Origin of the sequence: Enterobacter cloacae complex sp. IR5412, assembly GCF_049237385.1 — a bacterium.
Classification (GTDB): domain Bacteria; phylum Pseudomonadota; class Gammaproteobacteria; order Enterobacterales; family Enterobacteriaceae; genus Enterobacter; species Enterobacter intestinihominis.
The window spans coordinates 252,789-310,459 of record NZ_JBMKHQ010000006.1; the positions used below are offsets into that span (position 1 = coordinate 252,789).

The 57,671-nt window shown below is 55.2% G+C and carries 50 protein-coding genes and 1 pseudogene (2 of these 51 cut by a window edge); 22 read left to right on the forward strand and 29 right to left on the reverse strand.

Going from position 1 to position 57,671, the window contains the following annotated elements; genetic code table 11:
- The 12 genes from recD to rppH all read right to left on the reverse strand — a co-directional run.
- Nucleotides 1-787: the 5' portion of an exodeoxyribonuclease V subunit alpha gene (gene recD, locus ACOTX2_RS13645; RefSeq protein WP_063843666.1), read on the reverse strand. The gene continues 1,034 nt to the left of window position 1, outside the view; 787 of the gene's 1,821 nt are visible here — the first part of the coding sequence; it begins with the start codon at nt 785-787; its stop codon lies off the left edge, out of view.
- Entirely contained in the window at nt 784-4,326 is a 3,543-nt protein-coding gene (recB, locus tag ACOTX2_RS13650) for an exodeoxyribonuclease V subunit beta (protein WP_058676759.1), read from the reverse strand. Before recB ends, recD begins: the two co-directional genes overlap by 4 nt.
- The gene (gene ptrA / locus ACOTX2_RS13655; protein WP_063147433.1) at nt 4,323-7,205 is read right to left on the reverse strand and encodes a pitrilysin; all 2,883 of its coding nucleotides are present in this window, start codon (nt 7,203-7,205) and stop codon (nt 4,323-4,325) included. The genes recB and ptrA overlap by 4 nt, the downstream gene beginning before the upstream one ends.
- 139 nt (nt 7,206-7,344) lie before the next feature.
- Nucleotides 7,345-10,719: an exodeoxyribonuclease V subunit gamma gene (recC, locus tag ACOTX2_RS13660; protein WP_063147432.1), complete on the reverse strand. Its 3,375-nt coding sequence runs from the start codon at nt 10,717-10,719 to the stop codon at nt 7,345-7,347.
- A gap of 12 nt (nt 10,720-10,731) precedes the next feature.
- Nucleotides 10,732-11,055, reverse strand: coding sequence for a prepilin-type N-terminal cleavage/methylation domain-containing protein (locus tag ACOTX2_RS13665; RefSeq protein WP_023298509.1), 324 nt, complete (start codon nt 11,053-11,055; stop codon nt 10,732-10,734).
- Nucleotides 11,040-11,438 (reverse strand): DUF2509 family protein, encoded by a 399-nt coding sequence (locus ACOTX2_RS13670; protein ID WP_063147431.1) that lies wholly within the window; start codon nt 11,436-11,438, stop codon nt 11,040-11,042. The genes ACOTX2_RS13665 and ACOTX2_RS13670 overlap by 16 nt, the downstream gene beginning before the upstream one ends.
- Entirely contained in the window at nt 11,435-11,995 is a 561-nt protein-coding gene (locus ACOTX2_RS13675) for a prepilin peptidase-dependent protein (protein ID WP_063147430.1), read from the reverse strand. Before ACOTX2_RS13675 ends, ACOTX2_RS13670 begins: the two co-directional genes overlap by 4 nt.
- Nucleotides 11,986-12,450 (reverse strand): prepilin peptidase-dependent protein, encoded by a 465-nt coding sequence (locus ACOTX2_RS13680; protein WP_063147429.1) that lies wholly within the window; start codon nt 12,448-12,450, stop codon nt 11,986-11,988. Before ACOTX2_RS13680 ends, ACOTX2_RS13675 begins: the two co-directional genes overlap by 10 nt.
- Nucleotides 12,451-12,634: 184 nt before the next feature.
- On the reverse strand, nt 12,635-13,429 hold the full coding sequence (gene thyA / locus ACOTX2_RS13685) for a thymidylate synthase (protein ID WP_006811817.1): 795 nt from the start codon (nt 13,427-13,429) through the stop codon (nt 12,635-12,637).
- Between the two features lie 6 nt (nt 13,430-13,435).
- Nucleotides 13,436-14,311, reverse strand: a complete 876-nt coding sequence (lgt, locus tag ACOTX2_RS13690; RefSeq protein WP_022649236.1) for a prolipoprotein diacylglyceryl transferase — start codon at nt 14,309-14,311, stop codon at nt 13,436-13,438.
- Between the two features lie 228 nt (nt 14,312-14,539).
- On the reverse strand, nt 14,540-16,786 hold the full coding sequence (ptsP, locus tag ACOTX2_RS13695) for a phosphoenolpyruvate--protein phosphotransferase (protein ID WP_063147428.1): 2,247 nt from the start codon (nt 16,784-16,786) through the stop codon (nt 14,540-14,542).
- A 12-nt stretch (nt 16,787-16,798) separates the two neighbouring features.
- The gene (gene rppH / locus ACOTX2_RS13700) at nt 16,799-17,329 is read right to left on the reverse strand and encodes an RNA pyrophosphohydrolase (RefSeq protein WP_032622373.1); all 531 of its coding nucleotides are present in this window, start codon (nt 17,327-17,329) and stop codon (nt 16,799-16,801) included.
- Nucleotides 17,330-17,783: 454 nt separating this feature from the next.
- Here rppH and ACOTX2_RS13705 point away from each other — a divergent pair.
- From ACOTX2_RS13705 to ACOTX2_RS13720, 4 genes and pseudogenes are all read left to right on the forward strand, one after another.
- Nucleotides 17,784-17,858: pseudogene (locus ACOTX2_RS13705) on the forward strand (hypothetical protein); the annotation flags it as partial.
- Nucleotides 17,859-18,013: 155 nt separating this feature from the next.
- Entirely contained in the window at nt 18,014-18,706 is a 693-nt protein-coding gene (gene mutH / locus ACOTX2_RS13710; RefSeq protein ID WP_022649239.1) for a DNA mismatch repair endonuclease MutH, read from the forward strand.
- Between the two features lie 128 nt (nt 18,707-18,834).
- Complete coding sequence (locus ACOTX2_RS13715) at nt 18,835-19,053, forward strand: YgdI/YgdR family lipoprotein (protein WP_003862794.1); 219 nt, start codon at nt 18,835-18,837, stop codon at nt 19,051-19,053.
- 132 nt (nt 19,054-19,185) lie between these two features.
- Nucleotides 19,186-20,226, forward strand: a complete 1,041-nt coding sequence (locus tag ACOTX2_RS13720) for an NADP(H)-dependent aldo-keto reductase (RefSeq protein WP_015571754.1) — start codon at nt 19,186-19,188, stop codon at nt 20,224-20,226.
- 105 nt (nt 20,227-20,331) lie between these two features.
- Here the strand turns inward: ACOTX2_RS13720 and lplT are convergent, their stop codons facing one another.
- Nucleotides 20,332-21,525 carry a lysophospholipid transporter LplT gene (gene lplT, locus ACOTX2_RS13725; RefSeq protein WP_022649240.1) on the reverse strand — a complete coding sequence of 398 codons (1,194 nt, stop codon included), beginning with the start codon at nt 21,523-21,525 and terminating at the stop codon, nt 20,332-20,334.
- The gene (gene aas / locus ACOTX2_RS13730; RefSeq protein WP_063147427.1) at nt 21,518-23,677 is read right to left on the reverse strand and encodes a bifunctional acyl-ACP--phospholipid O-acyltransferase/long-chain-fatty-acid--ACP ligase; all 2,160 of its coding nucleotides are present in this window, start codon (nt 23,675-23,677) and stop codon (nt 21,518-21,520) included. Before aas ends, lplT begins: the two co-directional genes overlap by 8 nt.
- Before the next feature lie 617 nt (nt 23,678-24,294).
- Here aas and galR point away from each other — a divergent pair.
- Nucleotides 24,295-25,317, forward strand: coding sequence for an HTH-type transcriptional regulator GalR (gene galR, locus ACOTX2_RS13735; protein ID WP_003862806.1), 1,023 nt, complete (start codon nt 24,295-24,297; stop codon nt 25,315-25,317).
- Here galR and ACOTX2_RS13740 read toward each other — a convergent pair.
- From ACOTX2_RS13740 to ACOTX2_RS13755, 4 genes are all read right to left on the reverse strand, one after another.
- Nucleotides 25,272-25,748 carry a GNAT family N-acetyltransferase gene (locus ACOTX2_RS13740; protein ID WP_023306858.1) on the reverse strand — a complete coding sequence of 159 codons (477 nt, stop codon included), beginning with the start codon at nt 25,746-25,748 and terminating at the stop codon, nt 25,272-25,274. The two genes, galR and ACOTX2_RS13740, sit on opposite strands and share 46 nt — an antisense overlap.
- Nucleotides 25,745-26,518 (reverse strand): GntR family transcriptional regulator, encoded by a 774-nt coding sequence (locus tag ACOTX2_RS13745; protein ID WP_022649243.1) that lies wholly within the window; start codon nt 26,516-26,518, stop codon nt 25,745-25,747. The genes ACOTX2_RS13740 and ACOTX2_RS13745 overlap by 4 nt, the downstream gene beginning before the upstream one ends.
- Before the next feature lie 78 nt (nt 26,519-26,596).
- The gene (locus ACOTX2_RS13750) at nt 26,597-28,024 is read right to left on the reverse strand and encodes a glycoside hydrolase family 1 protein (protein ID WP_023298517.1); all 1,428 of its coding nucleotides are present in this window, start codon (nt 28,022-28,024) and stop codon (nt 26,597-26,599) included.
- A 7-nt stretch (nt 28,025-28,031) separates the two neighbouring features.
- Nucleotides 28,032-29,357 (reverse strand): PTS sugar transporter subunit IIC, encoded by a 1,326-nt coding sequence (locus ACOTX2_RS13755; protein WP_006811828.1) that lies wholly within the window; start codon nt 29,355-29,357, stop codon nt 28,032-28,034.
- A gap of 299 nt (nt 29,358-29,656) precedes the next feature.
- Between ACOTX2_RS13755 and ACOTX2_RS13760 the strand changes: the two genes are divergently transcribed.
- A complete protein-coding gene (locus ACOTX2_RS13760) occupies nt 29,657-30,694 on the forward strand; it encodes a LacI family DNA-binding transcriptional regulator (RefSeq protein WP_022649245.1) in 1,038 nt (345 codons plus the stop codon).
- On the opposite strand, the gene lysA is transcribed toward ACOTX2_RS13760, so the two are convergent.
- The gene (gene lysA, locus ACOTX2_RS13765; RefSeq protein ID WP_063147426.1) at nt 30,664-31,926 is read right to left on the reverse strand and encodes a diaminopimelate decarboxylase; all 1,263 of its coding nucleotides are present in this window, start codon (nt 31,924-31,926) and stop codon (nt 30,664-30,666) included. The two genes, ACOTX2_RS13760 and lysA, sit on opposite strands and share 31 nt — an antisense overlap.
- 120 nt (nt 31,927-32,046) lie before the next feature.
- Here lysA and ACOTX2_RS13770 point away from each other — a divergent pair, with 120 nt between their 5' ends.
- Nucleotides 32,047-32,973: a LysR family transcriptional regulator gene (locus ACOTX2_RS13770; protein WP_022649247.1), complete on the forward strand. Its 927-nt coding sequence runs from the start codon at nt 32,047-32,049 to the stop codon at nt 32,971-32,973.
- On the opposite strand, the gene ACOTX2_RS13775 is transcribed toward ACOTX2_RS13770, so the two are convergent.
- Complete coding sequence (locus ACOTX2_RS13775; protein WP_063147425.1) at nt 32,968-33,660, reverse strand: aspartate/glutamate racemase; 693 nt, start codon at nt 33,658-33,660, stop codon at nt 32,968-32,970. The genes ACOTX2_RS13770 and ACOTX2_RS13775 overlap by 6 nt on opposite strands.
- A gap of 135 nt (nt 33,661-33,795) precedes the next feature.
- On the opposite strand from ACOTX2_RS13775, the gene ACOTX2_RS13780 reads away from it, so the two are divergent.
- Nucleotides 33,796-34,119: a cupin domain-containing protein gene (locus ACOTX2_RS13780; RefSeq protein WP_022649249.1), complete on the forward strand. Its 324-nt coding sequence runs from the start codon at nt 33,796-33,798 to the stop codon at nt 34,117-34,119.
- Nucleotides 34,120-34,152: 33 nt separating this feature from the next.
- Here ACOTX2_RS13780 and wzz(fepE) read toward each other — a convergent pair whose 3' ends face one another.
- Nucleotides 34,153-35,289, reverse strand: coding sequence for an LPS O-antigen length regulator Wzz(fepE) (gene wzz(fepE), locus ACOTX2_RS13785; protein WP_023298520.1), 1,137 nt, complete (start codon nt 35,287-35,289; stop codon nt 34,153-34,155).
- A gap of 543 nt (nt 35,290-35,832) precedes the next feature.
- On the opposite strand from wzz(fepE), the gene ACOTX2_RS13790 reads away from it, so the two are divergent.
- From ACOTX2_RS13790 to ACOTX2_RS13805, 4 genes are read left to right on the forward strand one after another with little or no spacing between them, the layout of a single operon-like run.
- On the forward strand, nt 35,833-36,723 hold the full coding sequence (locus ACOTX2_RS13790; protein ID WP_003862825.1) for a carbohydrate ABC transporter permease: 891 nt from the start codon (nt 35,833-35,835) through the stop codon (nt 36,721-36,723).
- The gene (locus tag ACOTX2_RS13795; protein WP_022649251.1) at nt 36,716-37,618 is read left to right on the forward strand and encodes a carbohydrate ABC transporter permease; all 903 of its coding nucleotides are present in this window, start codon (nt 36,716-36,718) and stop codon (nt 37,616-37,618) included. Before ACOTX2_RS13790 ends, ACOTX2_RS13795 begins: the two co-directional genes overlap by 8 nt.
- A gap of 12 nt (nt 37,619-37,630) precedes the next feature.
- A complete protein-coding gene (locus tag ACOTX2_RS13800; RefSeq protein WP_038416631.1) occupies nt 37,631-38,758 on the forward strand; it encodes an ABC transporter ATP-binding protein in 1,128 nt (375 codons plus the stop codon).
- 13 nt (nt 38,759-38,771) lie between these two features.
- A complete protein-coding gene (locus ACOTX2_RS13805; RefSeq protein ID WP_023298522.1) occupies nt 38,772-40,058 on the forward strand; it encodes an ABC transporter substrate-binding protein in 1,287 nt (428 codons plus the stop codon).
- Between the two features lie 70 nt (nt 40,059-40,128).
- On the opposite strand, the gene ACOTX2_RS13810 is transcribed toward ACOTX2_RS13805, so the two are convergent.
- From ACOTX2_RS13810 to kduI, 3 genes are all read right to left on the reverse strand, one after another.
- Nucleotides 40,129-41,544 carry a sugar porter family MFS transporter gene (locus ACOTX2_RS13810; protein ID WP_022649253.1) on the reverse strand — a complete coding sequence of 472 codons (1,416 nt, stop codon included), beginning with the start codon at nt 41,542-41,544 and terminating at the stop codon, nt 40,129-40,131.
- A gap of 312 nt (nt 41,545-41,856) precedes the next feature.
- Nucleotides 41,857-42,618: a 2-dehydro-3-deoxy-D-gluconate 5-dehydrogenase KduD gene (gene kduD, locus ACOTX2_RS13815; RefSeq protein WP_003862835.1), complete on the reverse strand. Its 762-nt coding sequence runs from the start codon at nt 42,616-42,618 to the stop codon at nt 41,857-41,859.
- A 63-nt stretch (nt 42,619-42,681) separates the two neighbouring features.
- Nucleotides 42,682-43,518: a 5-dehydro-4-deoxy-D-glucuronate isomerase gene (gene kduI / locus ACOTX2_RS13820; RefSeq protein ID WP_017382863.1), complete on the reverse strand. Its 837-nt coding sequence runs from the start codon at nt 43,516-43,518 to the stop codon at nt 42,682-42,684.
- 300 nt (nt 43,519-43,818) lie between these two features.
- Here kduI and ACOTX2_RS13825 point away from each other — a divergent pair, with 300 nt between their 5' ends.
- Nucleotides 43,819-44,994: an oligogalacturonate lyase family protein gene (locus tag ACOTX2_RS13825; protein ID WP_022649254.1), complete on the forward strand. Its 1,176-nt coding sequence runs from the start codon at nt 43,819-43,821 to the stop codon at nt 44,992-44,994.
- Between the two features lie 532 nt (nt 44,995-45,526).
- Here the strand turns inward: ACOTX2_RS13825 and ACOTX2_RS13830 are convergent.
- The 3 genes from ACOTX2_RS13830 to ACOTX2_RS13840 form a co-directional block, all read right to left on the reverse strand.
- The gene (locus ACOTX2_RS13830) at nt 45,527-46,210 is read right to left on the reverse strand and encodes an oligogalacturonate-specific porin KdgM family protein (protein ID WP_022649255.1); all 684 of its coding nucleotides are present in this window, start codon (nt 46,208-46,210) and stop codon (nt 45,527-45,529) included.
- Nucleotides 46,211-46,527: 317 nt separating this feature from the next.
- On the reverse strand, nt 46,528-47,706 hold the full coding sequence (locus ACOTX2_RS13835) for an acetyl-CoA C-acetyltransferase (RefSeq protein WP_032626064.1): 1,179 nt from the start codon (nt 47,704-47,706) through the stop codon (nt 46,528-46,530).
- Nucleotides 47,707-47,798: 92 nt separating this feature from the next.
- Nucleotides 47,799-48,665 carry a LysR family transcriptional regulator gene (locus ACOTX2_RS13840; RefSeq protein WP_032626067.1) on the reverse strand — a complete coding sequence of 289 codons (867 nt, stop codon included), beginning with the start codon at nt 48,663-48,665 and terminating at the stop codon, nt 47,799-47,801.
- Nucleotides 48,666-48,766: 101 nt separating this feature from the next.
- Between ACOTX2_RS13840 and ACOTX2_RS13845 the strand changes: the two genes are divergently transcribed.
- On the forward strand, nt 48,767-49,231 hold the full coding sequence (locus ACOTX2_RS13845) for a multidrug/biocide efflux PACE transporter (protein WP_022651793.1): 465 nt from the start codon (nt 48,767-48,769) through the stop codon (nt 49,229-49,231).
- A gap of 116 nt (nt 49,232-49,347) precedes the next feature.
- On the forward strand, nt 49,348-50,577 hold the full coding sequence (locus ACOTX2_RS13850) for an amino acid permease (protein WP_022649259.1): 1,230 nt from the start codon (nt 49,348-49,350) through the stop codon (nt 50,575-50,577).
- A 33-nt stretch (nt 50,578-50,610) separates the two neighbouring features.
- Here ACOTX2_RS13850 and ACOTX2_RS13855 read toward each other — a convergent pair whose 3' ends face one another.
- Together ACOTX2_RS13855 and yjdI are read right to left on the reverse strand one after the other, a co-directional pair.
- Nucleotides 50,611-50,883: a GNAT family N-acetyltransferase gene (locus ACOTX2_RS13855; RefSeq protein WP_006811846.1), complete on the reverse strand. Its 273-nt coding sequence runs from the start codon at nt 50,881-50,883 to the stop codon at nt 50,611-50,613.
- Nucleotides 50,884-50,893: 10 nt separating this feature from the next.
- Nucleotides 50,894-51,124, reverse strand: coding sequence for a 4Fe-4S mono-cluster protein YjdI (gene yjdI, locus ACOTX2_RS13860; RefSeq protein ID WP_022649260.1), 231 nt, complete (start codon nt 51,122-51,124; stop codon nt 50,894-50,896).
- A 452-nt stretch (nt 51,125-51,576) separates the two neighbouring features.
- Between yjdI and ACOTX2_RS13865 the strand changes: the two genes are divergently transcribed.
- The 7 genes from ACOTX2_RS13865 to ACOTX2_RS13895 form a co-directional block, all read left to right on the forward strand.
- A complete protein-coding gene (locus tag ACOTX2_RS13865) occupies nt 51,577-51,765 on the forward strand; it encodes a general stress protein (RefSeq protein WP_022649261.1) in 189 nt (62 codons plus the stop codon).
- A gap of 90 nt (nt 51,766-51,855) precedes the next feature.
- Nucleotides 51,856-52,353, forward strand: coding sequence for a ferritin-like domain-containing protein (locus ACOTX2_RS13870; protein ID WP_003862851.1), 498 nt, complete (start codon nt 51,856-51,858; stop codon nt 52,351-52,353).
- A gap of 62 nt (nt 52,354-52,415) precedes the next feature.
- On the forward strand, nt 52,416-52,922 hold the full coding sequence (locus tag ACOTX2_RS13875; protein WP_045308818.1) for a ferritin-like domain-containing protein: 507 nt from the start codon (nt 52,416-52,418) through the stop codon (nt 52,920-52,922).
- A 17-nt stretch (nt 52,923-52,939) separates the two neighbouring features.
- The gene (locus ACOTX2_RS13880) at nt 52,940-53,812 is read left to right on the forward strand and encodes a manganese catalase family protein (protein ID WP_022649263.1); all 873 of its coding nucleotides are present in this window, start codon (nt 52,940-52,942) and stop codon (nt 53,810-53,812) included.
- Between the two features lie 70 nt (nt 53,813-53,882).
- Entirely contained in the window at nt 53,883-55,286 is a 1,404-nt protein-coding gene (locus tag ACOTX2_RS13885) for a cytochrome ubiquinol oxidase subunit I (RefSeq protein WP_063147423.1), read from the forward strand.
- Complete coding sequence (gene cydB, locus ACOTX2_RS13890) at nt 55,286-56,296, forward strand: cytochrome d ubiquinol oxidase subunit II (protein ID WP_022649265.1); 1,011 nt, start codon at nt 55,286-55,288, stop codon at nt 56,294-56,296. The genes ACOTX2_RS13885 and cydB overlap by 1 nt, the downstream gene beginning before the upstream one ends.
- A gap of 8 nt (nt 56,297-56,304) precedes the next feature.
- A protein-coding gene (locus ACOTX2_RS13895) for an alpha-amylase family protein (protein ID WP_045622067.1) crosses the window boundary here: on the forward strand, nt 56,305-57,671 show its 5' portion. The gene runs 259 nt beyond the window's last position; the window shows 1,367 of its 1,626 coding nt (coding positions 1-1,367); it begins with the start codon at nt 56,305-56,307; its stop codon lies off the right edge, out of view.

Here is a 57,671-nt window from a genome sequence, read left to right on the forward strand (position 1 = left end):
CCAGATGCAGCGGATTACCTGCATGGTAGCGCAGCCGCTGGCTACCCGGCTGCGCGCCGAGCAGACGGTGCAGGGTACTCGCTTCACCCGGGAATAGCGCAAGCTGCTCCTGAGTGAGCGGCAGCTGTTGCATCGCACCGCCCAGTGATTCGGTCAGTCGCGCCGCTGCTTTCCCGGTGGGCGCCGCCAGACGAATACGACATCGCTGCTCGCCTGATAGCTGGATCAGGGCTGCCAGCAGCTTTGCGACGGTCGTGGTTTTCCCGGTCCCCGGGCCACCTGAAATCACCGAAATCCGCCGCGTCAGGGCGACGGCCGCCGCCACTTTCTGCCAGTCTGTAGGCTCACCGGAGTCAAACAGCCTGTCCAGTGTCTGGCGAAGCTGCGCTTCGTCGCAGGGAAGCGGCGCGTTGGTCTCACTAAAGAAACGCGCTACCGTCAGTTCGTTTCGCCACAGACGGTTCAGATATAATCGCTCCCCCGTCAGGATCAGCGGCGCCTGGTTTTCTCCCGGCCCGACGGCCGACGATTCGCGCAAAATTTTCTGCCAGTCCCCCCTCTCCCCCAGCAGCGCAAAGCAGGACTGGAGGACAGGCGGCATTTTCTCGTCAACAACCAGACGCGAGAGCGGCAGACACACATGCCCCTCTCCGGCGTCTTTACTCAATAGGGCAGCGGCAAGCATCACGGCGGGCTGGTCAGCGGCAATCATCATGGCAAACTGCACGTCCAGCTGACGCAGCACGCGTTGCTCTACCGCTTCCAGCAATAAGTCCTGCATCGTCATGCCATCTCCTCCGTGTTTGCTGCAAACAGGTTATCCATTTTATTAATCAATTCCGCATCCGGACGGGTGCTGAAGATCCCGGAGCGCGGATCGGCAGCGTCGACCCCGCGCAAGAAGAGGTAGATGACGCCACCAAAATGATCGTCGTAGCGGTAATCCGCAATACGGTGGCGCAAATAGCGGTGCAGCGCTAGCGTGTAGAGCTGATATTGCAGATCGTAGCGATGCATTTGCATGGCTGCCGCCATCGCCTGCTGGGTATAGGCTTCGCTGTTCTCGCCCAGCCAGTTCGATTTGTAATCCAGCAGGTAGTACCGTCCTTCGTGACGGAAGACCAGGTCGATAAAACCTTTCAGCATGCCCTGCACCTGACGGAAGTTCAGCGGCGGGCAACCGGCTGAGAGCGGATCGTACTGACGGATAAGCGCATCGAGCGCGTCGGCCTTAAGCGGGCCTGCGACAGGCAGATAAAACTCCATCTCAACCTGTTTATTTCTGGCCGTTAGCTGACGAAGAGCGAAGCCCTGCTCAGTCAGCGGCGCCTGCAAAATGGCGTTGATCCAGTCAGTGAGAACGGGCTGCCAGTGCGCGTCATAGCCCCCGCTCTGTAACATCTTCAGCACCCACTCCTCACTGACAGGCTGAGTAAAATCAAGCTCTTCAAAGAGGCTGTGCAAAAAGGTGCCCGGCGACGCGCCGCGTGGGAACTGATGCGGAGTTAACGTCGGTTCAACCGGAATATCACCCACCCCTGCGGCATCCACGTCCAGCTTCGGCATGAGATCCAGCGCAATACTTTGCCCGTGCTGTTGCAGGCCAGAATAGCTGGTGACGCGCCAGTCGTCGGCAAGCACCCGCGTGATCTGGCGCGCATTAAGGTCGGTCGCGGGCTCTTGCGCCATTTGCCAGCGGCTATTGTCTGGCAGAGACGGGATATGCAGTGCGATATCGTCACCGCAGAGCGACTCAATGCAGAGGCGCAACCCCGCCGCATCTTTCGGCTCGCCACGCTGAATAAGCCGCCCTAACGCGCTTAAATGGAAATCGCTTTCCCCTGTTTTCTCCCCGCGACGGCGGAAAACCGGGGCGACGCCCAGGCTGCAATGCCAGACAGAACGGGTCAGCGCCACGTAAAGCAGGCGCAAATCCTCCGCCAGACGCTCCGCTTCTGCCAGTTCAACGCTGGTCTCCGCCTTGCTGAGATCGAGCACCGCATCGAAAGTCTCGCGGTCATGGTAAAAGGCCTGATCCTGAACCCGGTAGTTCGCGATGAAAGGCAGCCAGACCAGCGGATATTCGAGACCTTTGGATTTGTGAATGGTGACGATTTGCACCAGATGCTTATCGCTCTCAAGACGCATCTGCTGGCTTGAAGAGTTACTGTTTGGATCCGCGATTTGCTGCGCCAGCCAACGCACAAGGGCATGTTCACTTTCAAGCTGGGTACCCGCTTCCTGTAACAGTTCGCTGATGTGTAAAATATCGGTCAGACGCCTTTCACCGCCGGATGTCGCCAGCATATTTTCGGCAATCTGACGCCGTGTCATCAGCTCGCGCAGCATCGCCATGACGCCGCGCTTTTGCCAGCGTTCACGGTAATGGACAAACTCTTCTACCACCGCATCCCATGCGTTTTCGTCATGGTTGAGTTCATCAATATCCCGTGCGTTCAACCCCAGCATAGAACTGGCCAGCGCGCTTCGAAGCGTATTTTCGCGCTCCGGCGCCAACACCGCCTGAAGCAACCAGAGCATTTCCTGGGCTTCCAGCGTGTCGAACACGCTGTCGCGGTTAGAGAGATACACTGACGGAATATCCAGCAACGTTAGCGCATCGCGGATTAACGCCGCTTCCTGACGACTGCGCACCAGCACGGTAATATCAGAGGCCTTTACAGGATATGCCTGTTCCCCCTTCCACAGCAGTGCCTCGCCGCGCGCGCCTGCGCTTAGCCAGTCACGGATTTGCGCGGCGCAGTGCTGGGCCATCGCCGCCTGATAATCGGCAACGCCATAGCCTTCCCCCTCAAGCAGCCAGAAGGTCATGGCGGGTTGCACCGCACCGCTGACTTCAAAGCGCAGGGATGCGTTTTTTGGGGCGGATTTCACCGGCAGGAAAGGGATTTCATTGAACATGAATGCCGTCGCCATACGGCTGAACAGCGCATTGACGCTCTCAACCATCCCCGGAGCGGAGCGCCAGTTGGTATCTAACGTGTAATGCGCGACCACCTCACTACGGGCTTTCATATAGGTGAAGATATCTGCCCCACGGAAGGCGTAAATGGCCTGTTTAGGGTCGCCTATCAGCAGCAGGGCAGTGTCGGGCTGCTGTCGCCAGATGCGGCGAAAAATGCGGTACTGCTGGGGGTCGGTGTCCTGAAATTCGTCAATCATCGCCACCGGAAAACGGGTACGGATCGCGCTGGCGAGCGCTTCACCATTCTCGCTGGACAGGGCTTCGTCCAGGCGGCTCAGCATGTCATCAAACCCCAGCTCGCCCCGGCGACGTTTTTCGCGCGCGACGGCCTGGCGGATCTCCGTCATGGCGCGGGTGATCATCAGATCATTGAGCGTTAATGGCTCCGCAAGCAGCGCTTCAATCGCCACAAACAGGGGATGCTCAGGCACAATACCGTCGGCTTTGGTTCGCTCGGTCAAAAAGCGCTGCGAAAATTTTTCCAGTGCGTCCGGAAGCTGGTAACCCCGCGTCTCCTCCTGGGCCCAGGCGCTGATCTTTTCGATCCACTTCCCCTGGTTCCCACGGTTGAACTTGCGTCTGTCGATGCCTGAGTTTTCGATGATTGCATCAATTTCACCAACCGACTCATTCCACTTCTGCTTAAGCGCGGTAATTTTGGCGACGATCTTTTCATGGCGCGAGGCCAGCGTTTCATCGGCAGGCGGAGGAGATTTAATGACCGGCGCTTCGCCTTGCAGGTAACGGTCGATGGCGCGAAGAAGCTCTTCCGGACCTTTCCACAGGGCGTGAACCGCTTCAGCAATGTCGCGCTGCAACGGATAACAGTGACGACGCCAGAAATCCGCACAGGCCTGATAGCGAAGCTCGGATTCATCTTCAATAAGCTGCTGCTCAAAGAGCATGCCGGATTCAAACGCATTCAGGCTCAGCATGCGCTGACAAAAACCGTGAATGGTGAAGACGGACGCTTCATCCATTTGCCGTTCGGCCAGCAGCAGCCATTGCGCAGCCTGTTGCTTATCCGCAATCTCGTCCAGCAGGCTCGCGTAGAGGGGGTTATCCGTCGTCTGACGCAGACAGGCGATGCGCAGCTCATGAATGTTGCTGCGAATACGGCCACGCAGCTCGGCAGTGGCCGCTTCGGTGAAAGTTACCACCAGCAGCTCTTCCACGCTTAACGGGCGCGAAAAAGCGGCGTTGCCGCCGAGCCCCAACAGCAGACGCAGATAGAGCGCGGCGATGGTATAGGTTTTTCCCGTTCCCGCTGAGGCTTCAATCAGTCGCTCACCCTGTAGAGGTAAACTTAGGGGATCAAGCGGCTCAGCGGTATGGGTCATTCTTTCTTACTCCAGGGCATAGTTTGTTGCAGCGCGCTGACGCTCTTCCAGACGGTCCACTCTTTTGATTTTACGTAGTCCGTTTTCCCGTTCTGGCTGCCAGAAACCTGAGACAGGATGGCCATACCCTGCGGTTTTACTACCGCCTGATGGAAGAAATCGGCAACTTTTTGTGGCGTCAGCTGTTTTATTTCGGCCACTATTTTATCACGCGAATCAAATTTCATATTACCGCGATCAAAATCTTTGCTCAGCTGCGAGGCCTCTTCACCCAGCGTCTGCGGCGGTTGCATCACCTGGGCGATAACCGCCTGCTGGATCTGGGCAAACTCTTCCGGCTTCATGGCGCGCAGTTTTGCTTCCGCCTGCGGGAAGAATGCCTGATAACGTTGCCACAGGTAAGCGGGTTGCTTGTCGCTGCTTTGCAGAAGGAAGCCCAACCCCCACTGACGGCCCACATTCATCGAGAAAGCGAATACCGCATAACCCAGCTGCTCTTCGGTGCGCAGCTGGTTGTAAAACCACGGCTGAATAATTTGACCGAGCACCGCACTCTGGGCAGAGCTGGTAAATTCGTCATATCCGACAGGGACAAACACCGCGGCCAGCGCGGAATCCGTGCTGCTTCCCGCTTTTTCGAAGATCGCATTCTGCTTTTTCTCTACCAGCACATCCTGGTTACGGCACCACTCATCGCCTTTTGAACCCAGTTGCGCACGCACGTTTTGTGCCAGCTTTTTAGCCTGATCTTCGCTCATGTTCCCTACAACCAGGAACTCCGGACGGGTATTGGTTTTCAACGAATCACGGTAAGCCAGCACCTCTTTTAAGGTGACTGAGGGCAATAACGCGCGGCGATCTTCGCGCTGGAAATAAGGAATTTGGGACAACATCTGTGCTGGCATAATCGCCTGATCGTAGGCTTTACCCTTCTCGGCAGAATCCATCATCTGGGCATACCAGGACTTAGCCTGCTCGAGCTGTTCTTCCGTAGGCGTATAGCTGAAATAACCGTCCAGCAGCGCCTGGAACAGCTGCGGCAAACGCTGGGTATAGCCGTTGGCATTCACCATCAGGCCGTTATTGGCATTGGTGGAGAAACTGATACCGCCAACGGCAGCCTGGTTGCTGAGCTGATCGAGGGCAATACCGGCCAGATAATCGTTAAGCGCAAACAGCACCTGGTTTCTGGCGCTGTCCATTGCTTTAGGATTACGCAGCACTACGCTGACATCCGCTTTTGGCTCGTCGCCGAAATAGCGGCTTGGGGTGTAGACCACGCGCAGCGTCGGCTCATCAACAATCAGCTCCGGATGCGGATAGGCCTTTGCAGGTTTGATCAGCGAGAAATCGTCCGGGATGTAGGGGTTAAGCTCCGGTAACTTCAGCGCAATTTCCCCCGCCTTTTTCTGCCAGCCCGCGAAGGTCTGTTCGCTGATTTTTTCAACCTGATACGGGGCATCAACGAAGTAGGCCATTTTGTTATGCGGTTCGTTCGGGCTGATATACCAGACGCGGGCATTCTGCGGAGTCATCATCGCCAGACGCGCTTTGAGCGCCCCGGCGTCATACTGATCGGCAATATTTACCGCATCCAGCGTATGTTCCACCGGCACGCGGATCATGGTATCTGCCAGCCACTCGACGTAGTCCATATCACGCGTAATAGAGGGATAGCGGAAATCGAGATCCAGCACGTGCGCCAGCTCGTCGAAGTAGCGTTTATCGACGCCTTTGTCGCGCAGCAGAGAGAGATAACTGAAAATGGCCGCAACGACGTCGTCACGGTGAGCCAGCCCTTTATCGGTCAGCGTCGCGGAGATGGCCAGCACGCCGCTATTCCCGTTTACGACGGGATCGGAGTCAGCGCGAATACCTTCCACCAGCCCCTGCTTTTGCAGCCAGTCGGAGAGCGTACCCGGGCTGCGGTTACCGATAAGATAAGTCACCAGCTCGTCGGTTTTGCTGCGGAACTGCGCCGTGTTGTTATCAATACGGAATTCAACGCGTAACACCTTGCGCGGCAAGGCCGGCACATAGTGAATAACAATGCCTTTTTGCGCGTCCGTGACAACCGGCACGTTAATCTGCGGCAGATCGATATTTTTATTTGGCACCCTGCCATAGGCCTGCGCAGCCATTTTTGCCAGCGTCGGCAACGGTTTATTGCTGTAGATAACCGCTTTCATCAGATTGGCGGAATAGTATTTTTCACGAAACGCATGCAGCGCATCGAGCACCGGGCTACCCGGCTTGTCGCTCAGCGTTTCAAGGTTGCCGCCTGAGAAGCGCGAACCCGGATGCGCCGGATTGATGGTTTCAGCGCTAACCTGCGCCATGCGCATACCGTCTCGCGTGCGCGCCATCGTCAGTTCGGCGTTTACGGCGTTGCGTTCCCGGTCAGCATATTTTTTATCCAGCAGCGGTGCGGCGATGGCATCCGCCAGACGGTCCACCGCCCCGTCAAGCGCATCATTTTCCACTTCCAGGTAAAACGCGGTACGATACGGCGCAGTGCTGGCGTTGTGGCTGCCACCATGCATTTTCAGAAATTCGGACAGGCTGTCAGGCTGTGGGTATTTTTTAGACCCCATCAGCGTCATGTGCTCAAGGTAGTGCGCCAGTCCCGGATGGTCATCAGGATCTTCCAGCGATCCGACCGGCACAACCAGTGCGGAGAGCGATTTAACCGCCTGAGGATCGGAAACCAGCAGCACGGTCATCCCGTTATCAAGACGAATCGCCTGATACTGACGGGTGTCCTTATCGCTCTTACGGATTGTTTCCTGGACAGGTTGCCAACCGGAATCGGCCTGAGTGACGGGAGCCCAAAGGGCGATAAACAAAACAAACGCTTTGAACAAGGTGCTGCCTGGCATTACGACCTCTTTATCACGGCTACATCATTAACAACGTGCGTGCTGGACACGCCAGCATCTCTTTCTTTGGGTACATCAGTCCGTGATAAGAGGTGCATCATAAATGAACACCCCGTGCTGTGCAATTTTTATACAGCACTCAGGACTGCTTAAATTTGAACAACGGTAACAGGTAGCGTTGCGCCTCTTCCGTGATAATGTCGAAATATTCTGGCTCCAGCGTTCGCCATAAACGTTGATACCAGACATCGTCGCCCTCGCCACGTACCATCATGTTCCCTTCGTAGGCCTGCAAAAACTTGCTGCGCGCTTTCTGGAGCGAAGCCTCATCCGTTAACATGGCATCATTCTGCGCGTCGTAACAGGCTTTTATCCATGCCCCCCCACTTTCAGGCAGCAAAAGCAGAGGCTTGTTCATGCCCTGACGATAACCTTCAATATAAAGCGACAGATACGTCAACGCCTGCTCAGGCTCCATCGGCGGGAAGCGCCACTCGCCGTCCTTACGTACAAACAACCGGCTTTCGCCTTCGTGACCACTCGCACTGTAGACAAGATGTTCGAGCCAGAGTTGCAGGCCATGTGAAACGCTGAGCATAGATGGGCGCCAGCGTAGCAGTCCGTCAGACTGCACGTGCGTGAGCCAGCCGCTGAGGTGCATACCGTTACAATCGAGATCAATTTCAATGCTGCTCGCCGGTTGCCGACACGCGATAACCCGGTCAGCAAGCGCTTGCATCTCCTCACACTGGGCATCCCAGACGATTTCGCCGAACGCACCATACGGCAGTAATCCCGACGCCCTGTAACGTCGGAACAGTTTACTGGCGTCTTCTTCGTCAACCAGCGCATTCAAAAGCTGGGAATTAAGCTTAAAACGCTCCAGTCCATCAAGAATAAACGGTTCCGCATCAGGGATTTCGCTCTCTTCCGAGCGGAAGTTCACCTGCAAGCGTTGCTGGAAAAAAGCCCGAACCGGATGGGCCCAAAAGCGCTGCAGCTGCTCAAACGTAAGGGTGTCTATGGCGCGCGGTTCGAGCGCCTGAATGAAATCGGTTTGCGGTGTGCCCGCGTTCTTCGCAGCGGGAAGCCACTCGCGGGCGTAGCTTTGCAGTTCATCAGGAACGTAATTGACAGGATCAAACGGCATACGGCTATGGTGACAGGTAATATGCGCTTTCACCCGACGTTCGCTTTCGTCGCAGTTACAGGCCTCATCGCCCGGCAGATAGTGACTCTGCCCGATGTAGTCCACCAGCTCCTGCACCAGCACGGACGGGAAACGCTCGCTGTTGTCCTGAATTGAACGGCCGATATAGCTGATATAAAGCCTGCTTTGCGCAGACATCAGCGCCTCAAGGAAGAGATAACGGTCATCATCGCGGCGGCTGCGGTCGCCCCGCTTCGGCTGTGCGCTCATGAGATCAAAGCCCAGGGGTGGCAGCGCACGTGGATAAATACCGTCGTTCATGCCAAGCAGACAGACTACTTTGAATGGGATTGAACGCATCGGCATCAGGGTGCAGATATTCACCGGCCCAGCAAGGAAGCGCTGGCTGATGCGCTCCTGATCGAGACGTTGCGTCAGCTCATCACGCAGAAGCGAAAGGGGAACCGCCTCGTGATAGTGCGAATTAACCCCCTCATCAACGATGGCCTGCCACTGCTTCTCGATAAGCGCCATGGCGGCTTCCGTTTCGCTGTCCGGCAGGAAGAAGTCATTTAGCATTTCGCGGCAAATCGGCAGCCACTCTTCGAGTGGACGGGGCTGCATCAATGCACGGCGCCAGCGGTTGAGCTGCATCAGCAGCGAGGCTAAGTGACCAACCAGTTCCGCAATTAACCCACTGGACTCATCGTACGGCAGCACGTCATTCCATTCGCCGTGGATGCTCTCCATCGCATACCCCAGCAGCATACGCGTCAGGCCAAACTGCCAGGTATGCTGGCCAGTCGCGGGCAGCTCAAACTCCTGGACGTTATCATCGTCGATTCCCCAGCGGACGCCGGATTCGTTGACCCACTGGCGCAGGTAGCGCAAGCCCTCTTCGTTAATGCTGAAGCGTGCGGCCAGAACAGGCACATCCAGTAATGCCAGCACATCCTCAGAGATAAACCGGCTATCAGGCAGCGAAAGCAGGCTGATAAAGGCCTGTAGCGCCGGGTGTGACTGACGAGCACGGCGGTCAGAGATCGCGTAGGGAAGATAGCGGTCGCCCGTTGCGCTGCCAAATACAGCCTGAATAAAAGGGCTGTAGCTGTCGATATCCGCCACCATCACCACGATATCGCGGGGTGTCAGGGTTGGGTCGTCCTGCAACATGGCCAACAGGCGGTCATGAAGAATTTCAACTTCACGCTGTGGGCTGTGGCAAACGTGGATCGCGATACTGCGATCGTCAGGATCCAGTTTTCGCTTCTTATCGCTTCGCGCAAACTCCTCGGCAGTGATCCCGGCCACGGCACGGTTTTCTAAATCCAGAATATCAAGCTGAATATTGTGCAGCAGGCTGTCCGGCGTAATATCCGCAAACGCGTCCACGTCCCCCTCTCCCGAGGAGGTGATATCTGAAAGCAGATAAATATAGTCGCGCCCCAGCTTGCCCCACGAGGCAAGTAGCGGGTTCGGCAGGTTCTGAATCCCCTCTTCATCGAAAAGCTGCGCCGCGTTTTCAGTGTCTTTAAACAGCGGCACGGCGCGTTCCTCAAAGAGGCGTTTACGCTGGCGGGTGACCAGCCGTGAAAGCCAGCGCGGATCCTGAATATCTCCCCAATAGTGCCGACATGGGTTGGTAAAGAGGATATGGATATCAATGTGCTTACCGAGCGCTTTTAGCGCGTTCAGGTAGACAGGCGGCAGCGCGGAGATACCGCAAATGAACACGCGTGACGGCAAACGGGCTGGCCGTTCTGCGGTGTTCTCAAGTGTTGAGATAAAGCGATCGTACAAGTTAGCACGGTGCCATTTAGGCTGACCGAGCTGCCCGGTATGCTCGACCAGCGCTTTCCAGAGCGGCGCCTGCCAGATTTGCGCTTCCGGTAACCCATCGACTAATTCTCCCGCTTCCCAGCGAATCAGCCATTCTGCGCGGTAAACCAGATACTGGTCATAGAGGTCAGCAGTGCGTGAGGCCAGCTGAAAAAGTTTGCGCTTGTCGGTGTCGTCATTCAGATAGTGGCGCAGCATGGCGAACTCATCATGCGCCAGCATGTCCGGCAGCAGCGTCATCAGTTTCCAGGCCATGCTTTGTTTGTTGAAGGCACTCTGCTCAGGAATATCCGGCAGGACGCGTACAAACATCTCCCAGATAAAGCTCGCGGGCAGCGGAAAATCGATATTCGCCGCAATGCCAAACTTCTGCGAAAGGGACATTTGTAGCCACTGCGCCATACCGGTGCTCTGCACCAGCACCATTTCTGGCTCAAATGGATCGTCAAGACGCTCTTGCTCAACGATATACTCCATCAGTGCTTCCAGCACATCCAGACGATTTGAGTGGTAAACCCTTAGCATAAACGCTCCCGACTAGCGGCTAACCGGGCAATGCAGACGCGTCAACGCGCCCTGCCGCCCCAGAGGAGAAATAAGTGTGACCGTGATGCTGACACATCCGGACTGTGTTGTCTGCCCCCGACTGACCTGCCAGCCCGGCGGGAGCGTTAATGTTGAGATCTGCGACTGATTCCACGCATGATGCCATAGCTGGCGATACTGGCTAAGCGCCGCATACCGGGCAGCCAGCGCGCGATGATATCCGGATAACGCCGTCACAACCACAACCAGCAACATCATTGCCAGCAAAACCTCAACCATGCTAAATCCTTTTTGTCTGCTCAGGGTAACTGACATAGCGCACTTTCCTTAAGGGGGCAGTAGTCGCTCCAGCCGTGGGCAGAAAAGCGTATCTGTCCTTCCGCGATATCCCCGCCTCGCCATAGCAACAGATCGTCATTTCCGACAATAAGCAAAACACGCTCCCCAAACAGCCTTACACAGACCCTCAGACCTTGTGTCAGTTTGCACTGAACCTCTGGCTGTAAAGCCCAGTCCTGAACGCGTCCCCACTCCAGTGCAGATTGCAAGGCAGCCTGCTGGCGAACAGACAAACTCTCGCCATTCACCAACGTACTAAAGGTTTGCAACTGCTGGTTTAATCCGGTGAGGATCAGCGTGCCGAGCACCAGCAATAGCAGGACCAGCGCCAGCGATGACATGCCCCGCTGACGATTCACAGATTAAACCCCGTTACGGTGTGGCGAGCCGAAAAGGGTGCAGTCAGTTCACCTTTGCGGCGGGCACGCAGCTCGATACTGATGACCGGCGCAAAACCAGCACGATCGGTTTTAGTGACCATAAACTGCTCTATCAGGACCCGATCCGGGTCGGTGAGCTTATCCCATCCCTTACCTTCACAGGATGTCGCGCCCCGCAGCGTTTCGAGCGTTCCGGACTCAAGCCGGAATCCCGTGCTGTCATTTTCTGACGCGGTGCTATCCCACTGGCCGTTGCTGTTTGCATCCCATTGCACAATCGCACATCGTCCTTGCCTGCCGATGATCACCCCCTGCCCCTGGCAATGCCCTGCACAGTATCCTGCTCGCTGGAGCTGTTTACCCATCGCAAGCAGGCGTTGCCACACCTCATCTTCCAGCTCCCGTTGCCCGGATTGCAGTAAAACACCCCGCTGTAGCTCCGGTAAAAAACGTGACGTGCTGAGTAACAGAATACTGCTTATCGTCATCGCAATCAGGACCTCCAGAAGGGAGAACCCTTTTTGTTTTACTGGCATGCACCTTCTCCTGCGGCATCACACAGCCTGATACGTCCGCCATTTGAGACAACAACCCACCACGCACCGGCGCGGCTCTGCACGCGAATATGTCCGGCCCATGCGGTATCCCTTAAGCCGTAAAATCCCAGCGCAGGCGTTACGTCGCTCAGCGTGACCTCCGGCCATAACGGTTTCATCACGAACGGGTCGCCGCTGTCACAACCTGCAGCCGCTGAACTCACCAGACAGTCCCTTTCACCGTCTTTATGCAGCGCGATCTTGTGCTCGCTGTTGTGACGATTTGCGTCGTTTCGTAAGAACGCCAGGTAATCCCGCACCTGACAGGCTGTCTGCCAGAGCCGCTGCCGCTGTTGCCAGCTGTCCCAGCCATAAACACCCGTCGCGCTGAAGATCACAACCAGCGAGATGGCGAAAAGGGTTTCGATAAGCGTAAAGCCATGTTCGTTTTTCATGGCGGGAGTGTGGCGGAATGGCAGAAAAGGCGCGAGCGTTAAACCAGAACATTACGAGCCGCTTTCCGGAGATTTTCACCCGTTGCAACGCGTTACATCGTCTCTGGAAACAGGCTCGAAGAACAAAACGAGCGCGAAAAAAAACCGGCGCTAAAGAGCACCGGTTGTGTCAGGATTCGCCGTATCAGATGGCGACAGGGGCTTTGATGCCAGGATGCGGGTCGTAGCCTTCAATCTCGAAGTCATCAAAACGGTAATCGAAGATCGAGTCCGGTTTGCGTTTGATCACAAGCTTCGGCAATGCACGCGGTTCGCGCGTCAGCTGGAGATGCGTCTGTTCCATATGATTGCTGTAGAGGTGGGTATCACCGCCCGTCCAGACAAAATCGCCCACTTCAAGATCGCACTGCTGCGCCATCATGTGCACTAACAGCGCGTAGCTGGCGATGTTAAACGGCAGGCCGAGGAACACGTCGCAGGAGCGTTGATACAGCTGGCAGGAGAGTTTGCCGTCCGCCACGTAGAACTGGAAAAACGCGTGGCAAGGCGCCAGCGCCATTTTATCCAGTTCACCCACGTTCCAGGCAGAAACAATGATACGGCGCGAGTCCGGGTCATTTTTCAGCTGGTTCATGACGGTCGTGATCTGGTCGATATGGCGGCCGTCCGGGGTAGGCCACGCGCGCCATTGCTTGCCGTAAACCGGCCCCAGGTCGCCGTTCTCATCTGCCCACTCGTCCCAGATGGAGACATTGTTTTCATGCAGATAAGCAACGTTGGTATCGCCTTGCAGGAACCAGAGCAGTTCATGAATGATCGAGCGCAGATGGCAGCGCTTCGTCGTCACCAGAGGGAAGCCTTCTTGCAGATTGAAGCGCATCTGGTGGCCAAAAATGGAGAGCGTACCGGTGCCGGTGCGGTCGTTTTTCGGCGTGCCCTCGTCGAGCACTTTTTTCATCAATTCAAGATACTGTTTCATGATTCCTCAGGAAAGTTGTTGCTGTGGACGACGACGATACGCCCAAATCATCATAATGGCACCCGCGACAATCATCGGAATGGAGAGGATCTGCCCCATGCTGATGTACTGTACCCACTCGCCGGTAAACTGTGCATCCGGCTGGCGGAAGAACTCGACGATGATACGAAACGCGCCGTAACCAATCAGGAACAGACCAGAGACTGCCCCCATTGGGCGAGGTTTGCGGATATACAGATTCAGGATGATAAACAGCACCACACCTTCCAGCGCCAGCTCATAAAGCTGAGACATATGACGCGGCAGAACGCCGTAGGTATCGAAAATGGACTGCCACTCAGGATGCGAAGGCAGCAGCGCGATATCCTCTGCGCGGGAGCCCGGGAACAGCATGGTAAACGGCACGCTCGGATCGACACGCCCCCAGAGTTCACCGTTGATGAAGTTGCCCAGACGCCCTGCACCCAGCCCAAACGGGATTAATGGCGCAATAAAATCAGCCACCTGGAAGAAGTTACGTTTGGTGCGTTTGGCGAAGATCACCATCACGAGGATCACACCAATCAGTCCGCCGTGGAAGGACATGCCGCCGTCCCAGACGCGGAACAGATAGAGCGGGTCGTTCAGGAATACCGGGAAGTTGTAGAACAGGACATAGCCGATGCGCCCGCCCAGGAATACGCCAAGAAAGCCAGCATAAAGCAGGTTTTCCACTTCGTTCTTCGTCCAGCCGCTGCCCGGACGACTGGCGCGACGACCAGCAAGCCACATGGCAAAGACGAAGCCCACCAGGTACATCAGTCCGTACCAGTGAAGCGCTACAGGTCCTATTGAGAAAATAACCGGATCGAATTCCGGAAAATGCAGATAACCACTGTTCATCTGTCACCACAAGATGTTGTTATTCCGCTGAAAGTGGACAGCGGCTGAATTGCATTCCCGCCGTTGGCAGGTGCTCCAAAGTTGCGAATCATAGCATAAGGCAGGCGCGGAGGATGCGCCTGAGATGTAAAAGATGTGTATAGGGTTTTATGTGCGCTGTTCCCCCTCACCCCATTCCTCTTCCTCAAGGGAGAGGGGGACGTCCGAGCAGTCATTATTTTGTGGGGATCAGCGGCCGCCGCGGATCAAACCGCCCATGCCGCATCGCTCCATAAACGCCGCCACCTGATGGCGCACTTCGGCTGCCAGCTGTGCCTCCAGGCTTCGCGCGGCCAGCTCATGCGCCTCATCTTGTTCGATGTGACGTAACAGGTATTTCACACGCGCAACGGAACGTCCGTTCATTGACAGGTGACGGAAACCGAGGCCAATCAGGATCGCCACGCACATCGGATCGCCGGCCATTTCACCGCACAGGCGCAGGTCGATATTATGCTGCTCGGCTTCGCGGGCGATCATCGCCAGGGCACGAAGCATCGCCGGATGCAGGCTGTCGTAGATACTGGCCACGCGGGTATTGTTGCGATCGACCGCCAGAATGTATTGCGTTAAGTCGTTGGTGCCAACGGAGATAAAATCAACGCGGGTTGCCAGCTGCGGTAACATAAAGACCATCGAAGGCACTTCCAGCATCACGCCAATACGGGGTTTAGGGATCGCGTAGCCGATCATCTCTTCCACTTCGCGCCCTGCACGTTCAATCAACCGCCGCGCTTCGTCGATCTCGTCAATACTGGTGACCATCGGCAGCAAAATGCTGAGATTCCCCGTGGCCGCGTTGGCACGCAGCATCGCACGAACCTGGATAAGGAAAATTTCCGGCTGATCGAGGGTAATGCGGATCCCACGCCAGCCGAGGCAGGGATTCTCTTCACTGATGGGCATATAGGGCAGTTGCTTATCCGCGCCGACGTCGAGGGTGCGCAACGTGACGGGTTTGTCGTTAAACATCTGCAACATGCCCTGATACTGCGCAACCTGCTCCTCTTCTGACGGGAAGCCGCTTTGCAGCATGAACGGTATTTCGGTGCGGTAGAGACCAATGCCATCGATGCGGCTGCCGAGCTTCTCTTCATGCTCGGGGCTTAATCCCGCGTTGAGCATCACCTTTACCCGCTCACCGCTCTTGAGCTGTGCGGGCAGGTTGACGTCATCTTCCGCCAGCTTGCTTAATTCATTCTCTTCGCTGATAAGACGCTGGTACTCCTGAAGAAGAACCGGCTCAGGATCCACCAGCAACTCACCGCGATATCCGTCCACCACCAGCGTGCGGCGATGCAGTACGGAGGGTTGAATATCCGCCCCCATCACGGTCGGAATACCGAGCGCACGCACCATAATGGCGGCATGGGAGTTAGCTGCGCCATCGCGCACCACCACGCCCGCCAGCCTGTCCTGCGGTAATTCCGCCAACGTCGTCGCCGAGAGTTCATCGGCCACCAGCACAAACCGGTTCGGCCAGGCATTCGCCCCCTGAATAGTATCATCGAGGTGGAACAGCAGACGTTGCCCAAGCGCGCGTAAATCGCCGGCGCGCTCTTTCAGATAGCCGTCAGTCAGTACCGCAAACTGCTCGGCAAATTTTTCAATGACCTTTTTAACCGCCCACTCTGCCACCGACCCCTTATCGACCTCGGCAAATAACTCACGACGCAAACGCGCATCGGAAAGCAGGTGTGAGTAGAGATCGAAAATGGCCGCCGTCTCTTTTTGCGCGCCAGCGGCAAAGCGTTTGCTGTAGCGACGAAACTCATTCGCCGCCTCTTCCAGCGCAGCGGTGAGCCGTTCGCGCTCAAGCGCCTCATCCAGCGTTGAGGCTTCGTAGACCTGCTCCATCAGCGGGAGCGTGGCATCCATCCAGCCTTCGGCAATAGCGACCCCCGGCGAGGCCGGAAGCGCGCGAATACGCGTATGACGATACTGACCAAAAAGGGCTGTCAGTTGGGACTGAGAGAGGATCGCCGCCATCTGCGTTGCCAGCGTGACGAGGAAGGACTCCTCGCTTTCATCGTACTGGCGCAGCTCGCGCTGCTGAACAACAAGCACGCCAAGCAGCTGGCGGCGCTGAATAATCGGTACGCCAAGAAACGCGCGGAAACGCTCTTCTTTGACGGAAGGGATATATTTGAAGCTGGGGTGTTTTTGCGCATCGGCAAGGTTGATTGGCTCCGCCAGTCGCCCGACCAGGCCAACAATACCTTCATCAAACGCGAGCGTGACGGTACGTCCCCGTGGTTTTTTTAAACCGCGGGTTGCCATAAGGTAGTAGCAACGTCGGTCATGGTCGGCCAGGTAGACCGAACAGACCTCGGTTTCCATCGCAAGACAGATGTCCGTCACCAGAATATTCAGCGCCTCGTTGAGGCGAGGCGCACTGGCGACCTTTTCAACTATTTCTCGCAAGCGGGTGAGCATGATTTGCGTAGCTTAACCTCTTTTACGTCGCCAGGCAGGTGCGCTCTGTGGCTTCGGAGTCGTCTCCTGAAGCTGCATCACGACACTTGCGAACTCTTTCATCACCCTACGGTATACATCGCGCTTGAATGACACGACCTGACGAACCGGATACCAGTAGCTTACCCAGCGCCAGCCATCAAACTCTGGCGTGCTGCTGGTTTGCATATTGATATCTGAATCGTTGCCCACCAACTGCAAAAGAAACCACTTCTGTTTCTGGCCGATACAAACCGGCTTTGTGTCCCAACGCACCAAACGTTTCGGTAACTTGTAACGCAACCAGTTGCGGGTCGAAGCCAGGATGCGAACATCTTTTCGGCTTAAACCAACCTCTTCAAACAGCTCCCGGTACATCGCTTGTTCTGGGGACTCTCCAGGATTGATCCCGCCTTGCGGGAACTGCCAGGAGTGCTGACCATATCGCCGGGCCCACATCACCTGGCCCTGACGATTACAAATTACTATTCCTACGTTTGGGCGGTAGCCATCGTCATCAATCACCGGACTACCCCAAACTAAATCTGATATATGAATGATTGTTTCACACTACAGGGAGGCGGTAAACCACTCTCTTACAGGCCTGCAACCTAATAACATTTGAATAACTCACAATTTTGTGAGGAGTTATAAACAGATGAGGGCGACTGAGACCATTTTTATTCACCTTTTCTGTGGATATAGTTGTGAAGAAGTATGGAATTACCGATGAACAACCTTGTAGCCCGGCGAATCGGCAATTTTCATCACTTAAAATAAATCATTTAAATTCATGTAGTTAAACGTAAATTTAGGGTATCAAAGGCGATTAACGTGACGATCGTCACATCAAAGATCTTCCTGGTGATGAAAGATCGAACAGCGTCGGTTTTATCCACAGATTGTGCCAATAAGTTAGGCACAATTTGTGTGAAAATTCGATTTTCATCGCACGTCAAGGCTGTAAATTGAAACAGTAGTGGCGGTTATTCCCAGTTATCCCATTTTTCTGTGGATAACATGGTGTAAGATCCTGTTTATTGTCAGTGACCAGAATTGCACAACCTGTTTTTTAGCCATGGCGCGACGGGATACATTCCTAAAAAACATAATATAAATCATCCACATGGAATATGTACTCAGAAAAAAGTAAACTCTATCCACAAGGGATAAAATATCAGTTCATTTTTTAACCAAAAGGTTGTCAGCATGCATTCTCTCGCCCCACTGCTCTCTCCTCCCGTCAGTGAAGCCCAGTTGCTCCAGCAGGCACAACGTCTGGCAGGCTATGCACTGGGCGAGCTGGCCGTGATGGCGGGGTTGACGATACCCAACGATCTGAAGCGCGATAAAGGCTGGATCGGCGTGTTGCTTGAACGTTGGCTGGGCGCAAGCGCGGGCAGTAAACCCGAGCAAGATTTTGCGGCGCTGGGGGTGGAACTGAAGACGATCCCCATTGATAGCCTGGGGCGGCCGCTGGAAACTACCTTTGTCTGCGTTGCGCCGCTAACGGGTAATAGCGGAGTGACATGGGAAACCAGCCACGTCAGGCATAAGCTGAAGCGGGTGTTGTGGGTACCCGTTGAGGGTGACAGGCAGATCCCGCTGGCAGAGCGTCGCGTTGGCGCCCCGCTGCTCTGGAGCCCGGATGAAGAAGAAGAGAGACAGCTTTCCCAGGACTGGGAAGAGCTGATGGACATGATTGTGCTGGGACAGGTTGAGCAGATCACCGCCCGGCATGGCGAAGTGCTGCAACTCCGTCCCAAAGCCGCCAACAGCAAAGCGCTCACTGAAGCGGTAGGTGCACAGGGCGAACCGATCCTGACGCTGCCGCGCGGCTTCTATCTTAAAAAGAATTTCACCGGTGCACTGCTGGCACGACACTTCCTGTTGAAAACATAGTTTTTTACCAATTTTGCGCTCCGGCTAACATAATCTCCTCCTTTTTAAGATTTCCCCCCTTTCACCTGTCGTAATATCAGGTTATTACTACACTATGATTTGATACGAGCCAGGTGAGGATGAGAACGATGAAAAAATGGGCAGTAATTATCTCAGCAGTCGGTTTAGCGTTTGCGGTATCGGGTTGTAGCAGCGACTATGTCATGTCAACGAAAGATGGTCGTATGATCCTGACCGATGGCAAACCCGAAGTCGACGACGATACCGGTCTGGTGAGTTACCGCGATCGCGAAGGCAATCAAATGCAAATTAATCGCGACGAAGTCTCCCAGATCATCGAGCGTTAAACAGATAAAGGTCAGTAGCTTGCTGGCCTTTTTGAATTTTTCCTTCCCCTTTTGCCTTCCCTCTGCCATGTTTATATTCCTTTGTCGGGAGGTTCCTGACGCGGTCTGTATGTCTAAAAAAGGAAACCGGCTATGCATTATCACCGTATCCCCCATAGCGCTCTGGAGATCAGCCAACTGGGGTTAGGCACCATGACATTTGGTGAACAAAACAGCGAAGCCGATGCCCATGCACAACTCGATTACGCCGTCAGCCAGGGCATTAACCTGATTGACGTGGCGGAGATGTACCCAGTTCCTCCCCGCCCGGAAACTCAAGGTCTTACCGAAACGTATGTCGGCAACTGGCTGGCGAAACGCGGCAATCGGGAAAAGCTGGTCATCGCTTCTAAGGTTAGCGGCCCTTCCCGTAATAACGATGCCGGGATCCGCCCTAACCAGATCCTCGATCGCAAGAATATCCGTGCTGCGCTGGATGCCAGCCTCAAGCGCCTGCAAACCGATTATCTCGATCTTTATCAGGTGCACTGGCCGCAGCGTCCGACGAACTGCTTCGGTAAGCTTGGCTACACCTGGAACGAGAGTGCTCCGGCCGTCACCCTGCTGGAAACACTGGAGGCGCTTACGGAATGCCAGCGCGCGGGTAAGATCCGCTACATCGGCGTTTCCAACGAGACGGCGTTTGGCGTAATGCGCTATCTGCATCTGGCCGATAAACACGACCTGCCGCGGATCGTGACCATCCAGAACCCGTACAGCCTGCTGAACCGCAGTTATGAAGTGGGTCTCGCGGAAGTGACGCAGTACGAAGAGGTGGAGCTGCTCGCCTACTCTTGCCTGGGCTTCGGAACCCTGACGGGCAAATACCTGAACGGCGCGAAACCGGCTGGCGCGCGTAACACGCTTTTCAGCCGCTTCACCCGCTATAGCGGCGAGCAGACGCAAAAAGCCGTGGCGGCCTATGTGGATATCGCGAAGCGTCACGGACTCGATCCGGCGCAGATGGCGCTGGCCTTCGTGCGTCGTCAGCCGTTTGTGGCAAGTACCCTGCTCGGCGCAACGACAATGGATCAGTTAAAAACCAATATTGAGAGTTTCCACCTGAACCTGAGTGAAGAGGTCTTAGCGGAGATTGAAGCGGTGCATCAGGTTTATACTTACCCGGCACCTTAAGTTGACGATTTGCCCGGTGGCGGCGTTGCCTTACCGGGCCTACAAAATCCGCCAACATCACGAAACGTAGGCCGGGTCAGGCGGAGCCGCCACCCGGCAAAGATATCACCGCCGACGCTGCCAGACCCACAGCCCGGTAATCGCCAGCGCAAACAGTGCGCCAAACCCCACCCCGATTGCCACAACCGGCGCACCTGCTTTTACCGCCAGCGAGTAAATCCCCAGCATCAGCAGCATCGCCATGTTTTCGCCAAGGTTTTGCACCGCAATGGCGTTGCCAGCCCCGACGGTCTGCTTGCCGCGCTCCTGCAAAAGCGCGTTGAGCGGCACCACAAAGAAACCGCCTAATACGCCGATCAGTAACAACAGGGCATAGGCTGGCAATATGGCATGTTGCAGGGAGAAGAACAGAACGCCGACGCCGATCAGGATCCCTGCAGGCATGCAGCGCGCAACGGTTTCGAGCGTCACCAGTTTTGCCGCAGCTCCGGCCCCGACCACAATCCCGACGGCAACCATGGCATTCAGGTAGGTCGGCGTGGCGTTGTCTGTTATACCCAGCGCCACCGGCACCCACAGCACCAGCAGGAAACGCAGCGTAACGCCAGCCCCCCAGAACATGCTGGTGCCCATCAGCGAGAAGCGTGTTTCACCGTTACGCCACAGTACGCGGCAGGCGTTGAAGAAGCTGCCGGTCATTGGCCCGAAGCGCCAGGATTGTCCCGGACGCGCCACGGCCAGTTTGGGGATAAACAGGTTGGCGATCACCGCGCCACCGTACATCAGGGCACAGATGCCAAGCGCGGCGAGCACGTGCCAGTCTGCCAGCACGCCGCCCGCCACCGACCCCAGGAGAATAGCCGCAATGGTGGAGGACTCCATCAGGCCGTTGGCCTTCACCAGCTTATCGCCGGTGGTGAGCTCACCCAGAATGCCGTACTTCGCCGGGGAGTAAGCTGCCGCGCCAATGCCTACCAGCGTGTAGCCAACAAACGGGTTGATACCAAAGCAGATGCTTGCCGCGCCCAGAAGCTTAAGACTGTTTGCAAACATCATGACCCGACCTTTCGGGAAGCTGTCTGCCACCTGGCCAACAAACGGCGCAAATACAATGTAAGCACCCACAAACACCATCTGTAGGATCGGCTGGCTCCAGTCGGGATAAAACTCAGCTTTCAGCAACGCCAGCGTAGCAAACAGTAACGCGTTATCGCCGAACGCGGAAAGAAACTGGGCGGCGATAACCGCCATCATGCCTTTCGACCAGATTGAAGTGTTAGTGTGTACTGACTCACGCATTATGCTGTTCCGCCTCTTCAACCATGCCCTTCAGGGTCACAAAATCGGGTTTACCGCTGCCCAGCACCGGTAACTGTTTGAGGTAACGAATATCGCGGGGGACCGCCAGCTCGGGGATACCATGTTCGCGCGCATACCTGAGAAGCGCATCACGCTTCAGTTCACCGTCAGTAGTAAAGAGCACCAGCGCCTCACCTTTACTGGCATCACTTTTCACCACGGTCGCATGCATTTTCTCCGCCGAGACTGCGGTCGCCAGCGTCTCGACCATTTCAAGAGAGACCATTTCCCCGGCGATCTTGGCGAAGCGTTTTGCACGTCCCTGGATCTGCACGAAGCCCTGATTGTCGAAGCGCACGATATCGCCCGTGTCGTACCAGCCCGTTTCAACCTCGCCATTGACGTTCTCGGCCGTCGGCGCCTCAAGCACGCCCGGGTTTTCCACACGCAGATAGCCGTTCATGACGTTCGGCCCTTTCAGCTGAAGACGTCCGCCGTCTTCAATACCCGGTACCGCCAGCAGACGCGCGTCCAGCCCCGGCAGAATGCGGCCAACCGTTCCCGGTTTTGCCGCCATCGGAACGTTGATGGAGACCACCGGCGCGCACTCCGTCACGCCATAGCCTTCCAGAATCCGCAGGCCAAACTTGTCCTGCCAGATCTGGCGCGTACTGTCCTGGAGTTTTTCCGCCCCCGCCACCACGTAGCGCACGCGGAAGAAATCATACGGGTTGGCGAAGCGCGCGTAGTTTCCGAGGAAGGTGGACGTCCCGAACAGCACCGTGCAGTTACGGTCATAAACCAGCTCCGGCACAATGCGGTAGTGCAGCGGGCTTGGGTAGAGGAACACCTCGGCACCGGTCAGCAGCGGCGTAAAGAGACCCACGGTCAAACCAAATGAGTGGAACAGCGGCAGCGCCGACATAAAGCGATCGTTGGCGGTAAAGTCAGCGATGGTTTTAATCTGTTCGACGTTTGCCAGAATGCTTTTGTGGCTATGAACCACACCTTTCGGGTTGCCTTCAGAGCCGGAGGTAAAGAGGATAATGGCATCATCCTCCGGCTGCTGCTTAACCTGCGCCAGACGCGGCATCAGCAGGTGCGCGAAAATCCACAGCTTGTCGGCGGTCGTGACGTCTGCTTTCAGATCTTCCAGGAACACCCAGCGCACCTGCGTCAGCTGTTCCGGCAGGTGCCACAGCTTGCCTTTATCCAGGAACTGGCGGGAGGTAAAGATGGTGTTGATTTGTGCTGCGGTAATCGCGCTAGAGAGCCCTTTCACGCCCGCCGTGTAGTTCATCATCGCCGGAATGCGGCCCCGGGAGACGGCACCAAAGATCACCGCCGCGCTGATACCCGCGTTTGGCAGCATCAGGCCGATCTTTTCGCCCTGTTTGCTGTACTTTTCCAGGATACGCCCGACAAACAGCGTTTTGGTCAACAGCTTACGGTAGGTATCCGGCGTAAAGTTGATGTCTTCGATGCAGTTTTTCTTCGCACCGTAGCGATACTGCGCCGACAGCAACGATTCATACAGCGTTTCGCGCGGGCGAACGGCCATGCGCGCTTCCATCATAATCTGGTGCAGCATTTCCCCGGCGATTTTACGGCGGTCGCGCGCGCGCGGCGCCTCGGGCATCGGCAGTGACGTCGGCGGTAATATATGCAGCGTAATTTTCGGGAACAGACGCTGCTTCACCAGCCCTTTCAGACGGCTGAAAAAGGTCAGCTCAGCCCCGTCGATGCGTAGCGGCACGACGGTGGCCTGAGACTTCGCCGCGACAAAACCGGCGCCGTCGTAAATTTTCATCAGGGAGCCCGTCATTGAAATCCGCCCTTCCGGGAAGATAACCACCGGACGCCCCTGCCCAATCAGACGCACCAGATGTTTAATCATCATCGGTTTGGTAGGGTCGAGCGGGACAAAATCAATCAGCGGCCTGAGCCAGCGCATGTACCATTTTTCACTGATGGAGCTGTACACCGCAAAGACGGGCCGCACGGGCAAAAAAAGCGCCAGCAATACGCCATCAAGAAAAGAGACGTGATTCGGTGTGATAAGAACACGCTCGCCATAGAGTGCCTGCGTATCGCCAGTCACGCGAATGCGAAACAGGACACGAAACAGTGTGCGGAAGAACCCAAAAAGCATTTCAACTCCCTTTGCCAGCCAGTGTGAAAGGTATAAATGGTGGCAGATTACACGAGAAGTAGTGAGGGAGCGATAGCAAAAACAGAGGCGAAAAAAAACCTGCGCATCCGCGCAGGTTGGTGCAAGTGAAGAGTACGAAAACGTACCAGGAATTCTCACCAATCAATACCTCTGGGATCTTGATTGTGGCCTCCGGCGACAGGCTTCGCCAGCAGGAAAACGCAAGGGAATGAGCCGAAGTGCAACCAGGTGTGAATAATCTCTTTTGCTGTTACAGGTTGAACTTACAGGCAAAAAAAAACCTGCGTAAAACGCAGGTTGGTGTAAATCGTGTTAATCAACCGAAGTTGATTCCACCTATCAATACCTCTGGGATCTCGACTCTAGCAATTCACAACGCATCGTTGCCAACGGACAATCGCAACAGCCTGAGGCAAAGTGTAACTAAAGGTTCAGATTGACATTATTCAGACATGACTGGCCGTGTAACGATTACACCGCGAGGGATGTTCTGCTTCACGTTTGCAGAGGACGCTCACCCGCTCCCCTTGAATGCACGCCGCTTTTCCGCAACACTAGTTAGTGTGTAAACGCTTACCCCTATAAGAAGGTATTGAATGGCGACAATTAAGGATGTGGCTCGTCTGGCCGGTGTTTCCGTCGCGACCGTCTCCCGCGTGATCAACAACTCCCCTAAAGCGAGTGATGCATCACGCCAGGCCGTGCAGGACGCCATGGAAAACCTGAATTATCACCCTAACGCCAACGCACGCGCCCTTGCCCAACAGTCGACAGAAACCATCGGGCTGGTGGTCGGGGATGTATCCGATCCGTTTTTCGGTGCGATGGTCAAAGCCGTAGAACAAGTTTCTTATCACACCGGTAATTTCCTGCTGATTGGTAATGGCTACCACAATGAACAGAAAGAACGCCAGGCCATTGAGCAGTTGATCCGTCATCGCTGTGCGGCGCTGGTGGTCCATGCCAAAATGATCCCCGACGCCGAGCTGATCCATCTGATGAAACAGATGCCGGGGATGGTGATTATCAACCGTATTATTCCCGGATTTGAAACCCGCTGCGTGGCGCTCGACGACCGTTACGGCGCATGGCTCGCAACCCGTCACCTGATCCAGCAGGGCCATACCCGAATTGGTTATCTGTGCTCCAACCACCCAATTTCCGATGCGGAAGATCGCCTTCAGGGCTATTACGACGCGCTGCGCGAAGCCGGTTTGCCGTGCAACGATCGTCTTGTGGCGTACGGAGAACCGGATGAGAGTGGCGGCGAGCAGGCGATGACCGAGCTGCTTGGCCGCGGGCGGAATTTCACCGCCGTGGCCAGCTATAACGACTCCATGGCCGCCGGCGCGATGGGCGTGCTGAATGATAACGGAATCGACGTCCCGGCAGAAATTTCGCTGATTGGCTTTGATGATGTGCTGGTGTCGCGCTACGTGCGCCCTCGCCTGACCACCGTGCGCTACCCGATTGTGACCATGGCAACGCAGGCGGCAGAACTGGCGTTAGCGCTGGCCGAGCATCGCCCGCCACCGGAAATTACCCACCTGTTCAGCCCAACCTTAGTGCGCCGTCACTCGGTGGTATCGCCCGCGGAAGCCGTGAGCGAACAGCGATAGAGATGGACGGTTTTATCCGGGTATTCCAGCGCATCACCGATGTAGTGCCAGCCGTAACGTTCGTAGAAGTCGCGGCAGGCAGACCAGAGATGAAGCTCGTGATACCCGGCGCGTCGCGCGTAGCCGATAACATGCTGCTGAAGTTTTCCCGCCAGCCCGTTTCCCCGCGCGGCTTCATCGACATACAGCGCAGCCAGCCAGGGATGAAGATCCTGCCGGGAAATTAAATCGCAACGCCACAACCCAACGGTGCCCAGCAGCTGGTCATCCTCAACGGCAATAAAGGTGAGCGGTAACTCGCCTGGCGTCAGGCTGTGCTCGACAATGCTCTGGAAAAAGGCACGCGGCATACCTTCACCAAACGCGTTCCAGATCCAGTCGATCACCTGCTGTGTAAACTGCGGCGCAGCGTGAAGCGGCAGTATATTCACACCAGCTTCCCCTGGAAAAGAGGGACCGATTCGAAGAGATAGCCGTCAAAATCGGGCGCGTCTTCGTCTGACAGCTCGAGCAGGCTCTTTTTGACGTTTTCAAGATGCTGGAACATCGCCTGCCACGCCCCCATCACGTCGCGGCGGCGGAGCGCAGCGAGAATGGTTTGCCTGTCTCCGAGCCACTTCAGGCGCCAGGCGCGGCTGGCGATATGGCCATTGAACTGCTGCCACAGCGGACTGCTGTCCATGTGATGCCAGACACTCTCAACCGTCGCCAGCAGCATCTGGTTTTGTGTGGCCCCAGCCAGCACCAGGTGGAACATTTTGTTGTTGTCCTGGCTGCGATCGTCGACGGCAATCGCCCGTTGCTCTTGCTCGATAATGCGGCGCAGGTTGTCGATGTCCGCCCGTGTCGCCATTTTTGCGGCAAAGGCAGCGATGTTGCTTTCAAGCAGTTGACGCGCCTGGAGAATTTCAAACGGCCCAACGTCACTGTTCAGAAAACGCTCTTCCTCGTTTTCATGCTCTTCCGGAATGCGCATCACGTACACGCCAGACCCCTGGCGAATATCCACCGTCCCCTGAAGCTCAAGCATCAGCAGCGCCTCGCGCACGATAGTGCGGCTGACGCCATACGTCTCGGCGATGTTGCGCTCCGGCGGCAGACGCGATCCCACGGGATAATGCCCCTGGATAATCTGCGCCCGTAAATCCTCGCCAATCTCCTGGTACTGTTTTTTTTCCGGCAGGATGACAGCCTTATCCACGTTTTCACCTGTGTTTTTCAGTTAATGCGCGGGCCGGACGTCCCCCCGGCCAGTTTGTGCGCTATTTTACCAGAAGGCTTACTTCCATTCATCGTCTACCCTGAGCGTCAGCACACGCTCATCGCGCAGCTGGCGGAACCAGGACGCTGATTTCTTTGCCCGCCGTGCGCGTTGATTTTCAAGGTCGATCTCAATCAGCCCGTAGCGGTTTTTAAACGCGTTCATCGGGGAGACATTGTCGGTGAAGGCCCACAGCATATAACCGTGACAGTTCGCCCCCGCCTCCCGCGCCAGCAGCGTGTAGTAGAGATGTTCGCTGATAAACGCGATACGGTACGTGTCGTCAATGACGCCGTCACGATTGCGATACTGCGCTTCGTTCTCCACGCCCATCCCGCTTTCCGCCACAAACCAGTCAATGTTGCGATAGTCGTTTTTAATCCGCATCGCCATGTCGTAAATAATGCGCGGAAAGATCTCCCAGCCGCGGGAGGTGTTCATACGCCGTCCGGGCAGCTCAAACGGCTCGTAGTAGTACGCCGGATGGAACGGCGTCTCCGGGTGCCAGGCGCGGGACGGGGCTTTGACGCGATGCGGGTAATAGAGGTTAATGCCCAGCTCATCGACGGTGTTGTCGGCAATCAGCGCCAGCTCGTCAGCCGTGTAGTCCCACTGCACCTGATGCTGCGCCAGCAGGGTAAAGAGCGCCTGCGGATAGCGCCCATGCACCAGCGGGTCGAGAAAGACGCGGTTGTAGAACAGATCGTACATCTCTGCCGCTCGCACGTCATGCGGCGCGCGGGAGCGCGGATAGGTCACTTCCGGGTTAAGAATACAGCCCACCGTGCCGTCATACCCTTTCTCGCGAAACAGCTTCACCACTTTCGCCGTCGCCAGCACCTTATGGTGGTTCCACTGCATCCAGGTGCTGGTGCTCTGCTCATAGGGCCAGCGCAGCGCGTCAAGGTAGACGCGCGTCTGGACCACAATCGGTTCGTTGAAGGTAAACCAGCGGGTGACTTTGCCGTGAAAGCGCTCAAATACCTTTTCTGCATAGCGAACGAACAGCTCGACGACGTGCTTTGACGCCCAGCCGCCGTAGGTCTCCAGCAGCACGCCCGGCAATTCGTAGTGTTCCAGGCAGATCATCGGCTCAATGCCTTGACGGTGCATTTCATCGAACAGCGCGTCGTAATACGCGGCGTACTCTTCATCTACCGTCGCATTTTCATAGTCGGTTAAAAAGCGCGACCAGTTGATCGAGGTGCGATAGTGCGTCAGTCCCGCCTGCTTCATCAGCGCTACATCTTCGCGGAAGCGATTGATAAAGTCGGTTGCCACCGCCGGACCATAGCCGTTGTGCCAGACGTGACGATCGTTCATGTACCAGAGATCGATCCACGAATCCTGCCCCGGCTTTTTGCCGCTCCAGCCCTCGGTCTGCCAGGCCGATGCCGCCGCGCCCAGAATAAAATCTTGCGGTATGGCTATCTGTTTTGTGCTCATCGTATCCTCATGCGTTATCGGTGGCTTGTTGCAGTGCGGCCTGCTCTGCGCGGCGTGAAGCAATTTTCACAAACGGCAGATAGATAATCACCGCGGTCACGATGCAGATAAACTGGGTGATGACCGCCCCCATGGAGCCCGCCGTTGACAGCCAGGCGTTGATCAGCGGCGGCGTGGTCCAGGGCACCATTACCACGGCTTTCCCGGCAAATCCGGTCACGGTGGCAAAGTAGCCAATCGAGCCCGTCACCAGCGGCGTGATGATGAAGGGGATAGCCAGGATCGGGTTGAGCATGATTGGCATACCGAAGATCACCGGCTCATTGATATTAAAAATACCCGGCCCGATGGAGAGCTTGGCTATCTCCTTCATCTCTTTACGTTTGGTGGCAATCATGACGGCTATCAGCAGGCCGATGGTCAGGCCGGAGCCGCCGATGCTCATATAGACGTCCCAGAACGGCATGGTGATGATGTTTGGCACCTCTTTGCCCTGCTCGAACGCGCTCATGTTAACGGTGATTGCCCCCAGCAGCAGCGGCTCGCGGATCGGCTTGATCATCTGGTTGCCGTGAATACCAATCACCCAGAACAGCTGGGCGACAAACATCAGCAGCAGGATCCCCGGCAGGCTTTGCACCACGCGCTCCAGCGGCTGTTGCACCACCTGATAAACCGCGTCGTAGAGATACATGCCGGTAACCTGATGAAACACGAAGCCAAAGGTGGCGATGGCGGTGGTGGTGATAATGGCCGGGATCAGCGCAGAGAACGACGCGGCAACGTTCGGCGGCACCGTGTCCGGCATCCTGATTTTCAGCCCCTTGCGGTTTTCCAGCCAGCAGTAGATCTCCACCGACAGGATGGCGATAAACATACCTAGGAACAGGCTGCGGGTATCTGAGAACTGGCGCAGCAGCACATCTTTCACCACGTGCATCTCACCGTCCACCAGCATTTCCACCGTGGTCGGCGTCACGCAGATAAAGCAGATCACCGCCAGCAGGCCGGGGAACAGGGACTTAATGCCGTTAATACGCCCCAGCTCAATGCCGATTAAAAACACCGCGCCGATGTTGAGAAAATTCAGCGTGGCATAGTTGAGCGCGCTGGTGATCGGCTTTAAGGCCGCGAGAAACGACAGCGACTGAAAGCTCGCCAGACCGTTTTTCGGATCCAGCACCATATTGGAGATCAATACCGAGAACGCCCCCACTATGATGACTGGCATTAAGGTAATAAACGCAGACTTGATCGCCTGGATATAGCGATAGCTGTTGAAGGTAGTGGCAAAACTGCCCAGAGCGTCGATCAGTTTTTCCTGAAATGCCATAGGGTAATACCTCAGTAAAAGGGCTTTTATTGAATAAGGTGTACAGCCGGATACTATTGGTATGCCAAAAATAGCGTCCACAGGCGATTTGTTCTGTGATTAAGCTCCCAACGCCGTTAGAGGTATTCCAGATTATGATTTATCACCATTTTGGTATACCAATGACAGGCATTTATTCCGCGGGCGAGGATCGTTACTGAAAAGCGTGATCGTTATGGGGTTTTGTCCTTCCCACGTCGCTTATGCGCCGGATGGTCTGTGTTAAACTGCAAACCATTACGTGGAAACAGGAATTTCGAATGGCAACAATGCTGGATGTCTCACTGCGTGCGGGCGTGTCGAAGGCCACCGTTTCGCGCGTGCTGAACGGCACAGGTCAGGTTAAAGAGAGCACGCGCCAGCAGGTATTTCGCGCGATGGAGGAGCTGGGCTATCGTCCGAACTTTCTCGCGCGCTCGCTGGCTAACCAGACCAGCAACAGCATCGGTCTGGTCGTCTCGACGTTCGACGGTTTTTACTTTGGTCGTTTGCTACAGCAGGCGTCACGGCAGACCGAAACGCACGGTAAACAGCTGATTGTTACCGACGGTCACGATGCCCCTGAACAGGAAGAACTGGCGGTGCAGATGCTCGCCGACCGCAAGTGCGACGCCATCGTGCTGTACACGCGTTACATGAGCGAAAAGACGATCCTGAAGCTGATCAACAGCGTGCAGACGCCGCTGGTGATCATTAACCGCGAAGTGAGCCAGGCGGCGGATCGCTGCGTCTTCTTTGAACAGCAGGACGCAGCCTTCAAAGCGGTGGATTACCTGATAAGCCAGGGCCATCGGGAGATCGCCTGTATCACCGTCCCGATCCACACCCCAACGGGTAAAGCGCGGCTGATGGGCTACCGTAAGGCGCTGGAGAAGCACGGTATTCGTCTCGATGAGCGGCGGATTAAATACGGCGATGCAGGCATGACGCGGGGTTACGAGCTGTGCAAGGAGCTGATTGCGGAAAAGACATCGTTCAGCGCCCTGTTTGCCTGTAATGATGATATGGCCCTGGGCGCCTCCAAAGCATTACACCAGGCCGGGCTGAAGATCCCGCAGGATATTTCGCTGTTTGGTTTTGACGATGCCCCCAGCGCAAAGTGGCTGGAGCCTGCCCTGTCGTCGGTGTATTTGCCGATCGACAACATGATCGTGACGGCGATCGACCAGGCGATCCGGCTGGCAAAAAACCAGCCGGTTGAAGCGATCCCACCGTTCACCGGCACGCTGGTGTTACGCGATTCGGTGACAACAGGGCCCTGGTTTAATCAGACCAGCTCTAACGCCAGCAATTCCTGAATGGTCTGGCGACGGCGAATCAGCCGCGCCACGCCATTATCAAACAGCACTTCCGGCAGCAGCGGACGGCTATTGTAGTTCGAAGACATAGACGCCCCGTATGCACCGGTATCATGCAGCACCAGATAATCTCCCGGTTTTACCTCTGGCAGCGAACGGGTTTCGACTTTCCCGCCTTCCTGCTGAGTAAAGACGTCACCGGATTCACACAGCGGGCCGGCAACAACGGTCTCGATGCGCTGGGCGTTGACCAGATCGCGGCCATCGGCGGCAAGCGCGGTGATGTGATGATAGCTGCCGTACATGGACGGGCGCATCAGGTCGTTGAAGCCAGCATCAATCAGCACAAAGTGACGGCTTCCCATCTCCTTCACGCTCCGCACCTGCGCCACCAGCACGCCAGCTTCGGCGACCAGGAAACGACCCGGCTCAATCTCCAGCTTCACCGCATGGCCCAGATGAGCGGCGATGCTGTCACGCGCGGCGCTCCACAGGCCGTAATAGTGATCCGTGTCGATCGCCTCCTCCCCTTCGCGGTAAGGGATCGAAAGCCCTCCCCCGGCGGAGATCGCCTCCAGATCCTGACCAAAATCGATAACCTGACGCACCATCGCGCCACAGACCTGCTCAAGATGGCCATAATCCACGCCGGATCCGATATGCATGTGAATACCCACCAGCTTAAGGTTGTAACGTTGTAAAACCTCCAGCGCCGCAGGCATATCGGCATACCAAATCCCGTGCTTGCTGTTTTCGCCCCCGGTGTTGGTTTTCTGACTGTGACCGTGACCAAAGCCCGGGTTGATGCGCAGCCAGACGCGATGGCCCGGGGAAACCTGCCCAAGCTGTTCCAGCATATCCACCGAACCGGCATTCACCGGGATTTGCAGCTCGTGCACGCGCGCCAGCGTGGCGTCGTCTATCAGGTCAGCGGTGAAGACGATCGCGTCGCTATCGGCCTTTGGATCAAACCCGGCCGCCAGCGCACGTTCGATTTCACCCAGCGATACGGAGTCAACCTTCACGCCCTGCTCGAGCATCATGCGCAGAATATGAATATTGGAGCAGGCCTTCTGCGCAAAACGCACCACGTCAAACTGATGCAGCGCGGCGATTTTCTCGCGAACAATCTGCGCATCGTAGACCCACACCGGACAGCCGAATTCGGCAGGCAGGCGCAGCAGGTTATCGGCGTTTAAATCGGTTTCGGTCTGGTTGAGGGGGCGTGGCATGGTCGTCTCCGGTATTCTGTTTTTTATCATTACGCCATAGCCTGAAGAGAATAAAAAATATCGTTTTATCGTGAGTCTATGCAAAAATGATATGGACCACGCTCAGCCATCAGGTGCCCTATGCCCGCCGTTAACCTACGCCATATCGAGATTTTTCATGCGGTGATGACCACCGGCAATCTCACTGAAGCCGCGCAGATGCTGCACACCTCGCAGCCGACGGTCAGCCGCGAGCTGGCGCGTTTTGAGAAAGTGCTGGGGCTGAAGCTGTTTGAACGCACCCGCGGCAGGCTGCATCCAACGGTGCAGGGTTTACGTCTTTTTGAGGAGGTTCAGCGCTCCTGGTACGGGCTGGACAGGATCGTGAGCGCGGCGGAGAGCCTGAGGGAGTTTCGCCAGGGCGAGCTGTCCATCGTCTGCCTGCCGGTCTTTTCTCAGTCATTCCTGCCGGTACTGCTACAGCCGTTTCTGGCCCGCTATCCGGAGGTCAGCCTGACCATCGTGCCGCAGGAGTCGCCGCTGCTGGAGGAGTGGCTTTCGGCCCAGCGCCACGATCTGGGTCTGACCGAAACCCTCGTCACGCCAGCGGGAACGGAACGCACGGAGCTGCTCTCGCTGGATGAGGTCTGCGTGCTGCCTGCCAGCCACCCGCTTGCTTTCAAAGCAGTTCTGACCCCGGCAGATTTTCACGGTGAGAACTATATCAGCCTGTCGCAGACCGACAGCTACCGGCAGCTTCTGGATGGCCTGTTTGCCGAACATCAGGTGAAGCGGCGGATGGTGATGGAAACGCACAGTGCGGCATCAATTTGCGCGATGGTGCGCGCGGGCGTGGGTATTTCGGTGGTGAACCCGCTCACGGCTATGGACTACGCCAGCAGCGGCGTGGTTCTGCGCCGTTTTAGCGTTTCCGTTCCCTTTACCGTAAGCCTGATCCGCCCGCTGCACCGGCCCGCCTCAGCGCTGGTTGATGCCTTTAGTGAACACCTGATTGCGCACGCGCGTCAGGTGGCGCTTCGCTTACCTGACCTGCAAAAACCTTTATAACAGCATAAACTCCACCGCATCCGCGGCATGGATGGCGGCGGTATCGAAGACCGGTATCGGGCTTTGGTCTGCCGGCACCAGCAGGCCAATTTCGGTACAGCCGAAGATAACCCCTTCCGCCCCCTGCTGCGCCAGTTTCTCAATCACGCTGACGTACCAGGCGCGCGACGTTTCGCTGAAGGTGCCCAGACACAGCTCATCAAAAATAATCTGGTTAATGCGCCCCCGGTCAGCCTCTTCCGGAATCAGGCTTTCAATCCCGAACTGGCCGCTCAGCCGCCCGCGGTAAAAATCCTGCTCCATGGTGTAGCGCGTCCCCAGCAGCGCCACGCGCGTCATGCCGGCGGCACGTATGGCACGCCCGGTGGCATCCGCGATATGTAAGAACGGCAGCGAACAGCGGTCTTCAATGTGCGACGCCACCTTATGCATGGTGTTGGTACACAGCAGAATACCCTGCGCGCCCGCACGCTCCAGGCCAAGTGCGGCGTCCGCCAGAATCTGCCCGGCTTTGTCCCACTCCCCGCTCGACTGGCAGGCTTCTATTTCATGGAAATCCACGCTGTGCAGCAGCAGGCTGGCCGAATGCAGACCGCCCAGACGCTGTTTGACGCCTTCATTAATCAGGCGGTAGTACGGGATCGTTGATTCCCAGCTCATGCCCCCTAACAGACCGATCGTTTTCATCTTTCCTCCTGTACGTTTCACCCAGTGAAGCAAACTTGTGATCGCCTCTCCAGTTATTTGGCTAAACGTTTTCTTTTCGCTGCGGCTGAGATAAGTTAAATGAAACAATGTTTCATTACATAACAGGGCGAAAATATGTTTATTTTCCATAAAGAGACCACGCTTGAGGATTTGGGCAACGGCGTGACGCGTCGTATTCTGGCGCACGATGGCAGGATGATGGCGGTGGAAGTGAATTTCGAGCAAGGTGCGATTGGCCCGCTGCATAACCACCCGCATGAGCAGCTCACCTACGTTCTCTCGGGGGAATTTGAGTTCACCATTGGCGAGGAAAAGCATGTGGTAACGGCGGGCGACACTCTCTATAAAAAGCCGCACGTGATGCACGGCTGCGTTTGCCTCAAACCCGGCACCTTGCTGGATACCTTTACGCCGGTACGCGAGGATTTCCTGAAATAATAAAAGGCGCTCATCAGAGCGCCTTTTTTCATGTTATTCCGTAACCGGCTCAGGAAGTTGTTCCGGCAGCGGGTTGCGGGAGCGCATTGCTTCGCGCAGCAGCACGCTGCCACAGGCGAACAGCCCACCCAGAATACCCGCCAGCAGCACGATCAGTGCTTTGCCCGGGCCATCTTTTTTCACCGGCATAGAAGGAGAGAGCTGGTATTTGAACGGCTCCAGGCTCACGTCTTCGAAGGAGAGTTTTTGCAGCTGCGCCAGATAGTATTCGCGGTTCTGGAAATCGGCGTTCAGCTCAGAAACATCCTTCAGATTTTTTTCAATCTGCAATTTCTGCGCAATCCCGTCCGCGCCGAGCGCGACGGAGTAATCCGGATCGTCTTTCACCGCTTGTCCGTTACTGTAAACCGGCTTTTTGATCCCTGCCGCGTTCGCCACTTCCAGCGAGTAGTTCAGGCGTTGCAGGTTGGTATTATGGATATTGGTCAGTCGAACCCGATCCAGCTCCAGCTGCTGCTGAACCGTTTTGGTTCTCAGGATCAGCTGATCGCGGATGTTTTGCATGGTCTCCTGCTCGACGATGCGGGAAATGTACTGAATGTAACCATTCAACACTTTCTGCGCGTCCTCTGCCGTTGGGGCAGTGAAGCTTAACGTCCAGGAGAGATACGGTGCTTTATCAGCATTTTTTTCCTGGGTGTTATCAATAGCCTTCATCTTTTCGGCGATATTGACCACCGCGCGGTGCAGCTCCAGCGGGTCAACCTCGGCGCCATCGAGCTGAGCCATCACGTAAGGAGAGCTCTTCATGTACTCTTCAAGCAGGGACTGAGACTGAAACTTTTTGATAAACAGATTAAATACATCCGCACGGGTAACTTTAACGTCCACATCAAGCACCTGCAGCGTCACCATCATCTGGCGCAGCGAACTCCACTGCGTCTGTTCCGCTGGCGTAATGACCGCTTTACTGGTCCATTTTTGCGGTATCAGGAAGGCGATTGCCAGGCCGACCAGTGCAAATGCAAACACAATGGTAATGATGCGTTTTTTTGCTGCCAGCAGGACGTCCAGCAGACCCAGGAGATCTATTTCTTTAGCGCTGACCGCCGGGGGAGCATAGTGAGGAAAGTTGAGATCCGTATGTTGTTTGAAATCCATTGCTGACATAACTGTTCTTCTTTTAAGGATGCAGTGAAATTCTGCCTGACTGGTTCCGGTTTAAGAAATCATACAAGAATGTAAGAATTATCTGAATGCCGAATTGGTACATCTGTAGACCTGCTATCAGATCTGGTAGTTAGCCACGCTGCGTGACTATTGTTTTTCCCGTTTCCACTTGTGCTTCGTATCGCCTCCTCGCAGTCCCGACGAACGTCCGTGAAAAGGCAAAAATGCCACCTCCCTCACTATATTGAAACAGCGTTTCGACGCTGATCACATTTCCATCATTAAGCGAATGACGCAGAAATAAATCGCAATAATATAAAATAAAACGATGTTTTAGTATCCAAGAACGGCGGTTCAGCTCTTTTGAAACCCAACGCATTTAGCGCAAAGAGGAAGGAAAAAAAGCGTTAAAAAACAATTTTATATTTAGCCGACGCCAGATATTGCACCCTAAAACTCAGCTCTCATGCCGCGCGATGCGGGCCTGGGAAGATGTAACAAAGCAGATTCCGTTTTAAACCATTGATCGCCAGGTAGGTATGTATGAATGAAAACAAGCTGCTGGGGCTCGCATGGATATCACCCTACATCATCGGGTTGATACTCTTTACGGCATTCCCCTTCGTCTCATCATTTTTCCTCAGCTTTACGGATTACGATTTGATGAGTCCGCCGGTGTTTAACGGCATCGAAAACTATCGCTACATGTTTACCGAAGACACGCTCTTCTGGAAATCAATGGGCGTGACCTTTGCATACGTATTTTTAACCATTCCGTTAAAGCTCGCCTTCGCATTAGGGATTGCCTTTGTCCTGAACTTTAAATTACGTGGCATCGGATTTTTCCGTACTGCCTACTATATTCCGTCGATCCTCGGCAGTTCCGTCGCCATTGCCGTATTGTGGCGCGCCTTATTTGCGATCGATGGCCTGCTGAACAGCTTTATCGGCGTATTTGGTTTTGACCCGGTGAACTGGCTGGGTGAACCGTCACTGGCGCTAATGTCCGTTACCCTGCTGCGCGTCTGGCAGTTCGGTTCCGCGATGGTCATCTTCCTGGCCGCGCTGCAAAACGTACCGCAGTCCCAGTATGAAGCGGCGATGATCGATGGCGCATCGAAATGGCAGATGTTCATGAAGGTGACCGTGCCGCTGATTACGCCGGTGATCTTCTTCAACTTCATCATGCAGACCACGCAGGCGTTCCAGGAATTTACCGGGCCGTACGTGATCACCGGCGGCGGGCCGACCTATTCGACCTACCTGTTCTCGCTCTACATCTACGACACCGCGTTTAAGTATTTCGATATGGGTTATGGCGCGGCGCTGGCGTGGATCCTGTTCCTGGTGGTGGCCGTCTTCGCCGGTATCGCCTTTAAGTCGTCGAAATACTGGGTGTTCTACTCCGCCGATAAAGGAGGCAAAAATGGCTGATATTCAACAACTCTCCACGGCAAGAAGCATCGCCGAACGCGAAGTAGCCCGCACGCTGCGCAGAGAGAAAATCAATGCCACCGTTCGCTATGCGATCCTGCTGTTTGTCGGCCTGCTGATGCTTTACCCGCTGGTGTGGATGTTCTCCGCGTCGTTCAAACCGAACCACGAGATCTTCACCACCCTGAGCCTGTGGCCTGCCCATGCCACCTGGGACGGCTTCATCAACGGCTGGAAAACCGGCACCGAGTACAACTTCGGCCACTACATGCTGAACACCTTTAAGTATGTGATCCCGAAAGTGATCCTGACCATTATCTCTTCCACCATCGTGGCGTATGGCTTTGCCCGCTTCGAGATCCCGTGGAAGAAGTTCTGGTTCGCCACGCTCATTACCACCATGCTGCTACCCAGCACCGTGCTGCTGATCCCGCAGTACCTGATGTTCCGTGAAATGGGCATGCTGAACAGCTATATGCCGCTGTACCTGCCGCTGGCCTTCGCCACCCAGGGGTTCTTCGTCTTCATGCTGATCCAGTTCCTGCGCGGCGTCCCGCGTGACATGGAAGAGGCGGCGCAGATTGACGGCTGTAACTCCCTTCAGGTGCTGTGGTACGTGGTTGTGCCGATCCTTAAACCGGCCATTATCTCCGTCGCCCTGTTCCAGTTCATGTGGTCCATGAACGACTTTATCGGGCCGCTGATTTATGTCTACAGCGTGGATAAATACCCGATTGCACTGGCGCTGAAAATGTCCATCGACGTCACCGAAGGGGCGCCGTGGAACGAAATTCTGGCAATGGCGAGCATCTCCATTCTGCCATCCATCATTGTCTTCTTCCTGGCACAGCGCTACTTCGTACAGGGCGTCACCAGCAGCGGAATTAAAGGTTAAGAGGGAAATACCATGGCTGAAGTTATTTTCAACAAGCTGGAAAAGGTCTACTCCAACGGTTTTAAAGCGGTACACGCTATCGATCTTAAAATCGCCGAAGGGGAATTCATGGTGATCGTCGGCCCATCCGGCTGCGCCAAATCCACTACTCTGCGCATGCTGGCGGGACTGGAAACCATCAGCGGCGGCGAGGTGCGTATCGGCGACAAGATCGTGAACAACCTCGCGCCGAAAGAGCGCGGGATTGCGATGGTGTTCCAGAACTACGCCCTCTATCCACACATGACGGTGCGCGAGAATCTGGCCTTTGGCCTCAAGTTGAGCAAGCTGCCGAAAGATCAGATTGAGTCCCAGGTGAATGAAGCCGCCAAAATTCTTGAGCTTGAAGAGCTGCTCGACCGCCTGCCGCGCCAGCTTTCCGGCGGCCAGGCGCAGCGCGTGGCGGTAGGCCGTGCGATTGTGAAAAAACCGGATGTGTTCCTGTTCGATGAGCCGCTTTCAAACCTCGACGCCAAACTGCGCGCCTCGATGCGTATCCGTATTTCCGACCTGCATAAGCAGCTGAAGAAATCCGGAAAACCGGCCACCACCGTTTACGTGACCCACGACCAGACCGAAGCGATGACCATGGGCGACCGCATCTGCGTGATGAAGCTCGGCCATATCATGCAGGTGGATACGCCGGACAATCTCTACCACAAGCCGAAGAACATGTTCGTGGCGGGCTTTATCGGCGCGCCGGAGATGAATATACGCAAAAGCGTGCTGGTCGAAAAAGCGGGACAGCTGCACATCGCCATTGGTGATGAAACCATGCCGCTGAACGCGGAGAAGCAGGAGAAAGTCGCCGCTTACGCGGGTAAGGAGATCTTCTTCGGCGTGCGCCCGGAATTTGTGTCGCTCTCTGATGAGCCCTTCCCGAACGGCGGCTGTAGCGGGGAGATGGTGCGCGTTGAGAACATGGGCCACGAATTCTTTGTGTACCTGAAGGTCGCGGACTACGAACTGACCGCCAGAATCCCGTCCGATGAAGCTAAACCAATGATTGATAAGGGACTTCATCGTAAGGTGTATTTCACGTTTGATATGAATAAGTGTCATATTTTTGACGCAAAAACTGAACAGAACCTCTCTCTCTGATGGAGTGATAAAAATGAAAAAAGTGCTTTTAAGCGCAGCTATCTCCGCGACCCTGGGCCTTACCGCTTTGCCATCGATGGCGCAGAATGTGGATTTACGGATGTCCTGGTGGGGCGGCAACGGCCGTCACCAGGTCACCCTGAAAGCGCTGGAGGAGTTCCATAAGCAGAACCCGGACATCAACGTGAAAGCGGAATACACCGGCTGGGACGGTCACCTCTCCCGTCTGACCACCCAGATTGCGGGTGGAACCGAGCCAGACGTAATGCAGACGAACTGGAACTGGCTGCCGATCTTCTCCAAAACCGGTGACGGCTTCTACGATCTGAACAAGTTGAAGGAGGTGATCGACCTGTCGCAGTTCGATCCCAAAGAGCTGCAAACCACCACCGTGGATGGCAAGCTGAACGGCATTCCGATCTCGGTGACGGCGCGGGTGTTCTACTTCAATGACGAAACCTGGAAAAAAGCGGGTATTGCGTACCCGAAAACCTGGGACGAGCTGATGGCGGCCGGTAAAACCTTCGAGAGCAAGCTCGGTAAGCAATACTACCCGGTGATCCTCGAGCACCAGGATACGCTGGCGCTGCTTAATTCGTACATGATCCAGAAGTACAACATTCCTGCGGTGGATGAGAAAACCAAAAAGTTCAGCTACACAAAGGAACAGTGGGTGGAGTTCTTCCAGACCTACAAAAAGCTGATCGACAGCCACGTCATGCCGGACACCAAATACTATGCCTCGTTTGGTAAGAGCAACATGTATGAGATGAAGCCGTGGATCCAGGGAGAATGGGGCGGCACCTATATGTGGAACTCCACCATCAACAAATATTCCGACAACCTGAAGCCACCGGCGAAACTGGAGCTGGGCAGCTACCCAATGCTGCCGGGCGCCACCGACGCGGGCCTGTTCTTCAAACCGGCGCAAATGCTGTCGATTGGTAAGTCGACCAAAAACCCGGAAGCGGCGGCGAAGCTGATTAATTTCCTGCTCAACAGCAAAGAAGGGGTCGATACGCTGGGCCTTGAGCGTGGCGTACCGCTGAGCAAAGTAGCGGTGCAGTATCTGACTGAAGACGGCACCATTAAAGAGGACGATCCTTCCGTGGCAGGCCTGCGTCTGGCGCAGTCGTTGCCGGCGAAACTCACCGTCTCGCCATACTTTGACGACCCACAGATTGTGGCGCAGTTCGGTACTTCTTTGCAGTATATCGACTACGGGCAGAAAACCGTGGAAGAGACGGCCGCTGACTTCCAGCGTCAGGCGGAGCGTATTTTGAGACGTGCGATGCGGTAAACACTAAGCCGCTTACCGGGCCTACACGGTATCGTAGGCCCGGTAAGCGAAGCGCCACCGGGCAATTACATTACACGCCGATATTACGTAGTTTCTCCCCTCTCATCAGCTTGCGTTCAATATGCTCCAGGGTCACGCCCTTGGTTTCGGGGATCAGCCAGAAGGTCACACCGATAAACGCCACGTTCAGCACCGTATAGAGCCAGAAGGTGCCTGCCGCGCCAATCGCATCCAGCAGTGTCAGGAAGGTCGCGCCAATGATCATGTTCGACACCCAGTTGGTGGTGGTGGAACAGGTGATACCAAAGTCGCGGCATTTCAGCGGCTGTATTTCAGAGCACAGGATCCACACCACCGGCGCGGCGCTCATCGCGTAACCGGCGATACACATCATGGTCATGCCCACGGAGAGCCAGGAGAGGCCGCTTGACGCCGTGCCGTTATCGAACTGCATCAGGCAGTAGCCAAGGATTAAGGTGCCGAGCGCCATCACGCTAAAGCCAATTTTCAGGGCGGGTTTACGTCCGGCCTTATCAACGGTGAACACCGCGATAAAGGTGGCGAACATAAAGGTCAGCCCCACCACCAGCGTGGCGATCATCTGCTGTTCGGTGGTGGTAAAACCGGCCATTTTAAAAATGCGCGGGGCGTAATACATAATGATGTTCATCCCCGTAAACTGCTGCATCGCCTGTAACAGCATGCCGAGGAACACCGCGCGGCGCACGTTGCGGTTCGCCTTAAACAGGGACCAGCCGCCCTGCTTCAGCTTCAGGCTTTCGCGGATTTCGTTCAGCTCTTCACGCGCTTTTTCAGACGTGTCGCGCAACATGCGCAGCACCTCTTCCGCCTCCACGTGACGCCCTTTTTGCGCCAGCCAGCGCGGGCTGTTCGGCAGGAAAATGACTAACACAATCAGCACCAGCGCAGGCAGCGCCAGCACGCCAAGCATTGCCCGCCAGTTGCCGCTGTAGCTGAAGTACGTATCCGACAGAAACGCCAGCACGATACCGAGCGTCACCATCAGCTGATACATACTGATCATCTTCCCTCGCACGTTCTCACTTGCCATTTCAGAGAGATAAAGCGGCGCGGTGTAGGACGCGATACCCACCGCTACGCCAAGCAGCACGCGTGAAAGCAGCAGCACTTCTATGTTTGTCGCAAACGCGGAGCCGATGGAGCCTGCGACGAACAGGATCGCCCCAACCATCAGGCTGTATTTGCGCCCGAGACGGAACGACAGCCAGCCGTTAAACAACGCGCCGATGGCCGCGCCCAGCATCATGCTGCTCACCACCCACTCTTGCAGGCGGTTGCTTAACGTAAAGTGGTCGGTAATAAAGGGCAGTGCGCCAGCGATAACGCCGATATCCAGACCAAACAGTAGACCGGCTACGGCGGCCGCAACAGAAACAAACTGGTTCATGCGTCGGGTATCGCGCAGCGCAGCGGGCATAAGGGTAGAGTCATTTATAGATGTCATAGTTTCCTGCCTCAACAGCGAAATTCGTTAAGTGAAATTACGAGATACCGGAAGAAAGTGTCAGGTCGGAACTGGTGAAGATATGGATTATTTCGCTACGACATACCGTTCTGTGATGGACATTACAATTTCAAATCAGGGTGGTTTAACCTTATTTTTTATTAATTAGTTAATATTTAAGCAATAAATGTGTGATACCCGTCATTTATTCCTTTTTAGTATGGATTTTTCATCTTTAAGGATATGGATAAAGCCAATTTTGGCGCAAAAAAAACCTCCACCCGAGGGCAGAGGTTCTTTATTAAGGCTGAATTAACGTGCCAGCCAGCCGCCGTCAACGGCGACGGTATAGCCGTTAATGTAATCCGAAGCCGGAGAAGCCAGGAACACAACCGGGCCCATCAGATCGCTCGGCAGACCCCAGCGACCCGCTGGAATACGTTCCAGAATTGCCGCGCTGCGCTCTTCATCAGCACGCAGCTGCTGGGTATTGTTGGTGGCCATGTAGCCCGGCGCAATCGCGTTGACGTTGATATTGTGCTGCGCCCACTCGTTCGCCAGCAGACGGGTCACGCCCATCACGGCGCTCTTCGATGCGGTGTAAGACGGTACGCGGATGCCGCCCTGGAAAGAGAGCATGGAGGCAATATTGATGATCTTGCCGCCTTTCCCCTGCGCGATGAAGTGCTTCGCAGCCGCCTGGGACATAAAGAACACGCTCTTGATGTTCAGGTTCATCACGTCGTCCCAGTCCGTTTCGCTGAAGTTAATCGCATCTTCACGGCGAATCAGGCCCGCATTGTTGACCAGAATATCGATATGCCCGAACTCCGCCACCGCGCGATCCAGCAGTTCAGGGATCGCATCGATTTTGCGCAGGTCCGCGGTCAGGCTCAGGAAACGACGGCCCAGCGCGGTGACGCGCTCGATGGTTTCCGTTGGCTCTACGATGTTAATCCCGACGATATCACAGCCCGCTTCCGCCAGACCTAACGCCATACCCTGCCCCAGCCCGGTGTCACACCCGGAAACCACAGCCACTTTACCCTGCAGAGAAAATGCATCCAGAATCATGTTTGTTCCTTAATCGTTCAGCGCCTGTCACCAACAGGCAGATGTGTGCTTAACTGCCTGCGACTAGCGCAGATCCTTAACAGCGACGTGGTCCATGTCATCGAAGACCTGGTTTTCACCGACCATACCCCAGATAAAGGTATAAGCTTTCGTTCCCACGCCAGAGTGGATGGACCAGCTTGGCGAAATGACCGCCTGCTCGTTGTGCATCACGATATGGCGAGTTTCCTGCGGCTGTCCCATCATGTGGAACACGCAGGCATCTTCATCCATGTTGAAGTAGAAATAGACTTCCATGCGGCGCTCGTGGGTATGGCACGGCATGGTGTTCCACAGGTTGCCCGGCGCAAGCTCGGTCAGCCCCATGCTGAGCTGGCAAGTTTCCAGCACATCCGGTACGAAGTATTTATTGATGGTGCGGCGGTTGCTGGTGAGGTTGTCACCAAGGGTCACCGGGGCAACGTCCGCTGGCGTGACTTTTTTGGTTGGGTAAGTCGTATGAGCCGGGGCGCAGTTGTAGTAGAACTTCGCCGGTTTGCTGCCATCGATGCTGGCGAACACCACTTCTTTCGCGCCTTTTCCGACGTACAGCGCGTCACGGTGACCAATTTCGTAGCACTGGCCATCGACGGTTATGGTGCCCGGCCCGCCAATGTTAATCACGCCCAGTTCACGGCGTTCGAGGAAGTAGCTCACGCCCAGCTGTTTGCCCACTTCACCGCCCACGGAGACGGTTTTCGCCACCGGCATAATCCCGCCCACAATAATGCGGTCAATATGGCTGTAGACCATGGTGTACTTGTCGGCTTCGAACACTTGCTCAACTAAAAACTCACTGCGCAGCCCCTGAGTATCCAGCGTTTTTGCGTGCGCACTGTGGATGCTTTGTCTGACGTCCACGTAAACCTCCAGAATTGATCGTGCCCGAAGGCAAAGATGAATAACGAAACAATGTTCCGTTTTCGTGATGAACACATATTATCCCCTGTACATGGGGTTTTCAATTACATTTAAAACAACGTTTCATTTTTTCTGTATGTTTATGCCAGAAATGGTGTTTCGATCACGATAAATCTTTAAGCCCCTCAATCTGGCTAAAGAAACTGAGAATTTGCGCTGTCAGTCACACACAATGAAACAATGTTTTGATAATTTAACACCTAGTTTTCAACCTATATTACGCGTTCAAAGGAGTGCATTATGGCTAAAGGTATGCGGGTCAAGCTGAACTACGAGGTCAGCCGCGATCCGGATACAGGCGTGGAAGTTACCCGCCTGACCCCACCGGAAGTAACCTGTCATCGCAACTACTTTTACCAGAAGTGCTTCTTTAACGATGGCAGCCACCTGCTGTTCGCCGGGGAGTTCGACGGTCACTGGAACTATTACCTGCTGGATCTGAAAAACGCCGAAGCGGTGCAGCTGACCGAAGGCGCGGGCGATAACACCTTTGGCGGGTTCCTCTCTCCGGACGATCAATCCCTCTACTATGTGAAGAACGATCGCACCCTGCTTGAGGTGGATTTAAAGACGCTGGCAGAGCGCGAAGTGTACCGTGTCCCGGAAGAGTGGGTTGGCTACGGCACCTGGGTCGCGAACAGCGACTGCACCAAACTGGTGGGTATTGAGATTGCCAGACGTGACTGGACGCCACTCAACGACTGGAAAATTTTCCACGACTTCTTCCACAAAGGGCCGCACTGCCGCCTGCTGCGCGTTGATCTAAAAACGGGTGAAAGCACCACCATCCATGACGAGAAGATCTGGCTGGGACATCCGATTTATCGCCCGTTCGATGACAATACCGTGGCCTTCTGTCATGAAGGGCCACACGACCTGGTTGACGCCCGCATGTGGCTGGTCAACGAAGATGGCAGCAACGTGCGGAAAGTGAAAACGCACGCGGAAGGGGAAAGCTGCACGCATGAATTTTGGGTGCCGGACGGGTCCGCGCTGATCTACGTCTCTTACCTGAAAGGTCAGCAAGGGCGCACCATCTCCCGCTTCAATCCGGACACCGGCGTGAATGAAGCGGTAATGAACATGCCCGCCTGTTCGCACCTGATGAGCAATGTTGACGGCACCATGCTGGTTGGCGACGGTTCCGGCACGCCTGTCGATGTGAAAGACACCGGCGGCTACACCATTGATAACGATCCTTATCTGTATGCCTTTGACGTGGCGAAGAAAGCCTATTACCGCATTGCCCGTCATGACACTTCCTGGGCTACGGTGGCGAACAGCCGCCAGGTAACCCACCCGCATCCGTCCTTCACGCCGGACGAAAAAGCGGTGCTGTACAGTTCCGATAAAGACGGCAAACCAGCCCTCTATATCGCGAAACTCCCCGAGCAACCTGAAATGTTGCATGCCTGAATGAGTTAGTGTTTCTGTAACTGGCCTTGCCCTCCGATTCGGAGGGCTTTTTTTTGGGTGATTGCGGCGCTTTTTGCCGGGTGGCGCTAACGCTTACCCGGCCTACGAAACGACTGATTGGAGAGAAAGTGTAGCCGGGTAAGCGCATCGCCATCCGGCATACGAAACGACGGAGTGGAAGGAAAGTGTAGGCCGGGTAAGCGCAGCGCCATCCGGCATACGAAACGACGGAGTAGAAGGAAAGTGTAGGCCGGGTAAGCACAGGGCCATCCGGCATACGAAACGACGGAGTGGAAGGAAAGTGTAGGCCGGGTAAGCGCAGCACCACCCGGCATACGAAACGACGGAGTGGAAGGAAAGTGTAGGCCGGGTAAGCGCAGGGCCATCCGGCATACGAAACGACGGAGTGGAAGGAAAGTGTAGGCCGGGTAAGCGCAGGGCCAGTCGGCATACGAAACGACGGAGTGGAAGGAAAGTGTAGGCCGGGTAAGCGAAGCGCCACCCGGCGGTTTTTAGCGAAGAAGCCGGATTATCAGAAGGAGTACGCCACGCCTAAACGGAAACGGGTCTGGCGTTCGTCAGTGTCTTTAACCCCCACGTTGCCCACCTCAACATACGGTGCCCAGTTTTTATCCCATTTGTAGGCGAGCTTGGCGTTATATTCATTGGAATAATCTTTATTGTTATTTCGGGCCACGCCTTCAGAGCTTTTCGCGTAAACATAGTTCAACTCGGTACGCCAGTCACCTAATACCCAACCGACCCACGCATCACCACGGTTAACTTTATCATCGTCCTTATTTGAGCTTGACGGGTAGCGGGTATATTCATAACGGTAACGCGCGGCCACGTAGAAGCCATTATCGAAACTATATTGCACATGCAGATTCGGTTTATAAATGGTACGACTGTCTGTGCTTTCAATCGTAAACGCAGGCGTCAGGGCGATATTGTCTGTCGCTTTCCAGCGCCAGCTAATCTGATCTTCGTGACCGTTCCCCACCACATCCGCGAATGGCTGATCTGCCTTGTCCCCGCCTGATTTCCACTTCGCCTCGACTGAAAAACCGAAGCCATTATCAAAGCGGTGCGAGACGGCAACACGGTCGGCATTCGAGCCGCTGTCAATATATTCGTGACGCAGATCGACGGTAACGGCGCTAACCGCAAAAGAGGCACTAATAAGGGAAGCAAGGAGCAGAGATTTCTTAAACATGAAAAAACCCTCAATTAAAATAATGTTTCGTTTTTATGAAACTTGAGTTTATTTTTTATGTACCGTTATTTTAGTGACAAGGATCGAAATTATTTGTTTCATTTTTTTTGGCAAAGATCGACGTGAACCTCATCAACAAAAAAGGCGTATAACGCATAAATTCCAGGCGTGAGATCACACTAAGAACTTCACAAAGCGAATAATTCACCGCGCAATAATTATTGTGGGCTTAAGAAAGAACGCAGAAGTGTTAAAAAAGGATTCTGCAGACATAAAAAAACCTCCCGAGGGAGGCTTTCTGTGCGCAGAGGGGGAAATTACCGTTCGATAGCCAGGGCTACCCCCTGCCCTCCGCCAATGCAGAGCGTTGCGATCCCTTTTCGGGCGTTACGCTTTTTCATTTCGTGGACTAGCGACACCAGAATGCGGCAGCCGGAAGCGCCAATAGGATGACCGAGCGCGATCGCACCGCCGTTGACGTTGACCCGCAGCGGATCCCATTCCAGCATTTTCCCGACCGAGATCGCCTGTGCAGCAAAGGCTTCATTGACTTCAATCAGATCTACATCGTTCAGCTGCCAGCCCGCCCGCTCAAGACAGCGGCGCGTGGCATAGACCGGGGCGATCCCCATTAACGCAGGATCAACACCCACGCTGGCAAACGCTTTGATGCGCGCCAGTACCGGCAGCGCCAGCTCCTGGGCTTTGCTTTCACTCATCATCATCACCGCCGCCGCACCGTCGTTAATGGATGATGCGTTACCTGCCGTTACAGAACCGAGCGTTTCGAAGGCCGGATCGAGTTTTGCCAGCCCTTCTGCGCTGGCATCGGTGCGCGGCTGCTCGTCGGTATCAACGATGAGCGCTTCGCCGTTCTGGCGCAGGGTACTGACCGGGACAATTTCATCGCGAAAACGGCCGGAGTCGATCGCCGCACGCGCTTTTTGCTGCGAGCTAAGCGCATACGCATCCTGAAGCTCGCGGCTGATGCCGTATTCCCGCGCCAGGTTTTCCGCCGTTACGCCCATATGGTAGTCGTTGAAGGCGTCCCACAGCCCGTCATGAACCAGGCTGTCAAGCAGTTGACTGTTCCCGAGCTGCGCGCCGGTCCGGCTGTCGGTCAGGACATGCGGGGCGCGGCTCATGTTTTCCTGCCCTCCGGCAATGACCACGTCCGCTTCACCGCACTGGATGGCCTGCGTCGCAAGGTGGAGCGCTTTTAAACCTGAACCACAGACGTCGTTGATGGTAATCGCCGAAACGGTATTAGGCAGGCCGCCCTTCAGCGCCGCCTGGCGCGCAGGGTTTTGTCCCGCGCCAGCGGTCAGCACCTGGCCGAGGATCACCTCATCAATTTCATGTGCGGCAACCCCGCTGCGTTCCACCAGCGCTCTTACCACCACGCTGCCGAGATCAACCGCAGAGTGACGCGCAAGCGCTCCCTGAAAACAGCCGATAGCCGTACGTAACGCACCCACTATAACGACATCTTTCATCACGACCTCTGTGCAAAATGACATGACGATAGTAGAGGATTGTTATCAACAATTGACGCAAATGTTTAAAATTAGTGAGTTTAGTCACAGGATTATCGTGCGTCCTGCAAGTACTGGCGCAGCCAGCTTCCGGCGACGCCGGGCGGGGTTCTTTTGTTCCATACCAGATCGATGGCAATCGACCTCGGCCAACCCGGCACGTTCAGCTGCACCAGCGATTTCGATGCGGCAAATTCGTCGACCAGCGCGCAGGGTAACGCGCACCAGCCAAAGCCCTGTACCGCCATGCTCAGCAGCAGCAGGTAGTTCGGCGCAGACCAGACCGGCCCGCGCGCAAGGGGCGCTTCCCGTTCAAGATAGGTACTCAGCCGCAGCTCGCGCCAGCCATGCAGCTCGTCCGCCTGCGTCTCATGTTGCCCTGCCAGAGGATGTCCGGCAGAAACGTAAATAGCCATCCGCGTCTGCATAGGCAGACGGGTCGCGCCAATATCGGTCGGGTAGCTGTCGCGTGCTTCCGTCAGGCCAATTTGCGCCCGCTCCTTTTGCAGCAGATCGATCACGTCCTCCTCTTCCCCAATCAGGCACTCAAATTCGGTGTGCGGAAAACGCTGGTCGAACTGGCTCATCATCTCTTCCAGCACGGCCGGGTTAAGCGTATCGGAGAGAACAAAGGTAAAACGCGCCTCCGTTTGCGCCGTTAAGGATACGGCCAGCTCATCAAGGCGCGCGCTGGCGGCGAGGATTGACTGGACATAGCCCAGCACCTGTTCACCCTGGGCGGTTAACACCGGGTGACGGCCCGAGCGATCAAACAGCTCAAAGCCAAGGTCAGCTTCAAGGTTGGCGATGGAGGTGCTGATGGTGGACTGGCTTTTACGCAGCCGTCGTGCCGCAGCTGAAAACGAACCTGCGGCGACAGTTTCAACAAACGCGGTCAGTGCTTCGGGAGAATAACGCATGATGTATCTACTTTATCGATGGATACCATCTTTTATATATCACCTTAAGCGATAAGAATAGGCCGCATCAACGCCCATACTGGCGTCTATATGAGGTAAATATGCAACATCAGGATGCACTCCAACGTAAATTGCCGGAGCGGATCTTCCATGCCGTCTGTTTTGAAGGTATTGCTACGGCGATCCTCGCCCCTACGGCCGCGTGGCTAATGCAGCGCTCGGTGGTTGAAATGGGGGGTCTCACTATTATTCTGGCGACCACGGCAATGCTCTGGAACATTATCTATAACTTTGGCTTCGACCGTTTCTGGCCTGTCCAGCGGGTGAAGCGCACGGCAAAAGTGCGCGCCCTGCATGCGCTGGGTTTTGAATGCGGCTTTATTGTGATTGGCGTAACCATCGTTGCCGCCGTGCTGGGCGTGACGCTGCTCCAGGCCTTCACGCTGGAGATTGGTTTCTTCCTGTTCTTCCTGCCGTACACCATGCTCTACAACTGGGCGTATGACACCCTGCGGGAGAAAATTATCAAGCGCCGCCAGCAACGTCGCGCCCTGGCAAGCGAATGACCTTCCGGCCGGAGACCTTCTCCGGCCCAACCCCAGCGAAGCAACGGCGACCTCAACGCATAATTATGGTAAATTGCACTCCTTTTTGTTCGTTTTATAGTTGATACGTTGCTCTAATGTCGAAAATTTGGTCAAAAGAAGAGACTCTCTGGAGTTTCGCCCTCTACGGCACTGCCGTGGGCGCAGGAACCCTGTTCTTGCCCATTCAGCTCGGCTCTGCTGGCGCAATTGTCCTGCTGATCACCGCCCTTGTGGCGTATCCCTTAACCTACTGGCCGCATAAAGCGCTGGCGCAATTTATTCTGTCGTCGAAGACGAAAGGCAACGAAGGGATCACCGGTGCCGTTTCCCATTACTACGGCAAAAAGATCGGCAACCTCATCACCACGCTCTATTTCGTGGCCTTCTTTGTGGTGGTTCTGATTTACGCGGTGGCGATAACCAACTCACTTACTGAACAGCTGGCGAAACGGATGACGGTGGATACCAGCGTGCGGATGCTGGTGAGTTTTGGCGTGGTGCTGATTTTGAATCTGATCTTCCTGATGGGGCGGCACATCACCATTAAGGTGATGGGTTTCCTTGTCTTTCCGCTGATCGCCTATTTCCTGTTTGTCTCGCTGTATCTGACGGGCAGCTGGCAGCCGTCGCTTCTGACCAGCCAGATGGCCTTCGACCAGCATACACTGCACCAGGTGTGGATATCGATCCCGGTGATGGTTTTCGCTTTTAGCCATACCCCGATCATCTCGACCTTCGCCGTAGATCGTCGCGAGAAATACGGTGAAGAGGCTATGGGTAAATGCAAAAAAATCATGAAAGTGGCGTACCTGATCATCTGCCTCAGCGTGCTGTTCTTTGTGTTCAGCTGCCTGCTTTCGATTCCACCGTCCTATATCGTGGCGGCAAAAGAGGAAGGGGTGACGATCCTGTCCGCGCTGTCGATGATGCCTTCGTCCCCGGCATGGCTGGGCATTTCCGGCATTATCGTGGCAATTATAGCGATGTCGAAATCGTTCCTCGGCACCTATTTTGGCGTGATTGAAGGGGCAACGGAAATTGTGAAATCGTCGCTGAATCAGGTGGGTGTGAAGAAAAGTCGTGCCTTTAACCGCGCGGTTTCGATTCTCGGCGTGTCGCTGATTACCTTTGCGGTCTGCTGCATCAACCCGAATGCGATCTCCATGATTTACGCCATTAGCGGTCCGCTTATCGCCATGATCCTGTTCATCATGCCGACGCTGTCGACGTACCTGATCCCGTCGTTAAAACCGTACCGCTCCATCGGCAACCTGCTGACGCTGATTGTGGGTGTGCTGTGTGTGTCGGTGATGTTTGTCGGTTGAATGTGCTGCCCGGCGCAATGCCGGGCATCTGTTTTACGCCCGAATATCGTCATACTCCCGCGTATTATCAAACTCATGCTTCGCAAACGGACACAGCGGGATAATTTTACGGTTCTCCCCGCGCATCTTCTCTACCACCTTCGCCACCAGCTGCTTACCCACACCCTGCCCTTTCAGGCTCGGATCCACATCGGTGTGCTCGATGATGCTCAGATGCTCGCCGGTCGGGACAAAGACGATCTCCGCAACCTGATTGCCTTCGGCGTCGTTGACATAAAACTTGTTATGGCCTTCAAGAATATCCATGGTTCCTCACTTATTTTAGGCGGTACTTCAGCGCACCGCTCGGGCAGGTATCAATTACGCGCGCAACAGTTTCTGCATCCACTTCATCCGGTGCGATCCAGGGTTTACGCTTCAGGTCGAACAGCGCCGCGCTGCCGCGTACGCAGTTGCCCGAGTGTTTGCAGATCCCTGTGTTGAAGTAGACATCGATTTTCTCACCGGTATAGGCCCGGTACCCTGCATCCAGTAGCTCCTGATCCATGACATTGCCTCTGTAATTATTGTGGTGACAAATGCAGCATACCCTCACCCGATCCGCCTGACCACGTCAAAAACGACGATCGGATACACTGTTTCGGCTCGTTATTTCACTTCTCGCTTAAGACTATTCCGATTATAAAGACTCAGGTCGGTAAGATATATTTTTGCGCTACGTCAATTCTTGTAATCATTTCCGCCGCGTTCACATTAAGATTATTAGCTAAGCGGAATCCTAACGACACAATTTATTTCCCCCTAAGCAATGGATTTACTTCCGATTTTCAAAAATCGTAACGAAGCGGTATTTCCCCCGCATCTCTGGAAATGGTTCAAAACAACCCAGACAGGAAATTTGACTCTTCTCACATAACGACTAATGTTAATTTCTGAACGACAACTGATACGAATTACTTATCGTATCACCTGACATAAACGCAACATGAGGGTTGATATATGGCAGAGCAACATCGTGGTGGTTCCGGTAATTTCGCGCAAGACCGTGAAAAAGCATCAGAAGCTGGACGTAAAGGCGGCCAGCACAGCGGCGGTAATTTCAAAAACGATCCGCAACGCGCATCTGAAGCGGGTAAGAAAGGGGGACAGAACAGTCACGGCGGGGGCCGTAAATCTGATAACTCCTGATCTTATTTAAAGCTCTTCTAAATATACCGAGAGCATGCTGCGGGCCTGTCGGCTCGCAGTACCTTCCCTTTATTTCACTGGAGCGAATATATGAATATGAAAACTGTTGAAGATGTATTTATTCACCTGTTATCCGATACCTATAGCGCTGAGAAGCAGCTGACCCGCGCGCTAAGCAAGTTAGCCCGCGCCGCATCAAGCGAGAAGCTGAGCGCTGCGTTCACGGCTCACCTTGAGGAGACGCAGGGACAGATCGAACGTATCGATCAGATTATTGAGCAGGAATCCGGCCTCAAGCTGAAGCGCATGAAATGCGTTGCAATGGAAGGCTTAATTGAAGAAGCCAACGAAGTTATTGAGAGCACTGAGAAAAACGAAGTGCGTGATGCTGCATTAATTGCCGCCGCACAGAAAGTCGAGCACTACGAAATTGCCAGCTACGGCACCCTGGCCACCCTGGCTGAACAATTAGGCTATAAAAAAGCCGTTAAACTTCTTGCAGAAACGCTGGAAGAAGAAAAAGAAACCGATCTCAAATTAACCGATCTGGCTGTCGGCAATATTAATCAAAAAGCCCAGAAAGGATAAATAAAAATTTGATGAGCATCAGCACCAACAATTAACCAGAAAATAAATCACAGGAGTTAATTATGAATCATGTAGAACACTACCATGATTGGCTACGCGATGCCCATGCGATGGAAAAGCAAGCCGAATCCATGCTGGAATCAATGGCCAGCCGTATTGATAATTATCCCGACTTACGTGCACGAATTGAACAACACGTTAATGAAACTAAACACCAAATTACCGTGCTGGAAGACATTCTCGACCGCAATAATATTTCCCGTTCGGTCATAAAAGATTCCATGAGCAAAATGGCTGCGCTCGGCCAGTCCATTGGCGGCATGTTTCCTTCCGACGAAATTGTTAAAGGCTCCATCAGCGGCTACGTTTTTGAGCAGTTTGAAATTGCCTGCTACACCTCTCTGCTGGCCGCGGCCAAACAAGCGGGCGATACCGCCTCCATTCCAGCCATTGAATCCATTCTGGAAGAAGAGCGCCAGATGGCGGACTGGCTGATTCAACATATTCCACAGACGACGGAACAGTTCCTGCTGCGCTCCGACGCGGACGGCGTTGAAGCGAAAAAATAACGGAAGAGGGAGAAACTATGTTTCGACACGTAAAACAGCTGCAATACACAGTACGCGTAGCCGAACCGAATCCGGGTCTGGCTAATCTTCTGCTTGAGCAGTTTGGCGGGCCACAGGGCGAACTTGCCGCGGCATGTCGTTACTTTACGCAAGGATTGAGCGACGACGATCCCGGTCGTAAAGATATGCTGATGGATATCGCGACCGAGGAGTTAAGTCACCTGGAAATTATCGGCACCCTGGTGGGTATGCTTAATAAGGGTGCGAAAGGTGAACTGGCGGAAGGCGTTGAAAATGAAGCGGAGCTGTACCGGTCCATGACCGAAAACGGCAACGACAGTCATATCACTTCCCTGCTCTACGGGGGCGGTACTCCGCTCACTAACTCCGCAGGCGTACCGTGGACGGCGGCGTACGTGGATACCATTGGCGAACCCACCGCGGATCTGCGCTCTAACATTGCGGCCGAGGCGCGCGCCAAAATTATCTACGAACGGCTTATTAACGTAACGGACGATCCAGGTGTTAAAGATGCGCTGGCGTTTTTAATGACGCGTGAGGCAGCACACCAGCTTTCGTTTGAGAAGGCGCTCCAGTCGATCCGTAACAACTTCCCACCGGGTAAATTGCCGCCAATCGAAGAGTACACCAACAAGTACTACAATATGTCTGAGGGGGGAGAAGTTCGCGGAAGCTGGAACAGCGATAAGCACTTCGACTACGTGGAATCTCCTCAGCCAGCGGTCGATGGCGGTGACGGCGGCGCAAGCGTAACGCTCACAACAGAGCAGGCTACGCTGGTCAAAGCAATGTGCGCACGTACGAAATCCGATCCTAAAGCCGATCCGCTTACCGGTGCCGAGCTTGGCGCGGGTAAGAAAAAACCGTAACCGGTTTTGCCAGGCAGCCTGAGGCTGTCTGGCAATGCCTTGTGGGCTATCAGTTCCAGAGGTACGGAGCATGTTCGAGCTTGATGCGTTTCATCTGGCCAGGATACAGTTCGCCTTTACCGTCTCTTTCCATATTCTCTTTCCGGCAATCACCATCGGGCTTGCGAGCTATCTGGTGGTTCTCGAGGGCATGTGGCTTCGCACAAAAAATGATGTCTGGCGCTCGCTTTACCATTTCTGGCTGAAAATTTTCGCCGTTAACTTTGGTATGGGCGTGGTTTCCGGGCTGGTAATGGCTTACCAGTTTGGGACTAACTGGAGCGGATTTTCCCAGTTCGCAGGCAGCATAACCGGCCCTCTGCTCACTTATGAAGTCTTAACCGCCTTCTTCCTCGAAGCCGGATTCCTGGGCGTGATGTTGTTCGGCTGGAACAAGGTCGGCCCCGGCCTGCACTTCTTTGCCACCTGCATGGTAGCGCTGGGCACGCTGATGTCCACCTTCTGGATCCTCGCCTCCAACAGCTGGATGCACACCCCGCAGGGCTTCAGTATTCAGAACGGTCAGGTCATTCCCGAAGACTGGCTGGCCATTATTTTTAACCCCTCATTCCCTTACCGTCTGATCCATATGTCCATCGCCGCCTTCCTGTGCAGCGCCTTGTTTGTGGGCGCGTCCGGGGCATGGCATCTGCTGCGCGGCAACGACACGCCCGCTATTCGCAAAATGTTCTCCATGGCCATGTGGATGGCGCTGCTGGTCGCGCCCATCCAGGCAGTCGTTGGGGATATGCACGGCCTGAATACGCTTGAGCATCAGCCTGCCAAAATCGCCGCGATTGAAGGCCACTGGGAAAATCCGCCCGGCGAGGCTACCCCGCTGCTGCTGTTCGGCGTACCGGATATGGAGGAGGAGCGCACCAAATACGGGCTTGAAATTCCGGCGCTCGGCAGCCTGATCCTGACGCACAGCCTGGATAAACAGGTCCCGGCGCTGAAAGATTTTCCGAAAGAGGACCGCCCGAACTCGCTCATCGTCTTCTGGTCTTTCCGCATTATGGTCGGCATGGGGCTGCTGATGATTACGCTTGGTGTGCTGAGCGTCTGGCTGCGCTATCGCCGCCGACTCTATCACTCGCGACCATTCCACTGGTTTGCCCTGTTCATGGGGCCAGCCGGACTGCTTGCGCTGCTCGCCGGGTGGGTCACCACCGAAGTGGGCCGCCAGCCGTGGGTCGTCTACGGCTATCTGCGCACGATAGATGCGGTGTCTCTGCACAGCACGTTGCAGATGAGCATCAGCCTGCTGGCCTTTATCGTGGTCTACTGTTCAGTATTTGGCGTGGGTTATGTTTATCTCGCCCGGTTGATAAAGAAAGGGCCGCAGCCTGTCGGCACGCTAACGTCTAATACGTCGGGCACCCCTGCCCGTCCGCTGTCCGCCGCCGAGTCTGTTCCGGAAGAGGAGAAGATCTGATGGGCGTCGATATCCCGGTCATCTGGTTTGCCATTATTGTCTTCGCCACGCTGATGTACATCATCATGGACGGTTTCGATCTCGGTATCGGCATGCTGTTCAGCTTTGTGGGCGATGCCAAAGAGCGCGACGTGATGGTGAACAGCGTCGCACCGGTCTGGGACGGAAATGAAACCTGGCTGGTTCTCGGCGGTGCGGGGCTATTTGGCGCGTTTCCGCTGGCCTACGCGGTGATTATCGATGCCCTGACCATCCCGCTCACGGCCATGCTGATCGGGCTTATTTTCCGCGGCGTGGCATTTGAGTTTCGCTTTAAGGCGACCCCTTCCCACCGCAAATTCTGGGACTATTCTTTTGCTGGCGGTTCCCTGCTGGCAACCTTCAGCCAAGGGATCGTGGTCGGCGCGATGATCAACGGCTTTGACGTGGAAGGGCGACGCTTTGTGGGCTCCTCGCTGGACTGGTTAACCCCGTTTAACCTGTTCTGCGGGCTGGGTTTGATTGTCGCCTATACCCTGCTGGCTACCACATGGCTGATCATGAAAAGCGAAGGCGCGCTGCAAAACCGGATGCGTGAGCTGACCCGGCACGTGCTGCTGGCACTGATCGCCGTTATTGCGGTGGTGAGTATCTGGACCCCGCTCGGCTGGCAGTTTGTCGCCGAGCGCTGGTTTACACTGCCTAACTTCTTCTGGTTCCTGCCGGTTCCGGTTCTGGTGGCGGTATTCAGCCTGTGGATCTGGCGGCTGACGCGCAATCCCGACAGCCATGCCCGTCCGTTCCTGTTAACGCTGGGCCTGATTTTCCTCGGCTTTAGCGGACTGGGCATCAGCCTGTGGCCACACATTATCCCGCCGCACATCACCCTGTGGGAAGCCGCCGCGCCGCCTGCCAGCCAGCTGTTTATGCTGATCGGCACGCTGTTAATCATCCCGGTGATCCTGGTTTACACCGCCTGGAGCTACTACGTCTTCCGGGGCAAAGTGTCTGATACCGAAGGTTATCACTAAGGATTGCTATGGCAGGCTGGCATACACGCGCCATTATTTACCAGATTGATACCGCCCTGTTTTACGATCTTAACGGCGATGGTTGTGGCGACATCGCCGGGATCGCCGCGAAGCTGCGCTACATCCGCCGGATGGGCGCGACGGTTATCTGGATCACCCCGTTTTACCTCACCCCTTTTCTCGATGAAGGCTATGACGTAAGCGACCATTTGCAGGTCGATCCCCGCTTCGGCAAGCTCAACGATATCATCGCCTTTATTGAACAGGCGCGGGAGCTGGGGATGAAGGTCATTATTGAGCTGCTGATCCAGCACACCTCGGATGCGCATCCCTGGTTTCAGCAGGCCCGCCGCAACCCGCAGTCACCCTACCGTGACTATTATCTCTGGTCTGACACGGACGAGGACGATACGCCACCGATGTTCCCCGGCGTGGAAAAGAGCGTCTGGACATGGGACGACGAAGCGGGGCAATACTACCGGCATATGTTTTATCACCACGAACCGGATCTCAATCTGGCCTCCCCGGCGGTGCTGAAGGAGGTTGAGAACATCATCATCTTCTGGCTAAAGCTCGGGGTGTCGGGCTTTCGCCTGGATGCAGCGTCGCACCTGACAAAACAGGCCGGGCGTGGAGATGAAAAACGCGGCCTGTGGATCCTGGAGCATCTGCGCCGTCTTATCGAACAGCGCAATCCGGACGCGATCCTGCTCGGCGAAGTCGACGTGGAGGTCGACGCCTACAAAGATTATTTTGGCCAGAATGACCGGCTCAACCTGGTGCTGAATTTCTGGCTCAATAAGTACTTTTACGTCAGCCTTGCAGAGAAGAGCGCACGACCGCTGCGCAACGCGGTGAAAAAGATGATTGTGCCGCCGGACTCCTGCTGCTTCGCCAACTGGCTGCGCAATCATGATGAGCTGGATCTGGAAGGGATAGGCAAAAAAGCGAAGCAGACCGTCATTGATGCCTTCGCCCCTGATGAAGAGATGAGCGTGTATCAGCGAGGGATCCGCCGCCGTCTGGCGCCGATGCTTAAGGGCGATCGAAAGCGGCTGGCCTTTTGCCATGCGGTCTTGTTTTCGCTGCCGGGCGTACCGGTCATGCGCTACGGGGATGAAATTGGAATGGGCGATGATTTAGATCTGGAGGAGCGTTACGCCGTACGCACCCCGATGCAGTGGGCCGGATCGCAGGGCGGCGGTTTCTCAGATGCCGACCCGGAAACCTTTATCGCCCCAATGATTGACCATGGTCCGTACCGCTATCAAAAAATCAACGTGGCGGATTCGCTGTTGCACCGCAACTCCCTCCTGCACTGCATTATCGATATCGCCAATACGCGCTCGGAGTTTCCTGAGATCGGCGTCGCGCC

Coding starts and splice junctions, on each gene's coding strand:
- ptsP (WP_063147428.1), bottom strand. CDS start 16,786: ATGCTCACCCGCTTGCGAGAAATAGTTGAAAAGGTCGCCAGTGCGCCT.
- ACOTX2_RS13750 (WP_023298517.1), bottom strand. CDS start 28,024: ATGAGCACAAAACAGATAGCCATACCGCAAGATTTTATTCTGGGCGCG.
- ACOTX2_RS13675 (WP_063147430.1), bottom strand. CDS start 11,995: ATGCCAGTAAAACAAAAAGGGTTCTCCCTTCTGGAGGTCCTGATTGCG.
- ACOTX2_RS13835 (WP_032626064.1), bottom strand. CDS start 47,706: ATGAAAGATGTCGTTATAGTGGGTGCGTTACGTACGGCTATCGGCTGT.
- ACOTX2_RS13850 (WP_022649259.1), top strand. CDS start 49,348: ATGTCGAAAATTTGGTCAAAAGAAGAGACTCTCTGGAGTTTCGCCCTC.
- ACOTX2_RS13795 (WP_022649251.1), top strand. CDS start 36,716: ATGGCTGATATTCAACAACTCTCCACGGCAAGAAGCATCGCCGAACGC.
- kduD (WP_003862835.1), bottom strand. CDS start 42,618: ATGATTCTGGATGCATTTTCTCTGCAGGGTAAAGTGGCTGTGGTTTCC.
- ACOTX2_RS13855 (WP_006811846.1), bottom strand. CDS start 50,883: ATGGATATTCTTGAAGGCCATAACAAGTTTTATGTCAACGACGCCGAA.
- ACOTX2_RS13840 (WP_032626067.1), bottom strand. CDS start 48,665: ATGCGTTATTCTCCCGAAGCACTGACCGCGTTTGTTGAAACTGTCGCC.
- ACOTX2_RS13775 (WP_063147425.1), bottom strand. CDS start 33,660: ATGAAAACGATCGGTCTGTTAGGGGGCATGAGCTGGGAATCAACGATC.
- ACOTX2_RS13880 (WP_022649263.1), top strand. CDS start 52,940: ATGTTTCGACACGTAAAACAGCTGCAATACACAGTACGCGTAGCCGAA.
- ACOTX2_RS13755 (WP_006811828.1), bottom strand. CDS start 29,357: ATGGCATTTCAGGAAAAACTGATCGACGCTCTGGGCAGTTTTGCCACT.
- ACOTX2_RS13720 (WP_015571754.1), top strand. CDS start 19,186: ATGCATTATCACCGTATCCCCCATAGCGCTCTGGAGATCAGCCAACTG.
- ACOTX2_RS13760 (WP_022649245.1), top strand. CDS start 29,657: ATGGCAACAATGCTGGATGTCTCACTGCGTGCGGGCGTGTCGAAGGCC.
- cydB (WP_022649265.1), top strand. CDS start 55,286: ATGGGCGTCGATATCCCGGTCATCTGGTTTGCCATTATTGTCTTCGCC.
- galR (WP_003862806.1), top strand. CDS start 24,295: ATGGCGACAATTAAGGATGTGGCTCGTCTGGCCGGTGTTTCCGTCGCG.
- ACOTX2_RS13770 (WP_022649247.1), top strand. CDS start 32,047: ATGCCCGCCGTTAACCTACGCCATATCGAGATTTTTCATGCGGTGATG.
- ACOTX2_RS13865 (WP_022649261.1), top strand. CDS start 51,577: ATGGCAGAGCAACATCGTGGTGGTTCCGGTAATTTCGCGCAAGACCGT.
- ACOTX2_RS13805 (WP_023298522.1), top strand. CDS start 38,772: ATGAAAAAAGTGCTTTTAAGCGCAGCTATCTCCGCGACCCTGGGCCTT.
- ACOTX2_RS13885 (WP_063147423.1), top strand. CDS start 53,883: ATGTTCGAGCTTGATGCGTTTCATCTGGCCAGGATACAGTTCGCCTTT.
- ACOTX2_RS13715 (WP_003862794.1), top strand. CDS start 18,835: ATGAAAAAATGGGCAGTAATTATCTCAGCAGTCGGTTTAGCGTTTGCG.
- recC (WP_063147432.1), bottom strand. CDS start 10,719: ATGCTAAGGGTTTACCACTCAAATCGTCTGGATGTGCTGGAAGCACTG.
- ACOTX2_RS13780 (WP_022649249.1), top strand. CDS start 33,796: ATGTTTATTTTCCATAAAGAGACCACGCTTGAGGATTTGGGCAACGGC.
- thyA (WP_006811817.1), bottom strand. CDS start 13,429: ATGAAACAGTATCTTGAATTGATGAAAAAAGTGCTCGACGAGGGCACG.
- ACOTX2_RS13870 (WP_003862851.1), top strand. CDS start 51,856: ATGAATATGAAAACTGTTGAAGATGTATTTATTCACCTGTTATCCGAT.
- recB (WP_058676759.1), bottom strand. CDS start 4,326: ATGACCCATACCGCTGAGCCGCTTGATCCCCTAAGTTTACCTCTACAG.
- ACOTX2_RS13825 (WP_022649254.1), top strand. CDS start 43,819: ATGGCTAAAGGTATGCGGGTCAAGCTGAACTACGAGGTCAGCCGCGAT.
- mutH (WP_022649239.1), top strand. CDS start 18,014: ATGCATTCTCTCGCCCCACTGCTCTCTCCTCCCGTCAGTGAAGCCCAG.
- ACOTX2_RS13665 (WP_023298509.1), bottom strand. CDS start 11,055: ATGTCAGTTACCCTGAGCAGACAAAAAGGATTTAGCATGGTTGAGGTT.
- yjdI (WP_022649260.1), bottom strand. CDS start 51,124: ATGGATCAGGAGCTACTGGATGCAGGGTACCGGGCCTATACCGGTGAG.
- ACOTX2_RS13800 (WP_038416631.1), top strand. CDS start 37,631: ATGGCTGAAGTTATTTTCAACAAGCTGGAAAAGGTCTACTCCAACGGT.
- lgt (WP_022649236.1), bottom strand. CDS start 14,311: ATGAACAGTGGTTATCTGCATTTTCCGGAATTCGATCCGGTTATTTTC.
- ACOTX2_RS13680 (WP_063147429.1), bottom strand. CDS start 12,450: ATGAAAAACGAACATGGCTTTACGCTTATCGAAACCCTTTTCGCCATC.
- lplT (WP_022649240.1), bottom strand. CDS start 21,525: ATGCGTGAGTCAGTACACACTAACACTTCAATCTGGTCGAAAGGCATG.
- lysA (WP_063147426.1), bottom strand. CDS start 31,926: ATGCCACGCCCCCTCAACCAGACCGAAACCGATTTAAACGCCGATAAC.
- ACOTX2_RS13845 (WP_022651793.1), top strand. CDS start 48,767: ATGCAACATCAGGATGCACTCCAACGTAAATTGCCGGAGCGGATCTTC.
- ACOTX2_RS13830 (WP_022649255.1), bottom strand. CDS start 46,210: ATGTTTAAGAAATCTCTGCTCCTTGCTTCCCTTATTAGTGCCTCTTTT.
- ACOTX2_RS13810 (WP_022649253.1), bottom strand. CDS start 41,544: ATGACATCTATAAATGACTCTACCCTTATGCCCGCTGCGCTGCGCGAT.
- ACOTX2_RS13875 (WP_045308818.1), top strand. CDS start 52,416: ATGAATCATGTAGAACACTACCATGATTGGCTACGCGATGCCCATGCG.
- ACOTX2_RS13790 (WP_003862825.1), top strand. CDS start 35,833: ATGAATGAAAACAAGCTGCTGGGGCTCGCATGGATATCACCCTACATC.
- ptrA (WP_063147433.1), bottom strand. CDS start 7,205: ATGCCAGGCAGCACCTTGTTCAAAGCGTTTGTTTTGTTTATCGCCCTT.
- aas (WP_063147427.1), bottom strand. CDS start 23,677: ATGCTTTTTGGGTTCTTCCGCACACTGTTTCGTGTCCTGTTTCGCATT.